General features: G+C 59.5%; 46 protein-coding genes and 8 pseudogenes (2 of these 54 cut by a window edge). 31 read left to right on the forward strand and 23 right to left on the reverse strand.

Going from position 1 to position 57,671, the window contains the following annotated elements; translation table 11 throughout:
• Window positions 1-1,099 carry the 3' portion of a formamidase gene (gene fmdA, locus E4191_RS17065; RefSeq protein ID WP_139615684.1) on the forward strand. It extends 131 nt beyond the left edge of the window, so 1,099 of the gene's 1,230 nt are visible here — the last part of the coding sequence; its start codon lies beyond the left edge, outside the window; its stop codon occupies window positions 1,097-1,099.
• Between the two features lie 52 nt (window positions 1,100-1,151).
• Entirely contained in the window at window positions 1,152-1,481 is a 330-nt protein-coding gene (locus E4191_RS17070; RefSeq protein WP_139615685.1) for an FmdB family zinc ribbon protein, read from the forward strand.
• Between the two features lie 348 nt (window positions 1,482-1,829).
• Here E4191_RS17070 and E4191_RS17075 read toward each other — a convergent pair whose 3' ends face one another.
• Window positions 1,830-2,369, reverse strand: coding sequence for a TetR/AcrR family transcriptional regulator (locus tag E4191_RS17075; protein ID WP_139615686.1), 540 nt, complete (start codon window positions 2,367-2,369; stop codon window positions 1,830-1,832).
• Window positions 2,370-2,479: 110 nt separating this feature from the next.
• On the opposite strand from E4191_RS17075, the gene E4191_RS17080 reads away from it, so the two are divergent.
• The 4 genes from E4191_RS17080 to E4191_RS17095 all read left to right on the forward strand — a co-directional run bounded on the left by E4191_RS17080 (window position 2,480) and on the right by E4191_RS17095 (window position 7,691).
• Window positions 2,480-2,971: a (2Fe-2S)-binding protein gene (locus E4191_RS17080; protein ID WP_139615687.1), complete on the forward strand. Its 492-nt coding sequence runs from the start codon at window positions 2,480-2,482 to the stop codon at window positions 2,969-2,971.
• On the forward strand, window positions 2,968-3,990 hold the full coding sequence (locus tag E4191_RS17085) for an FAD binding domain-containing protein (RefSeq protein WP_139615688.1): 1,023 nt from the start codon (window positions 2,968-2,970) through the stop codon (window positions 3,988-3,990). The genes E4191_RS17080 and E4191_RS17085 overlap by 4 nt, the downstream gene beginning before the upstream one ends.
• Complete coding sequence (locus E4191_RS17090; RefSeq protein ID WP_139615689.1) at window positions 3,983-6,220, forward strand: xanthine dehydrogenase family protein molybdopterin-binding subunit; 2,238 nt, start codon at window positions 3,983-3,985, stop codon at window positions 6,218-6,220. Before E4191_RS17085 ends, E4191_RS17090 begins: the two co-directional genes overlap by 8 nt.
• A 289-nt stretch (window positions 6,221-6,509) precedes the next feature.
• Complete coding sequence (locus E4191_RS17095) at window positions 6,510-7,691, forward strand: Fic family protein (RefSeq protein ID WP_139615690.1); 1,182 nt, start codon at window positions 6,510-6,512, stop codon at window positions 7,689-7,691.
• Between the two features lie 106 nt (window positions 7,692-7,797).
• Here the strand turns inward: E4191_RS17095 and E4191_RS17100 are convergent.
• Window positions 7,798-8,089, reverse strand: a pseudogene (locus E4191_RS17100) (antibiotic biosynthesis monooxygenase family protein); the annotation flags it as partial.
• 247 nt (window positions 8,090-8,336) lie between these two features.
• On the opposite strand from E4191_RS17100, the gene E4191_RS23855 reads away from it, so the two are divergent.
• The gene (locus tag E4191_RS23855; RefSeq protein WP_176562784.1) at window positions 8,337-8,504 is read left to right on the forward strand and encodes a hypothetical protein; all 168 of its coding nucleotides are present in this window, start codon (window positions 8,337-8,339) and stop codon (window positions 8,502-8,504) included.
• A gap of 173 nt (window positions 8,505-8,677) precedes the next feature.
• On the opposite strand, the gene bla is transcribed toward E4191_RS23855, so the two are convergent.
• Complete coding sequence (bla, locus tag E4191_RS17105) at window positions 8,678-9,532, reverse strand: class A beta-lactamase (protein WP_139615691.1); 855 nt, start codon at window positions 9,530-9,532, stop codon at window positions 8,678-8,680.
• Between the two features lie 180 nt (window positions 9,533-9,712).
• Here bla and E4191_RS17110 point away from each other — a divergent pair, with 180 nt between their 5' ends.
• Entirely contained in the window at window positions 9,713-10,600 is an 888-nt protein-coding gene (locus tag E4191_RS17110; protein ID WP_139615692.1) for a LysR family transcriptional regulator, read from the forward strand.
• A 141-nt stretch (window positions 10,601-10,741) separates the two neighbouring features.
• Window positions 10,742-11,349: pseudogene (locus tag E4191_RS17115) on the forward strand (IS481 family transposase); the annotation flags it as partial.
• A 203-nt stretch (window positions 11,350-11,552) separates the two neighbouring features.
• Here E4191_RS17115 and E4191_RS17120 read toward each other — a convergent pair.
• Complete coding sequence (locus E4191_RS17120; RefSeq protein ID WP_139615693.1) at window positions 11,553-12,845, reverse strand: IS110 family RNA-guided transposase; 1,293 nt, start codon at window positions 12,843-12,845, stop codon at window positions 11,553-11,555.
• Between the two features lie 134 nt (window positions 12,846-12,979).
• Here E4191_RS17120 and E4191_RS17125 point away from each other — a divergent pair.
• The 6 genes and pseudogenes from E4191_RS17125 to E4191_RS17150 all read left to right on the forward strand — a co-directional run.
• Window positions 12,980-13,360, forward strand: a pseudogene (locus E4191_RS17125) (integrase core domain-containing protein); the annotation flags it as partial.
• 206 nt (window positions 13,361-13,566) lie between these two features.
• Window positions 13,567-15,012 carry an IS1182 family transposase gene (locus tag E4191_RS17130; protein ID WP_139615761.1) on the forward strand — a complete coding sequence of 482 codons (1,446 nt, stop codon included), beginning with the start codon at window positions 13,567-13,569 and terminating at the stop codon, window positions 15,010-15,012.
• Window positions 15,013-15,074: 62 nt separating this feature from the next.
• Window positions 15,075-16,346 carry an IS256 family transposase gene (locus tag E4191_RS17135; RefSeq protein WP_135312179.1) on the forward strand — a complete coding sequence of 424 codons (1,272 nt, stop codon included), beginning with the start codon at window positions 15,075-15,077 and terminating at the stop codon, window positions 16,344-16,346.
• Window positions 16,347-16,900: 554 nt separating this feature from the next.
• Window positions 16,901-17,683: an inositol monophosphatase family protein gene (locus E4191_RS17140; RefSeq protein WP_139615694.1), complete on the forward strand. Its 783-nt coding sequence runs from the start codon at window positions 16,901-16,903 to the stop codon at window positions 17,681-17,683.
• Window positions 17,684-17,845: 162 nt separating this feature from the next.
• Window positions 17,846-18,823, forward strand: a complete 978-nt coding sequence (gene argC / locus E4191_RS17145) for an N-acetyl-gamma-glutamyl-phosphate reductase (RefSeq protein ID WP_139615695.1) — start codon at window positions 17,846-17,848, stop codon at window positions 18,821-18,823.
• 12 nt (window positions 18,824-18,835) lie between these two features.
• The gene (locus E4191_RS17150; RefSeq protein ID WP_139615696.1) at window positions 18,836-19,222 is read left to right on the forward strand and encodes an HD domain-containing protein; all 387 of its coding nucleotides are present in this window, start codon (window positions 18,836-18,838) and stop codon (window positions 19,220-19,222) included.
• A gap of 97 nt (window positions 19,223-19,319) precedes the next feature.
• Here E4191_RS17150 and istB read toward each other — a convergent pair whose 3' ends face one another.
• The 5 genes and pseudogenes from istB to E4191_RS17175 all read right to left on the reverse strand — a co-directional run bounded on the left by istB (window position 19,320) and on the right by E4191_RS17175 (window position 24,737).
• Window positions 19,320-20,048 carry an IS21-like element helper ATPase IstB gene (gene istB / locus E4191_RS17155; RefSeq protein WP_135312210.1) on the reverse strand — a complete coding sequence of 243 codons (729 nt, stop codon included), beginning with the start codon at window positions 20,046-20,048 and terminating at the stop codon, window positions 19,320-19,322.
• Window positions 19,981-21,589, reverse strand: a pseudogene (istA, locus tag E4191_RS17160) (IS21 family transposase). Before istA ends, istB begins: the two are co-directional and overlap by 68 nt.
• Before the next feature lie 259 nt (window positions 21,590-21,848).
• On the reverse strand, window positions 21,849-22,055 hold the full coding sequence (locus E4191_RS17165; protein ID WP_135816091.1) for a cold-shock protein: 207 nt from the start codon (window positions 22,053-22,055) through the stop codon (window positions 21,849-21,851).
• Window positions 22,056-22,437: 382 nt separating this feature from the next.
• Complete coding sequence (locus E4191_RS17170; protein WP_228461825.1) at window positions 22,438-23,178, reverse strand: gamma-glutamylcyclotransferase; 741 nt, start codon at window positions 23,176-23,178, stop codon at window positions 22,438-22,440.
• Between the two features lie 29 nt (window positions 23,179-23,207).
• A complete protein-coding gene (locus E4191_RS17175) occupies window positions 23,208-24,737 on the reverse strand; it encodes a winged helix-turn-helix domain-containing tetratricopeptide repeat protein (RefSeq protein WP_139615697.1) in 1,530 nt (509 codons plus the stop codon).
• Between the two features lie 165 nt (window positions 24,738-24,902).
• On the opposite strand from E4191_RS17175, the gene E4191_RS17180 reads away from it, so the two are divergent.
• Together E4191_RS17180 and E4191_RS17185 are read left to right on the forward strand one after the other, a co-directional pair.
• Complete coding sequence (locus E4191_RS17180) at window positions 24,903-25,124, forward strand: hypothetical protein (protein ID WP_139615698.1); 222 nt, start codon at window positions 24,903-24,905, stop codon at window positions 25,122-25,124.
• A gap of 952 nt (window positions 25,125-26,076) precedes the next feature.
• Window positions 26,077-27,582 (forward strand): SGNH/GDSL hydrolase family protein, encoded by a 1,506-nt coding sequence (locus tag E4191_RS17185; RefSeq protein WP_139615699.1) that lies wholly within the window; start codon window positions 26,077-26,079, stop codon window positions 27,580-27,582.
• A gap of 88 nt (window positions 27,583-27,670) precedes the next feature.
• Here the strand turns inward: E4191_RS17185 and E4191_RS24885 are convergent.
• Window positions 27,671-27,847, reverse strand: a pseudogene (locus E4191_RS24885) (IS5/IS1182 family transposase); the annotation flags it as partial.
• Window positions 27,848-28,034: 187 nt separating this feature from the next.
• Here E4191_RS24885 and E4191_RS17195 point away from each other — a divergent pair.
• A complete protein-coding gene (locus E4191_RS17195; protein ID WP_231714335.1) occupies window positions 28,035-28,508 on the forward strand; it encodes an IS630 family transposase in 474 nt (157 codons plus the stop codon).
• Window positions 28,509-28,832: 324 nt separating this feature from the next.
• Complete coding sequence (locus tag E4191_RS17200; RefSeq protein WP_139615701.1) at window positions 28,833-29,828, forward strand: alpha/beta hydrolase; 996 nt, start codon at window positions 28,833-28,835, stop codon at window positions 29,826-29,828.
• 98 nt (window positions 29,829-29,926) lie between these two features.
• On the opposite strand, the gene E4191_RS17205 is transcribed toward E4191_RS17200, so the two are convergent.
• From E4191_RS17205 to E4191_RS17215, 3 genes and pseudogenes are all read right to left on the reverse strand, one after another.
• Window positions 29,927-30,217 (reverse strand): transposase, encoded by a 291-nt coding sequence (locus tag E4191_RS17205; RefSeq protein WP_269436673.1) that lies wholly within the window; start codon window positions 30,215-30,217, stop codon window positions 29,927-29,929.
• Between the two features lie 75 nt (window positions 30,218-30,292).
• Window positions 30,293-30,757, reverse strand: a pseudogene (locus E4191_RS17210) (IS3 family transposase); the annotation flags it as partial.
• A gap of 82 nt (window positions 30,758-30,839) precedes the next feature.
• Window positions 30,840-31,361: a hypothetical protein gene (locus E4191_RS17215; protein WP_139615703.1), complete on the reverse strand. Its 522-nt coding sequence runs from the start codon at window positions 31,359-31,361 to the stop codon at window positions 30,840-30,842.
• Window positions 31,362-31,709: 348 nt separating this feature from the next.
• Here E4191_RS17215 and E4191_RS17220 point away from each other — a divergent pair, with 348 nt between their 5' ends.
• Entirely contained in the window at window positions 31,710-33,494 is a 1,785-nt protein-coding gene (locus E4191_RS17220; protein ID WP_176562785.1) for a BTAD domain-containing putative transcriptional regulator, read from the forward strand.
• A gap of 299 nt (window positions 33,495-33,793) precedes the next feature.
• On the opposite strand, the gene E4191_RS17225 is transcribed toward E4191_RS17220, so the two are convergent.
• From E4191_RS17225 to E4191_RS17235, 3 genes are all read right to left on the reverse strand, one after another.
• On the reverse strand, window positions 33,794-34,531 hold the full coding sequence (locus E4191_RS17225) for a calcium-binding protein (protein ID WP_139615705.1): 738 nt from the start codon (window positions 34,529-34,531) through the stop codon (window positions 33,794-33,796).
• Window positions 34,532-34,985: 454 nt separating this feature from the next.
• Window positions 34,986-36,257 carry a calcium-binding protein gene (locus E4191_RS17230; RefSeq protein ID WP_139615706.1) on the reverse strand — a complete coding sequence of 424 codons (1,272 nt, stop codon included), beginning with the start codon at window positions 36,255-36,257 and terminating at the stop codon, window positions 34,986-34,988.
• A gap of 1,195 nt (window positions 36,258-37,452) precedes the next feature.
• Entirely contained in the window at window positions 37,453-38,790 is a 1,338-nt protein-coding gene (locus tag E4191_RS17235; protein WP_139615707.1) for a glutamine synthetase family protein, read from the reverse strand.
• Window positions 38,791-39,008: 218 nt separating this feature from the next.
• On the opposite strand from E4191_RS17235, the gene E4191_RS17240 reads away from it, so the two are divergent.
• The 4 genes and pseudogenes from E4191_RS17240 (at window position 39,009) to E4191_RS24260 (ending at window position 42,727) form a co-directional block, all read left to right on the forward strand.
• On the forward strand, window positions 39,009-40,745 hold the full coding sequence (locus tag E4191_RS17240) for a LuxR C-terminal-related transcriptional regulator (RefSeq protein WP_139615708.1): 1,737 nt from the start codon (window positions 39,009-39,011) through the stop codon (window positions 40,743-40,745).
• A gap of 141 nt (window positions 40,746-40,886) precedes the next feature.
• On the forward strand, window positions 40,887-41,093 hold the full coding sequence (locus E4191_RS17245) for a hypothetical protein (protein ID WP_139615709.1): 207 nt from the start codon (window positions 40,887-40,889) through the stop codon (window positions 41,091-41,093).
• 734 nt (window positions 41,094-41,827) lie between these two features.
• Window positions 41,828-42,226, forward strand: a pseudogene (locus E4191_RS24890) (EamA family transporter); the annotation flags it as partial.
• A gap of 36 nt (window positions 42,227-42,262) precedes the next feature.
• Window positions 42,263-42,727 (forward strand): DMT family transporter, encoded by a 465-nt coding sequence (locus E4191_RS24260; RefSeq protein WP_228461804.1) that lies wholly within the window; start codon window positions 42,263-42,265, stop codon window positions 42,725-42,727.
• A gap of 174 nt (window positions 42,728-42,901) precedes the next feature.
• On the opposite strand, the gene E4191_RS17255 is transcribed toward E4191_RS24260, so the two are convergent.
• Window positions 42,902-44,059 (reverse strand): acyltransferase family protein, encoded by a 1,158-nt coding sequence (locus E4191_RS17255; RefSeq protein ID WP_139615711.1) that lies wholly within the window; start codon window positions 44,057-44,059, stop codon window positions 42,902-42,904.
• Between the two features lie 216 nt (window positions 44,060-44,275).
• Window positions 44,276-44,419 (reverse strand): hypothetical protein, encoded by a 144-nt coding sequence (locus tag E4191_RS23860; RefSeq protein ID WP_176562787.1) that lies wholly within the window; start codon window positions 44,417-44,419, stop codon window positions 44,276-44,278.
• Between the two features lie 934 nt (window positions 44,420-45,353).
• On the opposite strand from E4191_RS23860, the gene E4191_RS17260 reads away from it, so the two are divergent.
• From E4191_RS17260 to E4191_RS24270, 6 genes and pseudogenes are all read left to right on the forward strand, one after another.
• On the forward strand, window positions 45,354-46,349 hold the full coding sequence (locus E4191_RS17260) for an alpha/beta hydrolase (RefSeq protein ID WP_139615712.1): 996 nt from the start codon (window positions 45,354-45,356) through the stop codon (window positions 46,347-46,349).
• Between the two features lie 122 nt (window positions 46,350-46,471).
• Window positions 46,472-46,783 (forward strand): hypothetical protein, encoded by a 312-nt coding sequence (locus E4191_RS17265; RefSeq protein WP_139615713.1) that lies wholly within the window; start codon window positions 46,472-46,474, stop codon window positions 46,781-46,783.
• 63 nt (window positions 46,784-46,846) lie between these two features.
• Window positions 46,847-47,977 (forward strand): helix-turn-helix transcriptional regulator, encoded by a 1,131-nt coding sequence (locus tag E4191_RS17270; protein WP_139615714.1) that lies wholly within the window; start codon window positions 46,847-46,849, stop codon window positions 47,975-47,977.
• Between the two features lie 378 nt (window positions 47,978-48,355).
• Complete coding sequence (locus tag E4191_RS17275; protein ID WP_135818592.1) at window positions 48,356-48,697, forward strand: SMR family transporter; 342 nt, start codon at window positions 48,356-48,358, stop codon at window positions 48,695-48,697.
• 849 nt (window positions 48,698-49,546) lie between these two features.
• The gene (locus tag E4191_RS17285; RefSeq protein ID WP_139615715.1) at window positions 49,547-50,878 is read left to right on the forward strand and encodes a hypothetical protein; all 1,332 of its coding nucleotides are present in this window, start codon (window positions 49,547-49,549) and stop codon (window positions 50,876-50,878) included.
• Window positions 50,879-51,173: 295 nt separating this feature from the next.
• Window positions 51,174-51,395 (forward strand): annotated as a pseudogene (locus E4191_RS24270) (transposase domain-containing protein); the annotation flags it as partial.
• A 196-nt stretch (window positions 51,396-51,591) separates the two neighbouring features.
• Here E4191_RS24270 and E4191_RS17300 read toward each other — a convergent pair.
• The 4 genes from E4191_RS17300 to E4191_RS17315 form a co-directional block, all read right to left on the reverse strand.
• Window positions 51,592-53,166 (reverse strand): FAD/NAD(P)-binding protein, encoded by a 1,575-nt coding sequence (locus E4191_RS17300; RefSeq protein WP_139615763.1) that lies wholly within the window; start codon window positions 53,164-53,166, stop codon window positions 51,592-51,594.
• Between the two features lie 779 nt (window positions 53,167-53,945).
• Window positions 53,946-54,230, reverse strand: coding sequence for a type II toxin-antitoxin system RelE family toxin (locus E4191_RS17305; RefSeq protein ID WP_139615716.1), 285 nt, complete (start codon window positions 54,228-54,230; stop codon window positions 53,946-53,948).
• The gene (locus E4191_RS17310) at window positions 54,220-54,468 is read right to left on the reverse strand and encodes a type II toxin-antitoxin system Phd/YefM family antitoxin (protein WP_139615717.1); all 249 of its coding nucleotides are present in this window, start codon (window positions 54,466-54,468) and stop codon (window positions 54,220-54,222) included. The genes E4191_RS17305 and E4191_RS17310 overlap by 11 nt, the downstream gene beginning before the upstream one ends.
• Before the next feature lie 264 nt (window positions 54,469-54,732).
• On the reverse strand, window positions 54,733-55,854 hold the full coding sequence (locus tag E4191_RS17315; protein ID WP_139615718.1) for a baeRF11 domain-containing protein: 1,122 nt from the start codon (window positions 55,852-55,854) through the stop codon (window positions 54,733-54,735).
• Between the two features lie 546 nt (window positions 55,855-56,400).
• On the opposite strand from E4191_RS17315, the gene E4191_RS17320 reads away from it, so the two are divergent.
• Window positions 56,401-57,204, forward strand: a complete 804-nt coding sequence (locus E4191_RS17320; RefSeq protein ID WP_139615719.1) for an SDR family NAD(P)-dependent oxidoreductase — start codon at window positions 56,401-56,403, stop codon at window positions 57,202-57,204.
• Window positions 57,205-57,517: 313 nt separating this feature from the next.
• Here E4191_RS17320 and E4191_RS17325 read toward each other — a convergent pair whose 3' ends face one another.
• A protein-coding gene (locus tag E4191_RS17325) for a response regulator (RefSeq protein ID WP_139615720.1) crosses the window boundary here: on the reverse strand, window positions 57,518-57,671 show its final stretch. Its footprint extends 245 nt past the window's final position; 154 of the gene's 399 nt are visible here — the last part of the coding sequence; its start codon lies off the right edge, out of view; the stop codon is at window positions 57,518-57,520.

The raw sequence follows: 57,671 nt of genomic DNA on the forward strand, positions 1-57,671 counted from the left end.
CTATGACTGGACCGGCGGCCAGATCTCCAACAATGACGACGCTTCGGATGTCCGCGACGTGGAGCTGGAACAGGTCCACTACCTGTCCGGCCCCATCGGCATCAAGGGCGCCGAGCCGGGCGATCTGCTGGTGGTCGAGATCCTGGACATCGGTGCAAAGGAAGAAAGCCAATGGGGCTTCAACGGCTTCTTTTCCAAGCAGAACGGCGGCGGCTTTCTGACCGAGCATTTCCCGCAGGCACAGAAATCCATCTGGGATTTTCATGGCATGTTCACGACCTCGCGCCATATTCCCGGCGTGAAATATGCGGGCCTGATCCATCCGGGGCTGATCGGCTGCCTGCCCGACCGCAAGATGCTGGACATGTGGAACACGCGCGAGAAATCTCTGTTCGACACCGACCCGGCCCGCGTCCCCCCACTGGCCGCCCTGCCCACGACGCAATCGGCGCATATGGGCGCCCTGACGGGAGAGGCCCGCGACAAGGCCGCGGCCGAAGGCGCCCGCACCGTCCCCCCGCGTGAGCATGGCGGCAATTGCGACATCAAGGATCTGTCGCGCGGCTCGACCATCTATTTCCCGGTCTATGTGCCCGGGGCCGGGCTTTCGATGGGCGATCTGCATTTCAGCCAGGGCGATGGAGAGATCACCTTCTGCGGCGCGATCGAGATGGCGGGCTGGCTGCATCTGAAGGTCAGCCTGATCAAGGGCGGCTGTGAAAAATATGCGATCCGCAACCCGATCTTCAAGCCTTCCCCGATGGCGCCGAAATACGACGACTACCTGATCTTCGAGGGTATTTCTGTCGATGAGACTGGCACCCAGCATTACCTGGACGTGCAGGTCGCATATCGTCAAGCCTGTCTCAACGCGATCGAGTACCTGAAGAAGTTCGGATATACCGGGGCGCAGGCCTATTCTATTCTGGGAACCGCACCCGTCCAGGGCCATATCTCCGGCGTGGTGGACATTCCCAATGCCTGCGCGACGCTGTGGCTGCCGACGGACATCTTCGAGTTCGACCTCAAGCCCAACACCGACGGGCCCAAGCTCTATCTTGACGGGTCTGTCGATCTTCCATTGGCCCCCGATCTTTGAATGTCCCGGGCGCCGCTTGCGGCGCCCGTTCCCAAACCGAAGGGACGAGCCCATGCCCAGCTACGATTACCGCTGCCCCACTTGCGGCCCCTTCGAGGCCCGCGCGTCCATGGCCGATTACGCCCAGCCCGGCTGCTGCCCCACCTGCCGGAGCACAAGCCCACGGGTGTTGCTGAGCGCCCCGCTTGTCGCCAACATGGATGGCAACCGGCGCCGTGCCTTTGCCACGAATGAACGCAGCGCTGATAGCCCGAAGCGATCTAGCCATGGGCCCGGCTGTAGCTGTTGTTCCGGGAGCCGCAAAAAGCCCTCCAGCACACTATATCGCCCCGACGGATCGAAATCGTTTCCCACGAAACGACCTTGGATGATTTCACATTAAAGATCGGCGGCAATCTCTCGGGCGCAGTGGATTTCTTTTCGCCCATGGGATTTGCGAACGGCGGTCAGAGAGGCCGGCATGCTTGATAAGGGCGCATATGGAGCTGGGTTGCTGTTGCGTGGTGGCTGGCGAAACGGCAGACCCGTTGACAATTAGTGACCATCTCTGGACGGTCGTCTACTCGAACCACAAAGACGACGCTTCTGTTTGATCCTATTGCCGCTTGGCGACGAAGGCTGACGCGTCGTCAGACCTGTAGGACGGGTCGGCGCTGGAAGGTTTCAGCAACAAGTCGAAAGTCACGTCGACCCGATACGTGGATTCTTCATAAGAGCGTGTCAGATCACCTCACCGCGGCCGCAGCCCGTCCAGAAAGACGTTCAGCAAAACATCCGCACGTGATGCGTCTGCACCGGGACCGTAGCTCAAGCCAAGCAGCACCCGCATCAGGTCATCTGCGGTGATTTCGTCGCGAATCTGTCCTGCTGCCAACGCCCGGTCGCGCAAACCGCTGACAGCCGCCGTCATGCGGGCCGACTGCTCGGTGAAGAACGGCGCCTCCTTGTCCAGCACCGGAGCGAGGGCCGTGACCATACCCTTCTTGGTCGCCATCATTGCCAATGCGGCCGTCATCCATGTCTCGAGGTCGTCTTTTCGGGCCAGCGCCTCCAGTTCCTCGACCTCGCGCGCATAGACAGCCTGGAAAAGCGCCTCCCGCGTGGGGAAATGGCGGTAGAGGGTGCCAGTTCCCAAGCCGGCACGGCGCGTCACGGCTTCGAGACTGGCTCCATCGGCGCGGAACACCTCGCGTGCGGCGGTCAGCAGACGTTCGCGGTTGCGGGCCTGATCGGCACGCGGCTTGCGTGCAACTGGCGTGTCTTCGCCCATTACCGGCCTCCTCCTCCATCGTTCTTGCGAAACGGAGGATGCCTCCGTATGGTGGTGTCATGGCCGCGTCCGGCCCTACTTCCCGATAGCCTATCGCCAACGAGGGAAAGATGACACAGACCCTGAACCTGACCATCAACGGAACCGCCCGGGCCCTCGCTCTGGACGACCCTCGCGTGACGCTACTGGACGTCCTGCGTGAACGGATCGGCCTGACCGGCACCAAGAAGGGCTGCGACCGCGGCCAGTGCGGCGCCTGCACGGTGCTGATCGATGGACGGCGCATCAACGCCTGCCTGGCGCTGGCATTGTCCCATGACGGGGCCAGCATCACCACGGTCGAGGGCCTGGCCCAAGGCGAAGACCTGCACCCCGTGCAGGCCGCATTCATCCGCCATGACGGGTTCCAATGTGGTTATTGCACGCCCGGCCAGATCATGTCCGCTGTCGCCCTGATCGCCGAGGGCGAGGCCGGGCTGGACCCGGAACGCGTCCGCGAGGGGATGAGCGGCAACCTGTGCCGCTGCGCCGCTTATGCCGGGATCACCGAGGCCGTGCTGGACGCCACCCGCGTCATGACCACGCGGGAGGATGCGGCATGAACCTGTTCGATTACACACGCGCCGACACACTGGAGGCCGCTATGGGCGCGGATGGCGCGATCCTGGCCGGCGGGACGAACCTGCTGGACCTGATGAAGATCGGCGTCGCCACGCCGTCGCGGCTGGTGGACATCACCCGCCTGCCGATGCGCGGGATCGACGACCATAACGGTGGCCTGCGCATCGGCGCGATGGTCAGCAATGCGGATCTGGCCCGCGATCCGCGGGTGCTGGCCCGCTTTCCCGCCGTGGCCGAGGCGCTGCTGTCCGGGGCGTCCCCGCAGCTGCGCAATGCCGCCAGCACCGGGGGCAACGTGATGCAGGCGACCCGCTGCAGCTATTTCCAGGACCCTCTGTCGCCCTGCAACCGCAGACAGGCCGGATCGGGCTGTTCCGCCATCGGTGGGGTGACGCGAAACCATTCAGTCCTGGGCTGGACCGACGCCTGCATCGCAACGCATCCGTCCGACCTGTGCGTGGCGCTGGCGGCCTTCGACGCCGTGGTGGAGATCGCGGGCCCCACGGGTCGCCGCGAGATGCCAATGGCCGAATTCCATCCGCTGCCCGATGCGACCGGCGTGCCGCCCGCGCTGGCGGCCGGAGAGGTCATCACTCATATCCGCCTGCCCGATCCCGGCGGCATGGCCCGCCATGCCCGCTATGTGAAGCTGCGCGAGCGGACGTCCTATGCCTTTGCCATCGTCTCGGCCGCGGCGGGGGTCCACGTGATGGACGGCCGGATCGTGGCTGCCCGCCTGGCCCTTGGCGGCGTTGCTGCCCGCCCCTGGCGCGCCCATGCGGCCGAGGCCGGTCTGATCGGCCAGCCCCCGTCGGAGGACGCCTTTGCCCATGCGGCCGCGCTGGCCCTGCAGGGTGCCGCGCCGTCGGGCGACAATGCCGTCAAGATCGTGCTGGCACAGCGCATTGCCATCCGCGCGCTGATGCAAGCTGCGGCGGGCACGCCCGACCGGATGCCCGCGCTGCCCGCCTCTGTCTTCGAAGGAGACGTCCATGGCTGACATGACGAACATCCAGCAGCACGTGCGCTTGGGCTCGAACTCGGGACAGCCGATGACCCGACGCGATGGGGTGCTGAAGGTGACGGGCCAGGCGCCCTATGCCGCCGATCGCCGCCCCGAGGGCGTGCTGCACGCCGTCACCGCCGTCGCAGGCATCGCACGCGGCACGGTCGAACATCTCGACACGGCGGCGGCCTTGGCGCATCCGGGCGTGGTCAGGGTCTATACCCCCGCGAACCGTCCAGCCTTGGCGGTGCATCCCGACACCAAGATCCACGGCTTTGCCTGGCGGACCGAGGCGTTGCAGGACGACACCGTGCGCTATGCCGGACAGCCCATCGCGCTGGTTGTGGCCGAGACGCTGGAGGCCGCGACCGAGGGTGCGCGCCTGCTGAACCCCCGATATCGTGCCGATCCGCCGAGGATCGGCCTGGACGGCAATGCGCCCTATGACCCCGAAACCGTCAGCATCGGCCGCCCGCCGTCGCTGCAGACGGGCGACATGGACGCCGCCCGCGCGGGTGCCGCCCACCATTTGGACACGGTCATCGAGACCGCGGCCCAGTATCACAACGCGCTGGAACCCCATGCCATCACCGCCAAATGGGTCGGTGACCAGCTGGAGATTGACACCCCGAACCAGGCCATTGGTCTAGCGAAGCAAAGTTTTGCGGCCTATCTAGGGATCGATCCGGCACAGATCGTGATCCGCAGTCCGTTCCTTGGCGGCGGTTTTGGGTCAAAGGCCATCCTGTATGGTGCGCAGCTGCTGGCGGTGCTGGCGGCCAGGGATCTGGACCGCCCCGTCAAGCTGGCGCTGCGTCGCGACCAGATGTACGGCCCTGTCGGCCACCGCCCCGCCACGCGGCAGACGCTGCGTCTGGACTTGGACGACCAGGGGCACATCATCGCGCTGGACCACCACACATTGGCCGTCGCCTCCAGCTTCGATGACTTCATCGAAAGCGCGTCGAACGCCTCGCACAGCGTCTATGCCACGACCGCGATGCGGACCACGCACAGCGCGGTGCGCGCGGATACCGGCACGCCCGGACCGATGCGCGCGCCCGGAGAGGCGCCGGGATCGGCCGCTCTGGAGGTCGCCATCGATCAGGCGGCCCATGCGATGGGCATGGACCCGCTGGCCTTCCGTCTGCTGAACTATGCCGAGACCGACCCGGCCACGGGGATGGCGTTCTCCTCCAAGGCGCTGCGCGAGTGCTATGCGCAGGCAGCGGACCTGTTCGGATGGGCAGACCGCCCGATGGCACCGCGCCAGATGCGTCAGGGGCGGTTGCTCAAGGGTTGGGGCATGGGCACCGCGCAGTTTCCCTGCCCGATGTTCCAGGCTGCGGCGCATGCGACCTTGCGCGCCGACGGCAGTGCGGTGGTGGAAACCTCGGCCGCGGATATGGGGCAGGGGGCCTGGACCGCGCTGGCGCAGATCGCCGCCGACGGGCTTGGCATCGATGTCGACCGGCTGGAGTTCCGCTCGGGCCATTCCGACCTGCCCGATGCGGGCGTGGCGGGCGGATCGGGCCATACGGCCACGGCGGGCACCGCGCTCTTCAACGCCGGCGCCGACACGGTGCGGCAACTGGCCGACATCGCCATCAACGATCCGGGATCGCCGCTGTTCGGGGCGGGCAACGCGGGCGTCACCGCGCGCGGCGGGCGCCTCTATCGCAACGACGACGACAGTCGCAGCGAGACCTATGAGGACATCCTGGCCCGCGCCGGGCTGGACCTGCTGCGCGGAGAGGGCAAGGGCGCGCGCGAGGGCGAACCCGACCGGGCCATGTTCTCTCATGGCGGGGTCTTCGCCGAGGTGCTGGTCGATCCCGATCTGGGCCAGATCCGCGTCAGCCGGCTGGTCGGGGCCTTTGCTGCCGGCCGCATCATCAACCCGCAACTGGCGCGCAGCCAACTGCTGGGCGGGATGATCTGGGGCGTGGGCTTTGCCCTGCACGAGGAGGCAATCCACGATCCGCGCACGGGGCGGTTCACCAACAACGACCTTGCCGGCTATCACATCCCGGTCAATGCCGATGTCCCCTTCGTCGAGGCGCTGATGGTTCACGAAGATGATCCGTATGTGAACGCGCTTGGTATCAAGGGTGTCGGAGAGTTGGGGGTCACCGGCACGGTGGGCGCCATCGCCAATGCCGTCTGGCATGCGACCGGCATCTGCCCGCAGCGCTTCCCCATCCACCCCGAAAGCCTGATCTGAGCCATTCTCATCTTGCCATGCCAGGCAACAATGGCCCCGGTGCCATGCGGCGCCGTGCTGGCCGTAGCTTCGGCCTTTCCTATTGCTATACGAGCAAGTTCCAGCAATTCCGCAATCAGGTGAGGGCGGTGGGTGGTAGCCACCTTGGCCGGTGGCTGGGCTGCAGGGCTTGCAAGCAATCATCCGTTCGGCTCACAGACGTCGTTGGTTAAGGCTGCTTTCCTTAGGGTGCCATCTATTAAAGACAATCGGTCTTTGCTTAAATAAGCACTCGTCGTAATCTGCGGCGATGATTGACCAACCTTCGAATCAACGGCGTGGCCGCTATGTCCAAACACCTGTCGCAGGCGAGATGGTACGAGCCTTCGTTCCACCGCCTCTGCCGCCGGAACCGAAAATCAATGTTCTGCAGCTGCTCGAGAAGCTGAGCCTAGCCGAGCGTGCCTTGGGCCGCCTGGATGGCATAACGATGCTGCTGCCCCGGCAAGAACTCTTTCTTTACATGTATGTCCGCAAGGAGGCGGTTCTCTCCTCCCAGATCGAGGGGACACAGTCGACACTGACTGATCTTCTGCGCTTCGAAACGGAAGCGGCATCGGGAGAGCCAATCGACGATATCCGCGAAGTCTCGAACTACGTCGACGCGATGATGTATGGCCTGGAGCGCCTGCAAGAGCTTCCGCTGTCCTTGCGCCTGATCCGAGAAATGCACGCGAGACTGCTTCAAAGCGGCCGCGGCGGCACCAAAAATCCCGGGGAGTTTCGGCGGACGCAGAACTGGATTGGTGGAACGCGGCCTGGAAATGCCCTGTTTGTGCCTCCGCCCGTGACGGAGCTGGACACATGTCTTGGTGAACTGGAACGCTTCATGCACGAGGATCAATCGAAGCTGCCGGCATTGATCAAAGCGGGGCTCCTGCACGTCCAGTTCGAGACAATACACCCGTTTCTAGACGGCAATGGCCGCATCGGCCGTCTGCTGGTGACACTCTACCTCTGCGTCAACGAGGTGCTGCGAACACCGCTGCTTTATCTCAGCCTCTACCTGAAAGCGCATCGATCCGAATATTACCGCCTGCTTCAAGAGGTGCGGGAGAACGGCAACTGGGAAGCTTGGCTGGACTTTTTTCTTACCGGCGTTGCGGAGACTGCCAACCAGGCCTTTGACGCAGCCACCCGGATTGTCGGCCTCTTCAAGGAAGACCGCGATCGCATCACGGGCAAAAGTGACCGCGCAGGATCGGCGCTTCGCATTCACGATCTGTTTCAGCAGAGCCCTTTTCTGTCTGCCACCCAACTTGTCCAACGAACCGGACTGTCGGCGCCGACCGTCAATTCCGCCTTGGCAGATCTGCAACGAATGGGCATCGTGACAGAGGTCACGGGACGCAAGCGCGGGCGGGTGTTCAGCTATCAGCGATATTTGACGATCATCAGCGAAGGAACAGAACCCCTGCCGCAGTCAGGCTGATCTCCGACTTGTCCTCCATCGTGTCAGAAGGGACGGTAGCGTGAGCAACACCGGCCTCCTTTCCAGGCGCCATCGCTGCCACGATTTGTCTATCTTGAGGGGTCTTGGTCTGGATCGAGGTGAACGCCTCGAAACGCGGTGCGCCCGCATGCAGCGTGCGCGTGTTGCCGGCCCGCGCATGGGCCGCGCGGAACTGTGTGGAGGTGGTCCAGGCACGGAACGCGCCCTCGTCCCGCCACACTTTGTGCGAGGCATACAGTCGGTGGCCGTCCTCCTCGGGGCCCTTCAGCATGTTGAATTCGACGAACCCGTCCATCTCGTGCAGCCGGCTGTCGCGGCCCAGCCACAGCGCTTCGAAATCGGCAGCATTCTCCAAGTGGGACAGTAAAGTGGTTCATTGCCAAAAATGTGAGGGTCCTTTCCGGGGTCTCGGGTACGAAGGGTCGCCGATGCCCGTGGCGGGATCAAGCAACGGCTTGCACCGGTGTGGCATCGTGTCCGGCCTGTCGTCATGTCCCTCCCGGCCCCCGCTCGAATGTGGCCCTTGAGCCGCTCTCTGCCGATGGCGCAAAAGTTCATTTCAAGGCGCAACCTGCATGGGCTAATGGCGTTTGAGCGCTCAATCAAAATACGCTGGAGGCAACCATGCAGGAAGAGGTGATCGTGACGACCTTCTCACACGAAGATCTCGACCTGATAATCGAAGCTCTTTCTGCCTATCAACACATTCCGAGCTACCGGATCTTGTACGAACGCTTGCTGGACGCGCGGGTGAAGGCCGACCGATGGAAGCGCATTGGCGGGGCTACCTAAAGACCTGTACGACATGCGCCCGCGTAGGAATGATCCTTGCGTGCGCATGTCTGGATGGTGCGCGCACTGCAAACGGCGGGGTGGTCCAGCTCCGCCTCCACGTTTCGGCTGAGCACCGCAATTACCGTCACTCGGCGGCAGTGTTCGGCGTCATGTGCTGCGCATTACCTGTTTCACTTGGCGGCGGTGATTTCGCTGACGAGCGCCGCGCCGATGCGGGCAATGGCACGGTTGCGGGTGGGCATGTCGGCCTCGTTTCCTGTCAGGTAGACTGCTGTCAGCCAAGGATCACCCTGCGGCGGGCGGATCACCGCAATGATGGAGCGCGACCCGTACCCACCAGCGCCGGTCTTGTCGCCGATGACCCAGCCCTCGGGCAGGCTGGCGCGGATCAGATCGTCGGCCACCTGATCGGCCCGCATCCAGGCCTCCAGCTGCTGCTGCGAGGCGACGGAGAGGACCGGGCCGAACAGCAGCGTCTCCAGCGTGGCGGTCATCGCGGCGGGGGTGGAGGTGTCGCGGGGATCGCCCGGCACGGCCTCGTTGAGGTCCGTCTCCCACCGGTCCAGCCGCGTCGTATCGTCCCCGATCGCGCGCAGGTATTGGGTGAAATCCTCGGGCCCCCCGAGGCGGTCCAGCAGCAGGTTGGCAGCGGTATTGTCGCTCAGCGTGATGGTGGCTTCGCACAGCTCTGCGACCGTCATCGCGTCGCGGGTTTCCGTGACGGGCGAATAGGTGACCAGATCGCCCGGGCTGTAGCCGACCCTGCGGTCCAGCTGATCCTCTCCGGCATCGACCAGGGTCAGGATCGTGCCGCACAAGGGCACCTTGAAGGTGCTGGACAGGGGAAACCGCTCGTCTTCACGATAGCCGGTGGCGTCACTCCCGCCCGGCTGGCGCAGGGACACCCCGACGCGACCGCCCAGATCGGCCTCGATGGCCCGGGCGGCCTCGGTGACGGTCTCGGCGGCGATGGGGGCGGTCAGCGCGCTCAGCAGGATGCAAGTGGCGATTGTCGTTCGTGGCATGGGAAACTCCAGGGTGACCCCGGCATGCGCGGGGTTTGCCGCCCGCAAGGGGCGGTATCGGATTGTCTTATGAAGGCGGCCAGCGGGCATCATGCCAAGGCCATGACAGAGGTGTAATCGATTGACGCGGCGCTGCTCAAACGACAAATCCTGACGCAGGACATAAGCTGAGGTGATGGCATGGACAGACCCAACCTTCCCTTGAACGGGCTGCGCGCCTTCGAGGTCGCCGCCCGGCAGGGCAGCTTTACCCGCGCCGCGATCGAGCTGCGGGTGACGCAGGCCGCCGTCAGTCAGCAGATCCAGCGACTGGAGGATCTGTTGGGCCACCGCCTGTTCATCCGCGCCTCCACCGGGCTGATCCTGACCGATATCGGCGCCGCGCTGCACCCGGTCCTGACCCGCAGTTTCGACGAGATGGGCGAGGTGCTGGACCGCTTTCAGGGTGGCCGCTATCGCGAGACGCTGAACCTCGGGGTCGTCACGACCTTTGCGACCGGCTGGCTGATCCCGCGTCTTGAGGCGTTCGAGGCCATCCATCCCGGCATCAGCCTGCGCATCTTCACACATAACAACCGAATCGACATTGCCAAGGAGGGGCTGCATATGGCGATCCGCTTCGGTGACCGGACTGCATGGCCCTGGCTGGAGGCGGCGCCCCTGATCGCGGCGCCCCTGACGCCCCTGTGCGCTCCGGACCTGCTGCCGCATCTGCAGGCGCCGAAGGATCTGCTGGGCCAGCGGCTGCTACGGTCCTACCGCGTGGACGAATGGGCGGGCTGGTTCGCGGCTGCCGGGGCCGAGTGCCCGCCGCTGGAGGGGCCGGTGCTGGACAGCTCGGTCGCTTTGGCGGATCTTGCCGCGGCGGGGCATGGGGTGGCCTTGCTGCCGGCGGCGATGTTCGCCCGCCAGCTGCAGGCCGGCACATTGGCGCGGCCCTTCGCCACCGAAGTCGCCGCGGGCCATTACTGGCTGACATGGCTGCGGGGCAAGCCGCTGACTTTGGCGATGGCGCAGGTGAGAAGCTGGCTGATGGATGGTGCAGGCGCAGGCGAGCCGCCGGAATAAGATGGCATCAGGGGCATCTTATCAGAAGGGACAGCGGACTGTGCCTACTTGTCCCATCCCGGATGATCACATAGACCCTCGCCGGACCGCGTTCTTCGTGGCAAGATCGATCCTGGGCGAGTTTCGGGACGGGAGGCGAGGATGCTGATCTCTCTTCACAAGCAGGCAGCGACGACACCGAAGATACGAGCCGCGATCCAAGCGAGCACTGAGCCGGCCTGGAGGGTGGCGGAGCGCTACGGCATCTCCATGCAGACCGTCTGGAAGTGGCAGAGCCGGGACAATGTCCATGACCGATCCCACACCCCCCACAGGCTTCAGTCGACGCTCACGCCGGCACAGGAAGCTGTGGCAGTGGCACTGCGCAAGTCGCTGCTGTTGCCGCTGGATGACCTGCTGTCGGTGGTGCGGGAGTTCCTGCACCCTCATGTCTCGCGTTCCGGGCTGGACCGCTGCCTGCGCCGGCATGGCGTGGGCAGTCTGCGCGCTTTGAAGCCTGCCTTGCCACGACCTGCGCACGGGGCCTTCAAGGCTTACGAGCCGGGCTATGTGCATGTCGACGTAAAATACCTGCCGCAGATGGCCGACGAGAGCCGCCGCCGGTATCTGTTCGTGGCCATCGACCGCGCCACGAGGTGGGTCTTCGTGCGCATCTACCCAGCCAAAACCGCTGCCAACGCCCGCCGTTTGTCTCGCGCGATCTGGAACGCGCCGCACCGATGACGATCACCAGGGTGCTCACCGACAACGTCCTATGTTGGGACGGATTTGCCATTCAGGGCGTCAGATCACGGGGCATCCGAGCGACCGGATGCCCTGAAGATGTTCGCCCAAGCGGGCTCCGCCGTCAAGAAATGGTCTCTCCCATAGCAAATACAGGGTCGGCCAAGTTGCCGCCCTCACCGTCCTTAAGACGAGATCCTAAATCCCAAGCGGAAGGCCCAAACATTATCTACGAGGTCGCCGATGGCGCCTCCACGGCTCTATAGAAAGGGGTCCTTCCGCTCGGGCTCGCCCCCTCGAAGAAGGGGCGATAGGGTTCGCCGGATTTGATCACGGCGTGAATGGTGCGTGCCATCTTTGCGGCGATGGCAGTGTATGCCTTGCGGCGCAGATCCGGGTTATGGCGGTCCTGCGAGATGTAGCGTTCGAACTTGTCTCGGAAGCTGTTGGCGGGCTTGAGCACGGCCGCCTGACTGGCCAGCCATAAGACGCGGCGCAGCCTTACATTCCCATACTTCGAGATCTTGCTCTTTCCGCGGAACAGCCCGGATTGCACAGTCGCAAGATCCATGCCGCAGAACTTCAGGAATTGCCGATGATGTCGAAAGCGCCGCAGGTCGCCAGCCTCGGCAAGGACGGCAAGTGCGTTGACCGGGCCGATCCCCGGAATGGTGCGCAACAGGCGATAATCGGGATGGTTTGCGAGCAGTTCGGCAGCCCGGGCCTCGATGGCATTGCGCTGTTGGATCAGACTGCGACCCTGCCGCAGAACCAGCCGGAACATGCTGAGGGCATCCGAACCGGGGTCGACAGGCAAGCCTACCGAAGTCTTTGACGTCTCGTAGATATCTGCCAAAAGCGCCGCCTTTCCGACGCGTCTGCCCACGATCGGCCAAGCCACCGCGATGAACTCATCCTTCTCCATGGCGGTGATCAGGTGGGGCGACGGAAAAGCCTCGAGGAAGGCCAAAAACCAATCTCCGCGTGAACTGCGATGAAACCGATCTGCTTCCGGAAAATAGAGCGGCAGATAGTGGGTCAGGATGCGGTGCCACAGTTCGGTCTTGGCACGCGCCACCATCTCATAGGTTTTTGACAACTCCTGAATGTCGCAAGTGCCCGCGACCAACGGATCATGGAAGACCTGCACGGCCCCGATCTCCAGCATGCGCAGAATTACCTGGGCGTCCTTCGGGTCATTTTTGTCCCAGCTGTTATGCAAGGCCTCCCGCGTTCTAGCGAGTGCGACCGACGAAACCAGATTCAACTCGAAGCCGGCGGCCCCGAGGGCGAACACGAGCGCGCGGTGATAGTTACCGGTCGCCTCGAACCCGATGGCGACAGGAAGCTCGAAGCTGCGCAAGGTCTCGATCAGGCGCTGATAATCCGCAGCAACGTTCAGCACCGTCATGCGTCTGCGACGCGTCTTGCCTGGTATCGCGATCAGCACCTCGTGCCTGTTCTTCGATATGTCGATGCCTACCAGAATGCGGGCATCCGTCGTAGCATTGACCTTGGCCATAGCTGGTCTCCTCTGTGGTGTGGTTGGCAAAACCACCATAGAGACCTGAGCCCAGTTATGGCCGCCTGCTGCGCATTTTTGAGGCTGCGCAGGCGGCCATAACCCTCTTCAGCGTATCTTTCCCAACATGCTACGGCAAGGAGTTCACCGATCGTCTGTTCGGCCTTCGCCGCCGGGGCCCCACCGGCAACCATGACTTCGACCGCCTCTGCACCGATCTCGGCATCGAGCATCGCCTGGCCCCGCCGATGCACCCGCAGACCAATGGCATGGTCAAACGCTTCAACGGCCGGATCGAGGACGTCCTGCAAAGCCACCGCTTCCGCAGCGGCGAGGATCTCGAACAGACCATCCTGCGCTATGTCCGGCTCTACAACGGTCAGCTTCCGCAATCAGTATTGAAGGGCCGAACGCCAATCGACGCGCTCAAGGACTGGCAGAAACAAAGGCCGGGCCTGTTCAGGAAGCGGCCCTACAATCACGCGGGATGTGACACCTACTCACCACCTTGCTAGCCGCGACTACGAAGTCTGTGCCTACGAAGCCATGGCCTTACACAACTCCAAACGTGTATCGAAATCCGTGCCATTTTGCGACATGTTGCAAAAGGCGCCGTTTTGACGGCTTTTGCAGCACGTTTGGGACTGTTGCACCAAGGATCCAGACCGTGTGAAAACTCGAACCGGATTCCCAGCACTGAGCGGCCATGGTATTTTTGGGCATGGCACATATTTCAGGCGGTGATCGGTCCCAACTCCTGCTTTTGCCGGACTCTGTGGACGACTATGTGGGGCCGGACAATGTTGTCCGGTTTATCGATGCTTTCGTTGACGGGCTCGATCTGAGGGCAGCTGGCTTTGGGCGGGTCCAGGCGAAAAGTACCGGTCGACCGGGATATGATCCGGCCGATCTCTTGAAGCTCTACATTTACGGATACCTGAACCGGGTGCGGTCCAGCCGCCGGTTGGAGGTAGAGACGCATCGCAATCTTGAAGTCATCTGGCTGCTCCGCCGCCTGACCCCCGACTTCAAGACAATCGCAGACTTCCGACGCGACAACAGAACGGCGTTCCGCCAGGTGTTCCGGGAGTTCGTGCTGCTGTGTCGTGAACTCGACTTGTTCGGACGAGAGTTGATCGCAGTCGACGGCACCCGGATCAAGGCCGTGAACAGCCGGGAGCGGAATTTCACCAAGGCCAAGCTGGCCAAAGCGATAGCGGAAAGCGATGAGCGCTTGGCGCGGTATCTCAAGCAGCTCGATGAGGCCGACAAGGACGGTGAGGACGCGCCAGAGAGGGGCACCGTCGAGAGGCTGCAGGAAAAGATCGCAGCGCTCCGCAAGCGGCGTGAACGGCTTGATGATCATGGCAAAGCCCTTGCAGACAGCGGCGCGGACCAGATCTCGCTGACCGACCCGGACGCACGCGCGATGCACTCCAGCAGTCGCGTCGGGGTCGGTTATAACGTCCAGATTGCGGTCGATACCAAGCACAAACTGATTGCGGAGCAGCAGGTCCACAACAAGGTCAGCGACCTGGGCCTGCTGACCGAGACGGCCAAGGCTGCGCGTGAGACCCTCGATGTTGCGCAGATCGATGCCGTGGCCGACCGGGGCTACTTCAAGATCGAAGATATCGAGGCCTGCGAAACGGCAGGCATCGTCCCTTACGTTCCCAAACCGCAGCGCGGATCTGCCGTTGCCAAGGGATTTTTTCCCAAGGACCAGTTCCGTTATGACGCCGAGGCAGACATCTACACATGCCCGGGCGGCGCGGCTTTGCGCCATGTGCACAGCCGCCCGGTTCGTGGCGAGATCCGCGTGTTCGATTATGCCAATGCCGCTGCCTGCAAGTCCTGCGCACTCAAGACACGTTGCACCACCGCGGCCTACCGCAAGGTTGCGCGCTATGAGAACGAGGCCGTGCTGGACCGGATGGCGAAACGGCTTGCCGCGCGGCCCGGGGTGCTCGATGAGCGGCGCGAGAGCGTCGAGCACCCGTTCGGCTCCGTGAAGCAATGGATGGGCCAGGGTGCATTCCTGATGCGCAGGCTGGAGAACGTGCGCGCTGAGTTCAGCCTGACGGCCATCGCCTACAATTTGCGTCGAGCGATCAGCCTTGTCGGCATTCCGGCGGAGCTATGGCCGATTTTGGGTGATGGGGTCTGAGAAGGCGGCGTATCGTGGTGGGTGTCAAAGCCTGCCAGAACCTCCCGAAGGAGCGATACGCCTTGGAAGATGATATCACGATCACCCCGCTTCACCAGCCCGGATCTGTCGTTGATCCACTCACCGAGATTGCACGCGACGGCGCCCGGCAGATGCTGGCAGCGGCACTCAGGGCTGAGGCCGCGAGTTTTGTCGCGCAGTTTGCTGAGGAGCGCCTGCCCGATGGCAGGCAGCGCGTTGTCCACCACGGCACCGGCCCTGAGCGGAACATCCAGACCGGGATCGGCCCTATCCCGGTGCAGAGACAGAAGGTGCGCGACCGGGCAGCTGATGCGCCGCCGGAGGACAAGATCCGGTTCAATTCGCGCATTCTTCCGAAGTGGGCGCGCCGTTCGCCTAGCCTTGATGCTCTGCTTCCGGTCCTCTACTTGCGCGGCGTCTCGACTGGAGACTTCCAGGAGGCTCTGAGCGCGCTGGTCGGTCCGGATGCGCCCAACCTGTCGCCAGGAGCGATCTCGCGGCTCACGGGCGAGTGGCAAGCAGAACATGACCGCTGGCAACGCCGAAACCTCTCGGCCCGGCGCTACGTCTATGTCTGGGCCGACGGCGTGTATCTGCAGGCCCGGATGGAGCCGCAGGCCGAGTGCATGCTGGTGATCATCGGGGCGACGCCGGAAGGGAAGAAGGAGCTGCTGGGGTTCCAGGTTGGGGTCCGCGAGAGCGCGCAGAGCTGGCATGAACTGCTGGTCGACCTCAGGGCCCGCGGCCTCTCGGCGCCACCGGACCTCGCGGTCGGAGATGGTGCCCTTGGCTTCTGGAAGGCGCTGGATGAGATCTTCCCCGACACGCGCCACCAACGCTGTTGGACCCACAAGGTGTCCAACGTCCTGAACAAGCTTCCGAAGTCGATGCACCCGGCGGTGAAGACTGACCTGCGGGAGATCTGGCAAGCCGCGACCCGCGCGGCGGCAGAGACCGCCGTCAATACCTTCGTCGAGAAGTATGGCGTGAAATACGAGAAAGCCGTCGCCTGCCTGACCAAGGATCGAGAGGCACTGCTGGCCTTCTACGACTTCCCGGCCGCTCACTGGGACCACCTGCGCACGTCCAACCCGATCGAGAGCGTCTTCGCGACCGTCCGCCATCGCACCGTCCGAACCAAAGGCGCGTTGTCTCAGAAGACAGCGAAGCTGATGGTGTTCAAGCTGGTTCAGGCCGCAGCGAAGAAATGGCGACGACTGAAGGGCGCAAACCAGTTGCCTCTCGTCGTCGAAGGCGTCAAGTTCACTGACGGTGTCGCCGAGCAGGACGCCAACGAAAGCCGCGCCGCTTGATCAGGCCGCGTCACCCAAAATCCCGCATAGCTCATTCCGGCGTTGATTGCGGCTGTCCGACCGTAAAGGCTCAATATTTCCTCAAGTATCAGCCCATATTCGCCTTCAGCAACCCCCACAGGACCCCACGGCCCACGATCAAGCATTTGATCCGGATCCCCTAAAAGAAAGGCTCCGATCCAGCCAAAACCCCTGCACGCCATCAGACCTCGGCAAGTTTTCACACGGTCTGGATCGTTTTTGAACACTTTGAAAAAGGGGCAGGGGAGGCGGGCATTCGTTGATCCGCGTTGCAGCTTTGAACCTGCTGCATGTCACTATGTTTGCCTACTTAGGAAAGCAGTATGACCTTTTGGTCCGACAAAAGGTCAAAATGACGTTTTTGCTTGACACTCGTAAGCGGTCTTCGGGATTTGCGATTGCAGTTCCCGGGATCACCGCACCTCTTGGGAAAGCAGCCTCACGCCTGGAAGACAGCATCGACCCTAACAGCCCTAAACCGTCATTTAGCCGTCACTACCGGCACGCTATCTGGGCTCTTTTTGGGGGACACGATGTCCGACCTCGATAATCTGATGATAGTAGCGCTTCGCCTTGCGGATTTGGCGGCAAATATTTCTGCCGATGCATGGTGCAGTGACCTCGCTGTAGATTACAAATCGGATGGCTCGTCGCTGACCCAGGCAGACTTGCTTATCGAGACGCGGTGGCGCGAAGAGATCAAGCGGCAGTTCCCATCGCACGGCATACTAGGTGAGGAGTACGGGTCCGATACTGGAACCAGCGCCTTTACTTGGGTGCTCGACCCAATCGACGGAACCCGTCAGTTCGGGACCGGACTTTTGAATTTCGCTTCGCTGATCAGCGTGTGCAGGGACGGCGTGCCGGTTCTGGGGATCATTGATGGGCCCGGACCACGCGCACGTTATGCTGCGGCTGAAGGGAAAGGCACCCTGTTCGCAGGCCGTCCTGTTCGCAGCAGTTCGCGGCGGGATATGATGGAAGCTGTGATCAGCCTAGCCAATCCAGACAGCTTTGGGAGGGAAAGCGCCTCTGGTTACGAAAAACTGCGTTCAACGGGGCGTGTGCGAGTCTTTGATGGTGGAGCGCCGGCATACGGCGCGCTCGCCCGAGGACTTATAGATATTTGCCTGAATGGTGACGATCTGGACGCATATGACATCTGCGCCCTATGCCCTGTGGTACAGGAGGCCGGAGGTACGATCACCGACTGGAGGGGGCAGCCACTATCATTGGCATCAAGCGGGGCCATCGTTGCCAGTGCCTCGCCTCAACTTCATGCCAAGGTTTTGAAACAGCTTTTGCCGACTAGCTGACCTACAGCTAGATCCCGCATAGCTGTCGCCTGTTCTGCGCACGGGCGTCTTCGCGAAGAGCCCTTTGCGGTCATTCACCTCGTGGACAATGGGGTGCAAATCATCGAAGTTTCACATGAACTTGCCGATTATGTTTACTCCTTTTGTAAGTAGGACATCACCATGAGCATTCGCGTCGGCATTGTCGGCATCAGCGGTTTTGGCGGCGGTGAAGCGCTGCGATTGATCGCCAGCCACCCGTCGTTCGAGCTGGTCTATGCCGCAGGAGAGGGCAGTGCTGGCAGTCGGTTGATCGACCGCTTCCCTGGCGTGCCCAGAAAGCTGGCCGATCTGGTGATCGAGAAGTGGGACCCTGCTGCGCTGCCAAAGCTGGACGTGCTCTTCGCCTCGCTGCCTACGGGCACATCGGCCGAAGCACTGGCGCGTGTTCCTGATGGGGTGAAGATCGTCGATATCGGCGGCGACCACCGCTACGTCGAGGGATGGGCTTACGGCTTGGCCGACATCTGGCCTGCACAACTTGAAGGTCAGAGCCGCGTCGCGAACCCCGGGTGTTTTCCTGCAGCAACGCTGAATGCGCTGGCTCCACTGCTGGTGAACAAGCTGATCGCGCCCGGCAACATCATCATCGACGCTAAGACCGGCATTTCCGGCGCAGGTCGGGGCGGTGGTGACAGCAAATTCGGATACGCAGAGAGCAACGAAAACTTGCAGCCCTATGGTTTGCTCAAGCATGTCCACATGCCCGAGATAGCCAAGACCATCGAACATCTCAGCGGTGGCGACGCCTCCGGGCTGGTCTTTACGCCGCATCTGGTGCCGATGACCCGTGGTGTGCTGGTCACCATCTACTGTCGCGGAACCGCGACCACCGATCAGTGCCTGGACGCAGCAAGGCGCTACTATGCCGATCGTGCTTTTGTGCGGGTGACCGATAAGCCGCCACAAACAAAATGGGCTACCGGCTCGAACCTCTCATTCGTCAGCTATGCAGCTGATCCCGAGCGAAACCTGGTGATCGCGATGGGTGTGGTGGATAATCTTGGCAAGGGAGCAGCCGGCCATGCGGTGCAAAACGCAAACCTGATTTGCGGCCTGCCAGAAACCGCTGGTCTGGAAGGCGCATCCGTTTGGCCGTAACAGGAGCGCCCCATGACCGAAAACAACTGCGATAGCGCAAGACTTCCCCGTGCCGACGCAGAGGCCATTGTGAACGTGCTGGGCTTGGCCGAAAACCTGAAGACCGAGATGCGCCATAGCTGGTTATCGAATGGCCGGCAGGAAAGTGTCGCGGAACATACGTGGATGATGTCAGTGGCGGCCGTCCTGATAGCTCCGCACCTTCAGCATCCTGTCGATCTGGGGCAAACCCTGAAGCTGATCGCGCTTCACGACATAGCAGAGGCCATCACCGGGGATATCCCATACTTTGAGGAAAGCGCCCGTAAAGACACCAAGCTTGCCGATGAAGCTGAAGCCATGAAAGCAATGCGCGGGATGCTTCCAGCGGCTTCGGTGTCAATCGGCGCCCAATATTGACCCCCTTTCGGCGTGCAATTTTGACCCCTTAGCTGTGTGGTGATCAGGGTCTGTCCCGACGCAGCTGATCATGTTGCGGAGGCGGGACAGACCCTGATCAGGCGCGGTTCTTGAAGCGCCAGGACTCGTTGCCGGTTTCGAGGATCTCGCAGTGATGCGTGAGGCGGTCGAGCAGGGCCGTTGTCATCTTGGCATCGCCGAAGACGGCCGGCCATTCGCCGAAGGCAAGGTTCGTCGTGACGATGATGGACGTGCGCTCGTAGAGCTTGCTGATCAGGTGGAACAGCAACTGGCCGCCTGCCTGAGCGAATGGAAGATATCCCAGTTCGTCGAGTACGATGAAGTCGAGACGGGTCAGGTATTCGGCCGTGCGCCCCTGTTTACCGCTGCGGCTCTCGGTATCGAGCCTGTTCACCAGATCGACCACGTTGAAGAAGCGGCCTCGGGTGCCGTTCCGTATCAAGGCGCGAGCGATCGCGATGGCGAGATGTGACTTTCCCGTGCCAGTGCCACCGATCAGCACGACATTGCGCTGGTCGGCCACGAATGTGCCAGTCGCAAGATCGCGCACCAGGCCCTCGTTGACCGGTGTGTCGGCAAAGTCGAAGTCTTCGATATCCTTCGCGAGCGGCAGCTTTGCCACGGTGAGCTGATACTTGATCGATCGGGCCTGCTTCTCGGCGATCTCTGACTGCAACAGATCACCGACAATACGGGGCGGTTCGAACTGGCGCTTGATACTGGTGGCCATGATCTCGTCATAGGCGCTGCGCATCCCGTAGAGCTTGAGAGTGGCCATCAATTCCAGAACCTGGGTGCGTTCCATCGTAGTTTGTCCTCCTGAGGCTGTCGTAGCGTGCGCAATCAGCCACGGGCTCGTGGGTCAGCCGCAACGCGGTGGGGGTGAGAAGCAATGGAGGTGGTGCCGGGTCCCGGCTGCGCGCGAGGATGTTGATGATGACCGGCGCCGAAAAGACGCCCTGTGCGAGGGCCTCCTGGCACGCGGCTTCCACAGCAAGGAGGCCATCGGTCGCGACGCAGCCGAGGATTGCCACCATCTGTCGGTCGCCGTCATTCATGCTCTTGAGCTTGCGGCGCACCGTCGCTATCGCGGTCGGCAGCACCCAGTTCTGGAACGGGGCACCATTCCGTAAGGCGCCGGGTTTGCGTGCCAGAACAGGCACATAGTGCCAGGGATCGTAGACCGTCTCGTTCCTGCCAAAGCAGCGGGAATGTTCTGCCACGATGACCCCGTCCTGCCGGATGACGATCTTCTCGGCATAAGCGTGGACTTCGACGGGCCGTCCGACAGCCGTCGAGATCACGGAATACCTGTTGTTGTCGAACCGGACGAGGCAGGTCTTGGAGACGGAGGCCGGAACGGAATGGAAGCCGTCAAACGAGCCGACATAGGGGACGAGGGTCGCGCGCTCTGTCTCGAACATCTGCCAGATCATCTGATCGCTGCGCTCAGGGTGCTTGTGCGCCTTCGCATAGGCGATGCATTTGTCGAGCAGCCAGACGTTCAGCTCGTCCAGGCTCCTGACCCGAAGCCTTGGGGTGAAGAACCGTTCGCGCACAAGGCCAACCTGGTTCTCGACCTGGCCTTTCTCCCAGCCCGACGCAGGCGTGCAGGCAACCGGCTGAACCAGATAGTGGCTGCACATCTGCAAAAAGCGCCGATTGTAGAGCCGCTCCTTGCCGATAAAGACCGCCTCGACCGCCGTCTTCATGTTGTCGTAGATCCCGCGCGTGCAAGTGCCCTTGAAGAAGGCGAAGGCCCGGTCATGCGCGTCGAACATCGAAGCCACCGCGGCGCCATCGGTTTGAGCCCGATGGCTGAGGCTCCTGGCTCTCGCGCATATACGCCCGGGCGAACATCATGCGGCTGTGGCAGAGCCTGACATGCGCGACCTTGACCGTCGTCGTCACGCCGTTGATCAGCACGACCTCATGGCTCCAGTCGAATTGGTAGGCCTCGCCGGGCGCATAGTAGAGCGGCACGTAGGCTTCGGCAGCCGCTGATCCGCGCGCCTTCGACCAAGTCTTGGCGTAACGCCGGATTGCATCGTAACTGCCCTCGTAGCCGAGTGACCGGACCTCCTCGTAGATCCGGATCAGGGTCAGCCGTTCTCGCGACGCCTTGCCTTCATTGGCAACTAGGAACCGATCCACCTCCGACTGCCAGGGCCCAACCCGCGGCATCGGCTGATGGTCACGCTCGTAGGTGAAGTCCGTCTCGTCTGACCGCAGGATCTTGCGCACCGTGTTGCGCGACACATGCAGGTCCCGGACGATGCGCTTCATCGACCAGCCCTGCACATGAAACGCCCGACGCACCCGCGCTATCGTATCCACTCGCTTCAACTCCCCCTCCATCCGCTGCCTCGCAACGGATGGTCAGATGAAACCCGAGGGGGGTCAAAATTGGACGCCGATTACCCCGCCAAGGGGGTCAGTTTTGCACGCCGAAACACAGGCCTCGGATCTTTGATGTCCAATCACCCTCATCCTGAGAAGGCTGAAGGAGATCTGCGACACCTTGCGGTCAACAGACCAAAGAGGCCTTGCGAACGGGACGTTGCACTGCATCCGCCCCGCCCGCTTGCCTCAAGGGCACGTCTGGTCATGCAAGAGACAGGTTCACCGCGCTCTCGCGATTGTCTCGGCCAGCTTCGATATCAAAGCTGACCTTCTGTCCATCTGCCAGAGAACGAAGGCCAGCGCGCTCGACAGCTGAAATATGGACGAAGATGTCCTTGTTGCCGTTATCGGGCTGGATAAAGCCAAACCCTTTTGTTTCATTAAACCATTTCACAGTTCCGGTTGCCATTTTGTCTTCCTTGATTAATTTGTGCAGCAAAGCTGCTTCGCTCAAGAAAACCGGTTGATGAACACTTGCCGAGACGCAACATGCAGCGGATTGCAAGCCGGCAGTATTATTCCGGAGCGGACGGCAGACTAAACTCGGACGCCGCGCTTCTCGCTCTGGATAGATTGTTCCGGCATCAGGGTGACCACCCGCCTCTGCATTTCCTGGTCGCGGGTGGGCACTGGCTGCGCCAGAGAGGACGCCTCCGCTGCTCCCACTCAGCCCGGCTTTGCGGCGGCTAGCCACTCGTCGAGCTTTCACCAGCGGCGGCGCCCCGAGATGTTTTTGACGGCGATGGCCACGGCCCTCTTCTTGAGTGCTCAGGTGGGCCACTCTCAGGCACTCAACGATGCTGTTTGTCATTTTCTGAACTTACCTGGGCTACAAAAGCAGCATCGATTTCCTCCGCCACAAGGCGCTGCAATTCCCACAGGTTCCGGTCATGGATACCCTGCTCTTCGAGCGACAAGACCGTGTTGCGAAGGTACTCGGCCGTCGAGCCGCGCGGCCCGCAGGCCCGCGCCATCTGCGCGGCAGCGGCCTGCAGCGGAAGGCCTCGCCTGATCCTTGGTCCTGTCGGCCCTGCCCAGAAGACAAGGCCATGTATGGGACCTTCGGCCGTTTTGAGACTGAGCCACCGCCGGTAGACCATGGTTTCAACGAATGGAAACTCTCGCCGGGACAGGAGATCCAGAACCTGGCGCTCTTGTCCGGCTTCAACCTCAAGCGCGAGTCCCGCGCATCGGCCGCCTGACATTAGCGCCATCATCAGCCCCGGCGCCTCCGGGGTGCCGCGATTTCCACGGGTTTCAAGGCAGAACTGCCGATGCCAACCCCAAGCTACGGCCCGCCGCCGTGCCGCCGGCACGAAAGGCTGGCTCCAGATCAGCGAGCCATAGGCAAAGATGTGAAGCGCGCCCTCCGGCCTTTCCGCCAGCAGGCTATCAACAAAGGACGCATAGTCAGCATCTGTCGCCGGACAGAACGAGGATGGAAAGGCAAAATCCGCGACCGGGCGGGTTGCTCGCGCCACGTGGTCGAGGGTTAGTGCCAGTTTTCGCGGAGGATGACGGGGTGGTTTCATGCCTGTCACGCTTTACTCCTGATAGGTCTTCAGGCTGCCGCATTGAGAGCAAGCCGAATTGCGTCGAGGAGATGCTGTCGATCATGGTCGTGCTCATAGGAATAGCCGACCCGCGCCAGTTCGAGGAAATCCTGATCGAGTGCCATGGATCGCGCCTGTGTCACATGCGATCTTGCACGGGCCATTTCGCCCATGAGCGCATAGGTCGCGGCAAGGCGCATTTCCTGGCGCGCATTGCGCCGAGGAACCCGCTCCAGCATCCGAGCAGATTCGACGTATCGGCCCAGATGAAAAAGGGCAAACGAATGCTCGTTGTCATAGTAGCCGGGCCAGAGGGGATTGATGTCTTTGGCGCGCTCAAACCACGCCAGACTCTCCTCCGGGCGCCCCCTGTTCACCAGGACAAAGCCCAGGTTGAAAAGACCGTCCGCATCGCAGGGATTGACCTCAACGGCGCGATTGGCAGCCTGTTGAGCTTGTTCGAACTCGCCCAGCCACAGATGGAAGAAAGACAGGATGCCGTGGCAGCGTGCCTCCTCGGGCGAGAGTTGGGCGCCGCGCATGCCTTGGGCCCTGATGCGGCGCTTCACTTCCTGCGGAGCAAGTTGGTAACCGTGCAGCGCGGCTTCAGCTAGGCCGTGATAGGAATAGGCGACACCGACAAAGGGATCGGCCCTGATGGCGGCGGTAAAATGCTCAAGCGCCTGCTCATTCACTCCCGGCTCAAAGGTGCGGAACAGGGCACGCCCGCGTGCCAGATGCTGAAAGGCCGTCAGGGCGCCAACGTCTTGGCGCAGACTGCTGCGATGGTTCGCCTCTTCGACAGAGGCAAAGAGGCGCGCCACGATCCGGCGCGCGATCACATCCTGCAGGCTCAGCCAGCTCGTGCCCTCGCCCGCGAAGCTTTCTCCCCAAAGAACCTCGCCTGTATCGGCCTTGTTCAGCGCCATGGACAGCAGCAGCCGATGATCCGTCATATGCGCCGATCCATCCACGATGTAGTCCGCCCTGAGCTTGGCTCCGATGTTGGCAAGATCGAGGGTCCTGTCGACCGCGGCGGTAAAGGCCGAGTGCTGTGCCAGCACTGTGAGGTTCCTGAAATGTGCAAGACCCACAGTAATCTCCTCCACAAACCCATCAAGGACCGGGCCCATGTCAGGGATGCCTGTGCGATCCCTTAGGGGCAACAGTGCGATGCGCGGCCGGATCGAAAAGGTTTGGCCGGCATGCTGCGGAAGGGGCGAGCCCGTCGGGCAAAGCATGAAGCCCCGCCGGGCAACGGTTCTTAGGATCTGTCCTTCTTCATCTGCCAGGGCTTTCCGAATATCGCGAACGGCCTGGCTCAGCGAGGCTTCGGTCACGATGACATCCGGCCAAACCGCGTCAAGCAACTCACCTTTGGGCACTACCCGCCCAGGCTGGCGGGCAAGTTCCTGCAGAAGCCGGAAGGACTTGGCGCGCAGGAGGATGATCTGGCCGTCCCGGCTCAACATGCCGCGACCGAGGTCCAGCACGGACTTGCCCAGCTGGATGATCGTCGCGCCGACTGCCTCTGCCACCGCGCCTTCTCCTTCATCCCCTCCAGGAGGATGAAGGAAAGGCGTGAGGTGTCAATAGCAGCCACTCCATGTCCGTGCCGTGCTTTCAGCATACCCCCACTCCGACGCGCATTTATCATGGGCCGGTCTTGTCAGTCTGCCCCGGAGGAGTGAACCGGTACAAACGTGCTGCAACTGGTCTTCGTCGTCGCCGACGGGGAGGGGCTGTTGCGTGGCAGATACCGTCAAGTCAGAGGATTGACGGCGCGGAAGGACCTTCAAAATAACCTGATCTCGGGCAGTGGCACCGATCGTAACCATCTGTTCTCTCCTGAACCGACACCGCACATTGCGGTCTTTCTCAAGAGTGTGAACCTCGCTGCCATTCGTATCTCAAAAGAGGTTTGAAAGTTTTCTGAATCCGTCATGCTCAAAAGGGGCAGCCCTCAGTTCATGCAACAGACAACAGTGCGCAATTTATCCAAGCGACAAGCCGCAAGGTAAACCTGAGCAGCGCTTTCATTCAGGAAGACTTCGTGTGTTTTTCAGGGAGCTTTCAGGACGAAAGCACCAGCGGTGCGGGATGCTGTCATGTCCGTGTAACTTTCACGGGATGCCTGCCGAAGCCACAACTCTTTCCCGGCCAGACAGCGAAAGCGATATAGCCATGATAGAACTTGTTTTTATAGTCTGCCTTAGTGCCACGCTCGCCACCTGCAAGCAGCACGTGATGCAGTTTTCTGATCTGACGATCCCGACCTGTACATCGGCCGCGCAACAGCAACTAGCCCAGTGGGTAGCCAACCACCCGGACTGGCGCATTCGACGCTGGACTTGCCAGCCTCCAAGGGAAGAGCGTGATATCTGATTGAGATGCAGGCCGGTACCTGTTGGACTGACACCTTATACCAAGGGCCTTAACCATTGACCGCCTCGCCATTTCGGTTTTCAAAACCTCTGAATACATCGTCGAGCGATGCAGCGACGCATAGAGTGCCTTCGCAGACGATCCCAAAGGCGGCCGAACAATTGCTTACTCAATAGTATCCAAAGGCGGTCAATGGTTAAGGCCCTTGGTATAATGCGTGCCTTCCGACCACTCGGCTGCCGGGCTCTGCGTCTCTCGGGATGGCAGGCCGACGGGCGGTATCAACCCCGTCTCACGCCGCCCCGCCCGCTACCCGCAGCCGGAAAAGTTCAAAATAGCGGTGTCCATATATGAAATCGGAAAACGCTTTGAGTCGCGGCTGCACGCGGGCATGATGGAAAAGGCAGCTTGGGCCGGAACGCGTGTGCAATTGCGGACTCCCTTCCGCGCGCTTTCCGCACCGGATGCGACACCAGCAAAGGAGCAGTCGCAATGAGCATTCGAGTTCCCTCAGAACTGCGTGGACCGATCCACTTCTTCGGAGACAGCCTGACCGACGACGGCAACCTGTACGCGCTGGCGCGCGATCTTGTGGCCGCTCCCGCGCTGGAGGCCTATGTCGGCACGGGCGGCCGCCTCAGCAACGGGCCCACCTACGCCGAACACATCGCGGGTCTGCTGGGGCTGCCCGAGGCGGGCAACTATGCGCTGGCGGGCGCAGAGGCAGGCGGCAGCCAGACCCTCGGCGATCTTCTCGTCGAACTGGGCTTCGGAAACGCGATGCTCGTCCCCGAGACGGATCCCCGGCTCGATCTCGACACCAACCTGGGCGGACAGGTGGACCGCTTTGCTGCCGACATGGCCGGCGTGCCGCTCGGGAGTGCGACCGGCTTCATCCTTGCCGGCAGCAACGACTTCTTCAATATCGCAAGCCCCTTGGATGCGCCGGCCATCTTGGGCCGGGCGGTGCAGGACACGTTGTCGGCCGCGGCCGAGCTGCTCGGCCTGGGGGTCGAGAAAGTCGTGATTTCGACCATTCCGGTTCCGTCATTCTTTCCGGCCTTCGGTCCCATGAGCCCGGCCCTTGGCCAGATAAACGCGCTGTCCGACGCCCACAGCGCCGCGCTGGCGCAAGGCGTGGGTGCGCTGCAGGAACAGGGGCTCAACGTGCGGCTTCTCGACATGCGGCCGATCTCCGAGGCGATCATGGAGGACCCCACGGGCTTCGGCCTGATCGCCCCCTATGGCCTGACGCTGGAAACGGGAGACGCGGATGTCCTTGCCCGCTACGATGAGGACCAGGTCGCCTTCTGGAACCCGCTCCATCCCACCGCGGCGACGCACGGTGTGCTGGGCGCCTACACCTCCTTCGCGCTAGAGCATGAGTCCGTTTCGCTGACCTCGGGCGCCGATCGGGTCGCGACCGGCAAGGGGCGCGATCTCGTACTTGGACTTGGCGGTGACGACGCAATCTGGCTTGGCAGCAGCGACGATCTCGCCTTTGGCGGCAGCGGCGAAGACACGATCCTGGCAGGACACGGCGACGATCTCGTCGCAGGCGGCTCCCAGGATGACATCCTCCTCGGCCAGCGTGGCGATGACGTGCTGGCCGGCAGCGAAGGATCGGACTGGCTCTTCGGCGGCAGCGGACGTGACGTGCTGATCGACGGGCTGGGCAGCGATCGAGCCTACGGCGGCAGCGGAGCGGATCAGTTCGTGTTTATCGAGGCTGAGCTGATCGGCGGCACCACCGGCGCCGACACGGACGTCTTCGTGGGCGGCAGTGGCCATGACACGCTCTGGCTGGTCCTCGGCACCTCCACGGCAGCGAAGTTCGGGGACGATCTGACCGGTCCCGCACCGTGCGAGGCTCTGGCCCGCCTCGGGATCGAAGCCGCGGGCATCGAGGAGATTAGAATCATTGAGGAACGTAGCGGGCCTTCAGTCCTGTCCCAGCAAGCCTGGTACAACCACGCCGATCTCTGGGGCCTCGTGTAACGCGATACCGGGAGACCGGCCCGGCGGGTGATGGCGGCGCAAGCGTCGGATGCACCCGCCGGGAGCTCCGGCTGAGGTGGGCGGGGCGTTCCTGCGACAGCCCGTGCAGCGATTGCAGCACCAACATCCGGAATTTTAGTACCGGGTCGAATGGCGGCCGGCCACCCTTCCAGCGCGGCGGCCGGCCGAGGACCCGCTCCAGCACCGGCCGGAACATCTCGAAGTCCACTATCGCCGCCAGCGTCTCGAGCGGATCACCATTCATCGTGTCTCGGTCTGGCGGTTTCTGCGGGGTCTCGGGCTGACACACAAAAAAAGACCTGCAAGCCGTCGAGCAGAAGCGGCCTGAGATCCGGCACGCGCGCCAAATCTGGATCACGCGACGCCAACCGTTCATGCTCAACGCGTTGACGCGCATCGGTTTCATTGACGAGACGTCACTGAAGACAAACATGGCCAAGACAACCGGATGGTCCGCAAAAGGCGCGCGCCTTGTCGATCACGCGCCCTTCGGCCACTGGAACACCCAAACCTTCATCGCCGCCCTGCGCCACGACCGGCTAGACGCGCCTTGGGTGATCGATGGCGCAATGAACCGCGAACTGTTCGAGCTCTATGTCGAAACCCAACTGCCCCCGACACTGCAACCAGGCGACGTGATCATTCTCGACAACCTGTCATCGCACAAAAGCCCCAAGGCAGCGGCGACCATGGAGGCCGTCGGTGCTTGGTTCTTGTTCTTGCCCCCCTACAGCCCGGATCTAAACCCCATCGAGATGGCTTTCGCAAAGCTCAAGGCGCTGATCCGGAGAGCCGCAGCCCGCACCTACGACGCTCTATGGCAAGCCGTCAGCCAAGTCTGCGATCTCTTCACCGAGGAGGAATGTTACAACTTCTTCAAGGCCGCTGGATATGAAACCGATTAAACGCAACCCGCTCTAATTTATAAATTTCTAATACATAAGAAAATTGCTTCATGATAAGTATAATGAGCGCCAAGCGCCATGCTCAAAAATTGGGCATCAAGAGGATAACATAATTATAAGCCTGCGCATAATGGCAGATCTTTATTCAAAAAGGCGCAGAGTAGTCACGTTCCAGATTGAAATTGAACGATTTTCGGGTAATTGTCGCAGCTCTCCTATATCTTTGCGCCAGGTATTAAATTAGTTTCCTGATTCCACAGCATTTGGTAGATTATACGGAATCACTATTGTCATTCTATCAGCTCTGCCGAATAGAGGCTTGACATGCGTCGCACTTATGGTCCCTCGCTCACTCGTCGCACGGCTCTTGCAGCGGGAGCTTGCTTGTTTGGCGGCCCGGCTCTTTCCCAACCCTTGTGCGAGCTTGGACTCCCGAACCACGTCAAAGGTCCAGCTGTCTGGCAAGATCTGGATCAGGACGAGCTCGATGCGGCCTATAACCAGGAATTTTATCAACCCCACATGCACGCTATCAACTCGCGCCTGTCCGGCCTGAGCTTTGATCTGCGGATGCGCCACGGGTATCCCGAGCGAGTTGCCTATGGGGAAAGCCCTGCCGAAGCCATGGACATCTATAAGGCACCTGAAGCGGGTGGTCCGGTCTTCGTCTTTATCCATGGTGGGATCTGGCTCTATCTCAATGCCGGATACGCGGGATTTGCGGCTGAAATGTTTCTCGATCGGAAAGCACATTTCGTGGCATTGGACTTTGCACCCGTGAACGAGCTTGGTGGAGACCTTAGACGCCAGGCTAACCAGGTTCGGCAGGGAATTGCCTGGGTCGTCCGGAATGCTGAAAGCTTTGGTGGCGACCCGGCGCGCGTCTACATCGGCGGGCACTCGTCCGGAGGCCATCTTGCTGCCGTGGCGCTGACAACAGATTGGGCAGGAGAGTTCGGACTGCCGATTGATGCGGTCAAGGGCGGCCTGTGCATGAGCGGAATGTATGACCTTGCGCCTGTCCGCCTGTCGTGGCGGAGCGCCTACATCGACTTCACCGACGAGATGGAGGATGCGATGAGCCCGCAGCGCCATCTGGATCGTGTCACGGCTCCTGTGGTGGTCTCATACGGTACGCTTGAGACGCCCGAGTTTCAGCGTCAGGCCAAAGACTTCGCCGCCGCTTTGGATGCCGCGGGAAAGCCCGTGCAACTCGTGGTGGCCCGCGAGTATTTCCATCAGGACATGTGGGAGACGCTTGGCAACCCTTATGGGCCTAACGGCCGTGCGGCGCTGGCCATGATGGATCTCGGCCCATGATCGTTCAAATGCACGTTCAGTGAGTACTTGCAGGCCGCGCTAATTTAAGCCTGCCCAAAGACGTATTTCAAGCTGTTGGGCGTTAGCAATTGTTTCTGTCAGCCGGCTTGGGGCCGCCATGTCTCGCCGGTTTTGACGATTGCGTTTGCGATGGTGAATAGCCTGCGTGCAATGGCAATGATGACAATCTTATAGGGCTTTCCGCGCGCTCTCAGGCGCTTTGCCAGTGGCATTAGCACCGGGTTATGGCATTCGGCGGCGAAAGCAGCTTGATAGAGCACCTGACGTAAGGCGCGTCGTCCACCATCGACGGCCGGTCTGCCGCGCATGGTCCCGCTGTCATGCGGCACCGGCGCTAGGCCGGTTCTTCGTCTCCAAATGCTTCCCAAGCTGGTAGAGCAAAGAGGTGGTCCGGGGTTTTCGACCAGTTTGCCGCCTCGCTAAGCTCCAGCATGGGTTTCATGTCAGGCGGCGGCTTTCAGGTTGAGGTTGGCGGTATCATAGGCCTCAGCTGGCGTCAGCAACCCATGCGAAGAGTGCGGACGTTTTTCGTTGTAGTAGCTGATCCAGGCGCCGATCCCCCGGCGGGCCTCGGACCCGGTCTCGAAGGCGTTCAGGTAGACGCATTCGTATTTGAGGGACCGCCACAGCCTTTCGATCATCCGGTTGTCGATCCAGCGACCGCGGCCATCCATGGAGATCTTCAACTTGGCGTCCAGCAGCACCTCGGTGAAATCAGAGCTGGTGAATTGCGAACCCTGATCAGAGTTACAGATCTCGGGCGGCCCGTATTTGGTCAGTGCCTCCTTCAGGGCCTTCACGCAAAACCTCGCGTCCATGGAGTTCGACAGCCGCCAGCTGAGCACCTTGCGGCTGTGCCAGTCCATGATGGCCACCAGTTAAAGAAGCCCCCGGCACATGGGTATGTACCCGTCTGGAGCCTAGCAGCCGAAGGAACATGGCACGGGAGGTGGAAGTGTGCACCTGGGCGGTAAAGGGCATGCGTCAGCCTCAACGCAGATACTCGTTGCAGGACGCTTGCATCATGCCCAAAATATCGTAGAGCAACGCGTCTTGCGGCAATCCCCGAGACCGCAGAAAACGCGCCTGAAGCGCATAGGCTTCAGCCTCGAGCGATCCGGGACAGGGCGTATCGCTCTGGCGGCCGGTCGCGAACTGCTGACTGTGCACCAACTCATGGACCAGAAAGCTCAGGCCAAGAGGAGACGCCAGGTCGACATCGCCCATGATAATGATCTCGCCGCGGATCGGATCGAACGCCGCCGCAATATCTACATGATTAAATGGGTGCGATGCCCCCTCACCAAACACTGCAGCTTGAAGTTCCATCTGATGCCCCCGCCGGACGCTGACAGCCGGAATGTCTTCTTCGGTTGCCTGGGTCACAAAGGCTGAGGCTTCGAGGAGGAAGGGTGTCAGATCCTCGGCGGCGCTCACGGTCGCGCCGAAAGCCACTGAAAAGACGCCGAGAAGGCCGACCGTGTGGTGATGCTGGAAGCTGGTAATGGACACATCAGTTACCCCTGCATAAAGAAGCTTCGCACCAGAATGCAAACGGTGGCGTGGACCTTGCGTGAGACAACCTCACGCCCGACGTTAGAATTGCGTGAGGGGGCCCGCGATGTCGTGGTTCAGAAGGCGAGAGAGTGCTATCCTCAATAAATGACGGCGTTCGACCTTCAATTATTGGGCGGGTGCAGGCTGACGTCCCTGCGCGATCGTCCTTGTGCGCTCGCCGTGGGCCGGAGGGGAATACTGCTGCTGGCGCAGCTTGCCTGCCCCATTGGCAATCACCATTCAAGGTCCGCATTGCAGGCCAACCTTTGGCCCCGATCGGATCAGCACCACGCGCAGGATAGCTTGCGATTCGAGTTGCACCGGCTGCGGAAAGTCCTTGGCGATGCGATTGGAGGCGACCGGCGCTCCGTGTGGCTGGATCCCGCTATAGTCACCGTGGACATCGGACGGTTCGAACAACTGGTGTCTGAGGGCACGGTTTCAGCTTTGTCACAGGCCTGCGCACTCTATCGCGGTGACCTGTTGGCAGATTGCGAGCTGGAAGACGTTCAGAACGATTGGCTATATCCGGAACGGGAGAGACTGCGCCAGCTTGCGCGCTCGGCATTCTGGGCCTTGTTCAGTCTTTATGTCTGGCGCGGCCAGGCAAGCGCAGCGGAGCAATGCGCTGTTACATATCTGGCACTCGATCCATATGACGAGCGACTACATGGAGCGTTGATGCGGCTGAGGCTTGGTCAAGGGCGACGGGCGGCTGTCGCGCAACAGTTTGCCAACCTCTCGGAGCGTCTGGCGCACGATCTTGCCGTTCAGCCCAGTTCCGAACTGACCTCCTTGGCTTCTCGCTTGAACCATGCGGGTCGGACACGCCGTCGGCCATTCGATGCCCCCTCAATTCTCGGTCGCGGCGGAGAAGACGTTGTTGATGCGCCACCTTTGGTCGCCGTCTCGCTCTTTCAGAACCTTTCGGAGCAGGCAAGCCTGTCGGTGCTATCAGCCGCGCTGGCGGAGGATATCATAATCGATCTAGCGCGCTTCCGCACGCTGGCGGTGCTGGGGCGCGCGACAGCTTGGGCAATGACGCGCGAACCCGACCTCGCCGACTGGAGGCGCCGGTTCGGGGTGCGTTACCTGGTTGAAGGGACCGTGCGAGAGGCAGGCAACGCAATCGAGGTCAGCGTGTGCCTTCTTTCAAGCGGTTCCGAGCGCTGCCTTTGGGCGGACCGGTTCCGGGGCGACCTGGAAGGTCTTCCGGAGTTTCAGGAGAACGCGTCCCGTAGCATCGTCGCGGCGGTTCAGGTGCAGGTTGAGGCCGCAGAACTCGCCCGGATCCGACATCACCCGATCGAATGCCTAAGTGCCTACGAGCTTTATTTACGCGGGCGGGCGGAACAACGAAGAGGAAATCCTGGCTCCGTCGAAAGTGCCTTCCAGCTTTTTTCACAGGCTGTGCAGCGCGATCCGGGTTTTGGTGCAGCCCACGCTGCCCTAGCACTGGGCTGGTTCGGGGTCGGTGCCTGTAGTGGAAGTGAAGCAGGAAATGCGATGGAATACGCCCTCAGACACGCACGGGAGGCCATAACACTGGATCCCCTGCAAGCGTCAGGGCACCTGATGCACGGCATGCTATTGCAGACGCTGCGGGATTTCGACACAGCCGACCACTGTATTGAGCGCGCCCTAATGCTGAGCCCCGGAGATCCCGAGACTCTCGCCTTCAGTGGACTTGAAAAGGCGTATCACGGGGAGGCGGAAGCCGGTGCCGCGTTGGTCGAACGGGCGATGACGCTGGAACCAGGGTATCCACCGCTCTTTGCCGAACTCATGGGCAAGACGGCCTATATCGCTGGTCGCTACGATTCTGCGGTGTTCTGGTTGCGGCAATCGCAGAACCGGGTGCCAACCAATCGGGCTTGGCTGGCCGCCGCCGCTGCGCGCGCCGGATTGCGGGTAGAAGCGGCCGCCCATGCACGGGCAGCAACAGCAACAATCGAGCGTCGTCTTGGCCCTGCCCGTTTGCAGGAAATCGGCGGTCCGATTGCGTGGTTACGCGGACCCGCCCGTTTTCGCCAGTCCACCGATCTTGCCCATTACGAGGAGGGATTACGGGAGGCTGGGCTGGCATAGACGCTGATTTGCATCAAGAGTATCGCCAAGCTTGATTTCAACGACTTGGGGGGTTGGTTGGCCATTGATATGACAGAAATCTTCGGCCTCGACGGATGCGTCGGTAGTGACCAGCGATGCGACATATTTTGTGGCCGAGGAGGTGGGCAAGCCGATCCCCTACGGGTGATTGCCGGATGCAATCCACCGGGTCATCAGGTTAGCCGATAAACACAACAGGTAGTTATTTCCAGCTGCCTGTGACGACAGCAAAGGCACGAGCTCGGCCGTCATGCCCTGCTCTGACCCTCCACTTGGGATTACCAGTCGAACTGACCCTCATTCAGCTGGTCAACCCTTATGTCCTCGATCAGGAGCACATCGCTGCCCGCCGTGATGATGATGTCGTCGCCCAATTGCCTTGCTGCTCCGAGAATATCGGCCCAGCTCTCAAAGCGAGCATATGCAGACACGTCGATGACATCATCAACACGGTCAAAGTCGGTGATCCTATCCGTCCCGCCGTTCCAGATAAATGTGTCCGCTCCTTCACCGCCGGTCATCGTATCGTTTCCTGCGCCACCATTCAGAATGTCGTCTCCGTCGCCGCCAAGTATGCGGTCGGCGCCGGTGCCGCCGAACAGCAGGTCATTGCCCTTGCCGCCACCCAGCAGGTCGTTTCCGCCGCCGGCACGGATGACGTCATTGCCGTCTTCGGCGTAGATGATGTCGCGTCCCGAGCCGGAGATGGCCAGGTCATTGCCTCCGCCAAGTTCAATGCGGTTGTTACCGTCCCCGGCCCTTACCACGTCATCACCACTGCCTGCCGAGATCACGTCGCTGCCGCTGCCGGCCGATACCTGATCGTTGCCGTCGCCGGCATAAATAATGTTGGCGCCGTTGCCCGCGTCAATAAGGTCATTCCCCCTGCCTCCGTCCAGCGTGTCATTTCCGAGAAAGCCGAAAATCTGGTCGTTGCCAGAGAAGCCGAGAATGAAATCGTCTCGACTGGTCCCCCTCAAGACGTCATTGCTGCTGTTTCCAAAAAGAATTGCCATGATCATGCTCCATCACGTTGAGTGGCCCTGCTGATGACAAAAGGCGCTTGGGTAACCCGAAGTCCCCGGCCGCCGGTATAGCCTAAGGGCGGCAGAAAGTGGCGAGCAGGTGTGAGGAAGACGTGAGCAGGGCGGGAAATGGCCCCTCGTGCCTCTGTAGGCATGACCAGTTGCGCAGCAGTCCGACTCAGTGCGGTTCGCGACCATCTCGTGCACTCCCCAAGCGAGGCAAATCATACCACAAACCTGGCACCAAGGGATTCATATATGTCCCGCCTTTGAGCGTATCGTTCAGTGCTGCCGGAGCGGGGAGCGAAATCTTGCACACGCAGCGGGGCCTATGCCTCGGGATACATGCGGCAAGGGATCTACCGTGCCGATCAATAACTTGTAGACGCTCTCGCGCCCCATGGCCCTGCACTGGCAGTTGAGGGCCACGGACTGTGGTCAGATGTCAGACGAAAGCGAATGCGTCCTGCGTCAGGTCCCTCATATCGATGCCTTCCAGGCGCACGCGGAACGTTTCTCCTTCCACCTCCGCGAAACTGATCCCGCCATCCGCGCCGCCGCTGAGCCGCAACTCACTGAACTGCGAGATGTTCGCGAACCGTAACCGGTCGACCCCCGGCTCAAAATCAACCACGGTATCAAATTCGCCATCTGCAAGATCTGCAAATACGAACTGGTCAACGCCCTCGCCACCGATAAGGCGGTCATTGCCTGCCCCGCCATGCAGCACGTCGCTCCCGCGACCGCCACTCAGTCTGTCGTTGCCATCGAGTCCATACAACTGGTCGTTCCCGGCTCCCGCCGCGAGCAGATTGCCGGCCCCGTTACCGATGAGCCGGTCATTGCCGGAACCTGACACGATATGCTCGATCCCGCGAAGCATATCCATGCCGTGCCCGGTACTCTGAGTACCCGTGATGCGCAGGTCGACAAGCGCCGCGACCGGGCCCGAAAAGACAGCACGGTCTACCCCGGAGCCGCCATCCAGCAGGTCGTTGCCGGCGCCGCCGTTCAACCAGTCAGAGCCGTCGCCACCGCGTAAGGTATCGTCACCACTTTCACCAAAGAGACGATCATGGCCGCCTTGGCCATTGAGGGCATCGCTGCCCGAGCCTGCACGGACGATGTCATCGCCACGTGCTGCATTCACGACGTCGTTCCCGCTCCCCGTCCGAAACTCCTCGTCAATCTGGAGCCCCGTCATTACGTCTGCACCTCCGGTCCCCCAAAATATCCAGTCCCGGGGTGGAGCGACGTCCTCCACAATATTGCTCCAGCTCGAGAACCCCACAGCCGCGCTGCTACGGATCCCGTCGGGGAGCATCTTGTCGGCTTGTCCTCCCGCGGCGTGAAGAAGAGCCCCAACAAACGCATTGGAATTCTCTTCCAGCACATCGTAGCGATAATCGGCATCGTCTATCGAGCGGGCATACTTCACCATCATGGCCCAGGCCTGGTCATCGGTGATACCTGGGAAATCAAGTGGCGTGCTCGACCGCTCCTCGGGCGTCTCGCCGTTACGCGCATCGGCGGAGTCGGCAATTGGCACGTTCACTTCGATCTCCATTTCGCCGAATGGCCAGAAGCGTGACGGCGGTCCTGCCCGCAGCACGTATTCTTCGTCATTGCTGTCCCTGAACACCAGATAAAGGTGTTCCGACACCGGAAGGCCAAACGACCTTGCTCTACCGCTTTCGATGAAGATTTCGCCGCCCATGGTCCTGCTCCCTGAAGGAATTTATGCAGCCAAGAATATTCCGAGACAACAACCCCCCGACTTGGCTCACTCAATACTCAGCCCACATCGACCGTCCCAGTGCTCCGCCCGTATCGAAAGCAAATCGCTTTTTCTTGTGGGGAGTCAACGTCCGGCAGCAGACCTGTTTGATCCGTCTAAGAATGCGGCCAATGATTGATCGCACTTTCCCTCTCGTGCAGACGGCTCAGGCATTCAGCTACGGGATGTCGGGGCAGCACTTCGAAAAATCTGTCTGGAGATCTGAGGCGGAGACCATGCCGGGTCCGACAGGGACAATAAAAGCCTGTGGAAGCTGATGACGCTGAAGGCAGAGCACAAACGAGGCCTTGCGGATCGCGAAATATTTCTGCCGGGCAGTCTGGCGACGCCGAGGCAATTATTACCGACGAAGTCGGACAAAGAGGAAGATGAATTTTGTATCGAGCCTCGGTTAGCGCCTCATAGGGCACAACTTGTGCCGCCAAGTTGCCGAGGTTCCAGCTCGTGCGGCTTTCTTCGAACCAGATCACTGCCCTTAAAATACCCTTTGCGATTAACGCGCGATAAGTAAGTCTGGGGAAAAAGCACTGCGCCCGTTGTAAAACTCCCGCATCCACGGCCCTGCTACAGAATTGCATTTTAAAAGGGACGTGTAGATGAAGTCCCTTTTTGTAAATGCGTGGGACAACACCCAAACGCTCAGACCCGGCCGTCTAGCTTGGATCTGTCACTACGCTCAGTACGACCGGGCAAAACGACCCTCATTCAGGTGGTCGACCCCTCATGTCCTTGTTCACTTTGATATCCATGTCCTCCGCAATGAGGTCGTCGGCGCCCCGCTACCCTGCCACTAGAAAAAATTGTGCAAATATCAAAGCGAAGTTAATGTGATATGGCGACGAGGTCGCTAGTGTTCCACACCTGACGCATGCATCCCATCGGGATGCCGCGACGTCGCCCTGCACATGGTCTGAGCGGTTGCTCACACACTCCAGACAGGGAATCCACTGTCAGGCGGGCAACACTAGCATGGTCAAAGTCGTGATTGCGTTCGACGCGCCGTTCCAGATCAACGCTTAGGCGATTTCACCGTCGGACATCGTATCGCATAAAATTCGGCATCCTAAATCCCAGATTCGATCGCCCAGATGCCGGGCCAGGACTTGGGACGACATCAGATATCAGCGTAAAGCTGCCATTCAATATCGCTGACATGATCAGCCAGCCGGGCACATTCCTGCCGCTTGATCGCGGCCAACGCGGCGTGCAGATCCTCGCCCAGAATACGGCGCATCGTGCATGAAGTGCCGAAGCTCTCGATTGCCTCGGTCCAGCTCCGCGGCAGGGCGGGCGCACCGTCAGTCGAGTATTGAGGGCCGGGCTCGTTGCTTGCCTCGATCCCATCAAGTGCGGTGCCCAAGATCACCGCGGCGACCAGATAGGGGTTGGCGTCCACGCCCGCCACGCGATGTTCGAAATGGCGGGAGGCAGGGCTGCCATTGGGAATGCGCAAGGCCACGTTGCGGTCGTCGCGGCCCCAACTGTTGGACGTGGGGGAGTAGATCGCTGCCCCCAGTCTGCGCCAGGAGTTCAAAGTCGGACCCAGCACCAGCATCGTGTCAGCCATTGCGGCACGCACGCCGCCGATGGCCTGAAGCATCAGGAGCGAGGTCGCTCCGTTCTGATCGGCAAACAGGTTCATTCCCCTGACGGGATCGGTCAGCGAAAGATGCAAATGCATTCCCGAGCCGGATTGCCCCGCAAATGGCTTGGGCATAAAGCAGGCTCGCATCCCGAAGCGGCGCGCCGTGCTGCGCAGGATCTGCTTGGTCAGGATGATATCGTCCGCCGCCCGTGCCAGATCGCGATAGCGCAAGGTCAGTTCAAATTGACCAGGCGCGTATTCGGAAAGCAGCGATTCCAGCGAAAGATCGAAGGGGGTCGCTGCAGCATAGACGGCATCGAAGAAGGGCGACATTTCGTCGAGCTCATCGACCGACATGCAGTTGGTCGAAGACATGCATCTACCTCCTAGCAATGCACGTGCGGGGCCACCTGCAGCATCCAGCAGATAGAATTCCAGCTCCAGCGCACCCATCGGCTGAAACCCCATGTATCGGGCGCGGGTGATTTGGGCCAACATCGCGCCGCGCGGATCATGCGGGATCGGCGCGCCATCGCGGTCGAACATCTGCAGCAGCACCAGCCCGCGCCCGTTGTGCTGACGGCCCAAGGTGCCCGCCACTGGCCAGCACAGGCTGTCGCCGCCACCGTCGCTTTGCGTGGCAATGGCACCGGGGACGTCGTTGCCTTCAATGTCCTGCGCGAAGAGGGATGCAGGCATGCCCCGCCCATTACAGAACAGATCCAACAGCTCGTGCCGGCGGATCATCTTTCCGCGGCCGATGCCGTGCAGATCGGCCAATGAGATGTCGACGGCAGCGACATTGGAGTTGGCATCCAAGAATGACTGGGCCTCGTCGACGAGAGCGCCGGTTGGGGACATCGTCATCACCACCCCCCATGGCCAAGGCGGCTATGCGTCAGTTCCCGCCCGCGCCAGGCCTTCTCTACCAGCTCGTCGACCCCGGCATGAGTCAGGACCAGCTGCAGAGCTTTCCAAGTGAGTGGCATGCCGGTCGCTCCTACAATTGCCAAAAGCCTTTATTGCTGACTACACGAATTTGTGATTAAATTCCATGATCGGGACTACCCACCCTTGGGGGCCATATGACAGGTAAGGTTCGATCGTGGGAGCTGGTCGAGCACTTTTTTGACGCTTCGGTCAGTCCCGAGCGTTTAAATGAACTAATCGCAGCTTGGGATGCGCAAGCAACGCATGCGGGCCTGGAAGGCTCTCTCCTGTCAGGGTTTGCAGGTTCCGCCTTCGCCCATCAAGTTGCAGGAGTTCTGCAGGTTCTTGAACAGTTGCATGCGGCCGAACTGCGCCGGGCCAATGACCTGCTGTCGTCTATCCTGGGCGCTGCGATGGTGCTGGCGCAGGACGGAACGATCGTCGCAGCCAACGACGCCGCCGGACGGTTGTTTGGCTTGCGACAAGGTGGCTCCATCCGTGACATGCTGCTGGATGCGGCGGACATCCATGCTTTCGCAATGCGACTGGTCGAGATCTCGTCGGGGGTCAGCTGCGAACGGGAAGGCATCCTGCGGCTTCGCCTTGCAGGGTCCAACCGTACGACACTGATTCACCTCAAGGAGATGGTGGACGGCAGCCGCCGGCACGTACTGGCAGTAACCAGCGAGCTTGCCTGGTCCGACGCCGTTCCCGATTTTCTGGCTCGGGTCTTCGCGCTCACCCCCGCCGAGATTGAAGTGATGCGGTTGCTCACTGCGGGGGACACTGTTGCAGGGATTGCCGCAGCCGCCGGCCGTAGCCCGGGCACCGTGCGCTCGCAGCTTCATGCGGTGCTGCAAAAGACAGGCACTGGCACCCAGGCCGAGTTGGTACGCCTTTCACTCCTGCTGATGCAGTCGGTCCCCGCCGCCGCAGAGCCGGCCCGTCCGCCGCCTGCTCCAGCGCCGCACCAGCGGTTCGTGCGAATGCCGGATGGCCGGCGTATCGAGGTGCTAGGATTTGGTGACTCCGCTGGACGGCCAGTGATCTGGATGCAGTCGCCTTTTGGCTTCTGGCGCTTGCCGCGCGCGGCGCTGGCTGATCTTGCCCACCGCCGCCTTCGCGTGCTGGTCCCGTTCCGCGCGGGCTGGTGCGGCAGCGACTCGCTTTCACATGGGGTCAATGTCTTTGAGGCGGCCGTCGACGACCTGCACACCTTGATGGATAGGTTGCGCATCACATCGGCGGTGGTCGTGGCACCTGGGGATGACATCCGCATTGCCCTGATGCTGGCGCAGGCCGTGCCTGAACGAATACACGCCATCTTCGGCATCGGCTGCGGGTTTCCCATCCGCACCGACGCTCAGTACCGCCGCCTGATCCCCGTTAGCCGTTTTGTGCGCACATGTGCGCGCTACAGCCCCAGAGTGCTGCCTTTCATGCTCCGCGGCTTGCGGGCCTGCATCGCACGCTATGGTCTTGAAAACTATCTCCGCGGCACGCTTGCTCGTATTCCCGCCGACGCCCGCGCCTTTGCCGACCCTGAAATTGCCAGTGCTTTCTGCGAAGGAGCTGCGCGGATGTTTTTCGGCCAATCCTTTTCCGAAGCCGCGGCCGCCGCCGAGTTTGCCCTGTTCCATGAGGACTGGCCGGAAGGCCTTGGCCAGGTTGCCTGCCCGGTCACGCTGATCCATGGTGAGCAGGATGGCAATGCACCATTTGAGACCGCCCTTGAATACGGGGCCATGTATCCGGGTTGGCGCTATGTTGCCTGGCCCGACGAGGGCGAACTTGTCGCCCATGTCCGCTGGCGCGAAGTGCTCGGTCTGATCGAAACGGCCTTCGCGTCCGAGCCCCGCCCCCTGGAGGAAAAGCTTACACCCCGCAGCTGACGCGACGGGCTGAAAAGAACAGCCGCGTCTATCACCTGATGGATGTGCGGTTCGCGGAATTAGCCGACTTTTATCCCTACCACCTGAGTGGAAGGCTGAAACGTCCGCGCGAGACGCAGACCATGATAAAGGGGCATAACCATGATCGAATTGCTGATCTCTGCCTGTCTGACCACAGGCCCCGACTGTCGGGACTTCTCGCTCATGTTTGACGCACGCGAGGTCTCGCTTATGACCTGCATGCTGAACGGACAGACGGTCATCTCCCCTTGGCAGCATAACCATCCGGACTGGAGGGTCGAGCGCTGGACCTGCAGGCATCCTGAACAACGCAAAGTCGCACTTTGAAGCAGGTAACTCACTCCGCCGTCCGCCAATGCTTGTCAACGCACTAACAACTTCTTCGATAATCAGGAATGTTCAAAAGCCGTATCGAAACAGAGACGCATCGACCGCCCCCTATTCCTCATTCACATGTCAATGCATCGGAAAGGTACGAGCTTGCCTCGGGAAAAATCAGATGGATGTAATAGCTCCTCCTCAAAGGCTTTTTCCGTTCGAATGGGCGGGGTAGTGCCTTCTTGGAGTAACGCTCTGCGCCCGGAATCTATGTTCGGTGGACGGCCGCTTGCACATCGCCTGGCATGCTCCGCGTAATGGAGGAACTAATTTCCTGCCTGACAATGTTAGGGTAGAGTTTCTCACCATCCATTTAACATACATTATCAGCGGGTTGATAATACCATTTCTTTATCGTTCGTGGCGCTTCACGCTGTTTCATTTACTGATCGCTCCTCTGCCTGCCGCAATTTTGGCGGACAATTCGAATGAGGCGCCTGCAATCTGGCGCTTGGTATCGATCGGAGTTCTTATTCTGGTAATTAAGCTCTCATCACAAAGCACATGTATATCTTCAACTCGCCGCTATGGCCACAAGAGTTAAGAACGCCCTGAAAAGGGCAGCGATAGCTGGAAGCGCTTTGATGCGGCGACCGCTACCGCGACCACAAAAAAACCAGTGCGAGCGGTCATCGCTACGCAATAATTTCAAGCGACTATTCGCACAAATGGATGAGCAACAGATGGCGGGCGTCCTACTGGTAAGTCTAGCGGCGTGTCTGTGGGGCACGGTGGGCGTCGCGACCGGTCTAATGTCCAACGGTAGCTACAAGGACCCGGCGGTTACCGGCCTGGTGCGGGCGCTACTGGGGGCGGCCAGCCTGCTGATGATCGCGACACTGCTACGGCCGCCCCGTCCGGTCTGGAAGGAGTTTCCTCTTGGAGCTCTCATAGTGTTCGGCATAGCGGGTGCGATGTTTCAGATCTGCCTCTTTGCCGCATTTAGTATAGTAGGTGTGACCGTAACGGTAGCCGTGACCGTATGTGCGCCCGTCCTAATCGTTGCCCTCATAGATGCGGCATGGTTACGAAAGTGTCCTGAACGTCGGTTCGTCCTAGCAGCTTCGACTGCCTCGGGCGGAGTACTCCTGGTGCTTCCTGACACAGCCTCTACAGAGATGATCCGCGGATGGGGAGCGCACGGCATCATCCTCCTCGCCGGCGCGTCCGTCGCATTTGCCGTGCTCGCTTTAGTCAGTCGCACGATCACGCGACACGTTGAACCCGTACGCACTACTGGGCTGGGGCTGTTGTCGTCGGCCATGGTGCTCGCGGCTATCATCGGTCTGAGGACAAAAAATTTGGAGTGGAAGCTGGTTCACCTGCCACCGTGGCGTGACATAATCATAATGGTCTACATTGGGGTCGCCGCGACAGGAGGGGCGTATCTCGCTTTCGTGGTCGGAATGCAACGCTGCCGTAGTGCATCCGTAGGATTGACCGCCACAATGATTGAGCCAGCAATCGCCGCTCTTTTGGCAGCCCTGATACTGCACGAACGGCTGACGCCAGGAGAGGCGTTGGGTTGTGCATTGATGATTTTGGCGATGATCGTTCTTTCGCGACGAAATAGGCGAAAATAACTGTCGGTTTGGAAACTGCCTATGCTGGAAGGGCATTGGTGATTACGGTTTTTGAAATCTAAGTACAGCGATGCAGGACATGGCGAGCATTATACCTGCGCCGTAGCTTGAGCCGTCCGGATGCCGCAGAACGGTCGCATCAGACCAATAACCGCAGTTCGATGGAGTCAACATTCAGTTCGGCTTGGAGGCAACGGGCGCCCTCGGCTTTCCGCCCACAAGGAAAGCTATGGGACCCAGTTGATCGAGCAATCGCCATAGAGCCCATGTCCCTGCATAAACAAAGATGACCAGCAAAATGAACTCGGCCCCCCACGGCGCAGGATATTTTGCTGCCACGCTAAGTCCCACCAAGGTCAGTGGGAAGTGCAGCACGTAGAACGGGAATACCGCCCTATTGAGCTCGGGAAGTATTCCGCCGGGGCTGACGAGGAACCTGCCTGCCAATCCCATGGCCGCAAGGCACCAACTCCAGGCCGTGGCCGCTTCGACAATGGAAAAGACCGTTGTTCTCGGCGGGTGAAGACCTCGGGGAATCCAACCTCCCGCGGCTAAAGCCAGCCCGGTGTCGACGTCATCTATGAGAGCAAGCGCAAGAAGCGCTGCCTTGACGATGAAAAGGGCGACCGCTGATCCGAGCAACCACCAGGCATACCGTCTGACCCAGTCAAGAACGCGCCTATGATCTGCCCCGATCAGATAGCCCCCCAGAAAGAAAATCAGGTAGAGCACGAATTGATAGTTGTCGCCCGTCAGGGCCGGCGCATACGGCTTGAGCAGAACAACGGCTGCCGCTGATGAGATGAGCAGCGTCGCAAGCAAGAAGCGCGGTTGTGGTGCCGCTTCTGCAAGGCGCTTCCTGAAAACGAAGGCCGGCCAGCAAAGCAGGGTGTAAAGCGCCAAGCTGATAAGAAACCACAGATGCAAAACCTGCCGTGGATCCGGTTCTGTCAACCATTTCCACCAAAAGGAGCCCAACCCGGCCGCGTCTCCGTTCATTAGTGCAATGGCATAACCACCAAAGACATTGAGGATGGCGGTGGCGAAGACGAGAGGGGTAAGCAGGCGCAGGAGGCGCAAGCCGATGAAACGGATCCCCGTGCCTTTCCCCGTGAGAAACCAGGTCCCGAGCCCGGCAATCAGGAACAACGACGGAAGCCTCCAACTGTGGCTCCAGTAAATGAAGAATTTCATCCCGTTGCCGGCCAAGTGGTCGTTGACGAACCCGTAAATGTTGACACCCCAGTCCACGAAACCGATCGCAACATGGAACGGGACCAGGAGAGCGAACAGCAGGACGCGCAGCCAATCGAGTTCAACCCTCCTTGTCATGAGCGTCAGCCTTCTCCCCGCCAGTTGCCTTTGGCATGCAGCATACCATTCCCTTGCTGCTTTGGAACGGGCCTGCCGCCGTCGTGCCTACGCAGGTGATATATCCGACTAGCAACGGTTCATTTGTACAGATCATCTGCTTACTTACTGCGTAGCTTTGATTTCCCGCACTAGTTTTACTACGGTCTTAACCGTGGCCGCCACAGGATAGCGCTTTCAATCATTACCGCCCTCTTTAGAATAGTTATTTTTTCCCGGCCATAGCAACCAGTCACGGACATAATTTTTTTCTACTGAAGTTTTCATCACTAGAATCAGGATGGCTATAAATAAAAAACACCAGATTTCGGGTATCTCCATTCGGCTTATCCGTCAGAGGTGTAGCAAGCCGAGGGCCAATCAGAAAAGAATATAGCGTGAATCGCTATGATCCCTAAAGAAATGGTATAATCAATCCGCTATTAACGTATGCTGGATAGGTCGTGAGAAGCTTGGTCCAGCCATTGCCCGCCAGGACGTTTGTCATTCCATTCACCGGCAAAAGCCAGGCGATGTGCCTGCTACGCCACACCGAACAATAACGACGCACGCAGAATGCTTCCCAAAGAAGGTACCCTGCCCCACTGTTCCACCAGATAAGGCTGCGGAGCTGACCCAATCCACTTTCTTGCAGCGAAGTGCTGCGCTCAAAAAGCACCAAGGGTTTGGGTCTGCGCGGTGTGTACTTTCATTTTGCATTGCTATGATATAACGGATGTAACCCGCGCTAGATGGCGCAGTAGCATTGGCCAAAGCGTAGTAGGAATTGCGCGTATTGGGACGAGCATGAGCGCGCCGAAACAAAAGACCGGGCCGGCACGTCGTTTCACGTGATGAGTCACTTCAGGTTGAACCTAAAGCATCAGACTGAGCGCCAAAACCATCGAATAGAACCATGCTAAAGTACAGAGACCATTCCGGAAACAACACTTTTATCGGCTCTATTATTACCTAATACAAAACGAATTTAGTCTGCAATTTTTTTTCTTGACACGTTATGGAATGCTCAAACGACAAGCGTCAACGGGCAATGGGACTATTATAAACCTGCTCATTACGCCACCTTATTGTCCTTTGTATTACTTGAGTATTGCGGTATCCATTTGAAATAGCCATATTTAAAGTACAAATTATCACGGCGCTCTTAAAATACGCGATCAGCATTCAATTAATTCTTAAATTCTAAAATCCCTGTGGTAGATTATGCAGAACGCTTGTTGCTCCGTTTATCAGTTCTGCCGAATCGAGGCTTTACATGCATCGCACTGTTGGTCCGTCCATTACCCGTCGCACGGCGCTTGCAGCTGGAGCCTGCCTGTTTGGCGGCCCGGCCCTTGCGCAACCCGTGTGTAAGCTTGGGCTCCCGAACCACGTCAAAGGTCCTGCGGTCTGGCAAGATCTGCACCAGGACGAGCTCGATGCTTCTTATAACCAAGAGTTTTATCAACCCCACACCGACGCTATCAACTCGCGCCTGTCCGGCCTGAGCTATGAACTGCGAACGCGGCTTGGGTATCCCGAACGAGTTGACTATGGAGAGGGTCCTGACGAGGCCATGGACATCTATAAGGCACCTGAATCTGGCGGTCCGGTCTTCGTCTTCGTCCATGGTGGGATTTGGCTCTATCTCGATGCCAGCTATGCAGGATTTGCAGCTGAGATGTTTCTCGATCGAGGAGCAAATTTCGTTTCACTGGACTTTGCGCCCGTAAACGAGCTCGAAGGAGACCTTGCTCGTCAGGCTGATCAGGTTCGGCGCGGAATTGCCTGGGTCGTGCGGAATGCCAAGAGTTTTGGGGGCGACCCGGCGCGCGTCTATATCGGGGGGCACTCATCTGGAGGCCACCTTGCTGCCGTGGCGCTGACGACTGATTGGGCGGGAGAGTTCGGTCTTCCGACAGATGCGGTCAAGGGTGGCCTGTGCATGAGCGGGATGTACGATCTCGAGCCTGTCCGTCTGTCGTGGCGAAGCCGCTATATTGCTTTCACAGATGCCATGGAGGATGCGACGAGCCCGCAGCGCCATCTCGATCGTATCACGGCCCCTGTGGTGGTTTCATATGGGACCCTGGAAACTCCAGAGTTTCAAAGGCAGGCCAAGGATTTTGCCGCGGCGCTTGAGGCTGCTGGAAAGCCGGTGCAACTGATCGTGGGTCAGAACTACTTCCATCAGGACATGTGGGAGACACTCGGAAATCCTTACGGACCGAATGGTCGTGCAGCGCTGGCCATGATGGATCTCGGCCCATGATGGGCAAATGCAAGTCCACTGAGTTTTTGTAGGCGGCGAAAGAAGTTCGGCCTGTTCGAAGTAGATTTCATCTACGTCCGACAATCTGGTCGATACCCAAGCCCCGACACCGGAGGAACAGCATGGACGCAAATCAGTTCAAAGCCGCCATCGGTGGCATGTCGGAGGGTGACCTGCTTGAGGTGATCAACGCTCTTGAGCGCGCCCGCACTCACGCGTTGCAGCTGAAACACAGTGCCCGCCTGCCTGAACGTGCCGCCTTTGGAGCTATCGCGGTGGACTTGGACTATAGCCTCGGCCTTATCTGTCGAATTCTAGCCGCGCAGCACACCGCTAATGATACAGAGGCCAATGATGAGCAGGCTGGTATGCAGAGCAACTACTCTGCGCGGGCTGATCCCAAGAATTCAGGCCCTGCCGTCTACTTTCCGTGAAGGACGCTCATATAAAGTTGGCGCTGAGCAATCCGCCACATATCGCAAAGCTTGAGGTGTCACATGCCGAGTAAAACCACGGCTCCCGACGCCGTTGAACTGATTGATCACCTGTACGCCGCGCTTTTCGGAGAAGCGCCGTGGCAAAATTTTGTGGATCGATCCTGCAGTCTCCTGCCTAACGGCAGGACCGTCCTCTTCTATCAGGATAAAACATCAGGCGCGGGGGCAATGTCACTTACGGCCGGCCTTGACGCTGGCATGGTGAAAAAATTCAATGACCACTATCACAGTGTGAACCCTTGGATCGATCATGCAATGATCAGACCCCTCGGAAAAGTTCTGCAGGCCGATGAAATGCTGGCGCGAGCCGATCTGAGGCGCACCGAGTTTTTTCAAGATTATCTTCGCCCTCAAGACATCGAAACCGGTCTCGGTGTGACCCTTCATCGTCAACAAGGGCTTCACGTGTTTTTCAGTATTGTGAGTGCAGATGCGACGGAGGAGCAGATCGCATCTGCCAAGCACTGCACCACCCTCCTTGTGCCCCATCTGTACCGCGCTTTTCGCGTTCAGGGCGCTGGCATGAAGATGGTGGGAGGGCTGCAGTCAACCTCCGAAGGTGTACTGCAGATTGACGCCCGGCTACAAGTCGTCGCGGCAGATGCCAGGGCGCTGCTCCTTTTAGCTGAAACAGATGCTCTTTGCGTAGGGCCGGTGGGTCGTTTGATCTGCAAGGATGCCAATCTCCTGACTTGTCTACAGCATCAATTGAGCTCAGAAGATCCGACGGCCGTTCAGCATGTGTATGTTAAGCGCAAGGAGGGAGCCTTGCCGCTGCGTATCTGTCTCTATCGCCCCGGGAACGTTGGACGAACGTACCTTTCGGGTTCGCACTGTTTTATGCGTCTGGAGGACCCTGCTCTGAGCCTGCCCGAAGGCGCGCGCCGTTTTTGCTCTATCCACGGCTTGACCGACGCGGAGGCGGTCATTGTGTCAGGCATCGCCGCCGGTCACACTCTCGCTCAAATTGCGGCTGTGCGGAAAACCTCGCAAGAAACCGTTCGCACCCAGCTCAAAACGATTTTTTGGAAGACAGGCTGTCATCGGCAAGCGGACATCATCCGACAGGTGGCAATCATTGCGCAGAGCAACGACACTTATTTGACAGCTTCACCTATTAAGCCGCAGTGATGTGCAAATGGACGTCTTAACGGATATGGCTTAAGATAAACGCAACGCGCCGTGAAGCTTAGGACCACTATTGCCATATCCAAGGGATGGCATTTAACGAGATTTTTTGAACTTCCGTTGGGGGAAATAGGATGACTTAAATTCATCCTTATTTTGAATCGCCTTCAATTTTAAACAATAAATATGTGCCCTTATATAAATCGCATGTTCGCTTTAGGGTTTGGCCGCGCTAATACTTAAGTGAATCCCTCTAAGCGATTTTCCAGGTTGCAGCAGGCAGTTTTTGGAATTAGTAAAATTGGGCTCTAAGCCTAAAAGTTGCACGGTCTAGATGAGACCTAATCGTCCGTTAACTTTAAATCGGAAGCAGATGTGAGCATGCCGTCATCAACAACCTACTTAATACTTGGAACGGCTGTGGTCGCGGAAGTCATCGCGACGACCGCACTCTCGCGATCAGAAAATCTGTCCCGGCTTGTACCGAGCGTGATTACAGTTTGCGGGTATTCCGCCGCGATCTGGTTGATGTCCTTCCCGATGCGCGTCATGCCTACAGGCGTAGTCTACGCTATTTGGTCAGGCATGGGTATTGTGCTAATTACATGCTCTGCTTGGATATGGTTTGGCCAAAAGCTTGATGCTCCAGCGATGGTTGGCTTAGGTTTCATCCTTGTGGGAGTGCTGATCGTAAACATTCTATCTGAAACCGGTGTTCCCTAGCGCTACCTCCCGGAGGCATCCCCGCGTGGCATAGGCTATTTGATTAATCGTTGACAGTTGTTCTCGCCGCGGCCGAGATGGCAATGCAAATCAAATCGTCGAATCTGTCAACTATGTTTCAGGAGCATTCAATGACTCTTGAAGTTTAGCGAAATCTCACTCTCAAAACTAAGTTTTCGCTTGTGTGGCGGCATGCATAGCTCCCACGAAGTAACGACTGCCTTTTATTCCTGTTTTTCGAGACATACCCCATTCGGGGTATTCATGCGTTGCATGTCACACCCTAATGTCAGTGTAGCCTTCTCTTAAAGCCACACTGCCCCGAATACGTATAAGTGTCAGCGTTGCCGGAATTAATTCGCGAAGGCTTTTATGAGATTTTGTGTGTGTAAATGGAGTGTCTTTCATGATCGAGTTGTTGATAAGTGCCTGCGCGCTGTCTACTCACATCGCCCAGCCCCCTCCCCAGTGCCGCGATTTCAGCCTCTTATATGACCCTCGAGAGGTCAGCATCGTGACCTGCATGATTCACGGACAGCCCCAAGTCGCAATGTGGAAAGAAACGCATCCGACGTGGCGCGTAAAGCGCTGGCAGTGCAGAACGCGCGATCTTCGCGAGAGCAGGGCTTGAGCACGCCAAATTGCCCCCAACACGCGGGAGCAACACTAATGTATGCTCAATCAATGAGAGGACAGGTCATGTGGGCTCCTATATTTCAGGGGATTGTTATCTTGATTGCAACGGCTTTCCCCTCGTTCGGGAACGCTGTGATTGACTTCGACCGAACGGCTGGAATGTTCCTGGGTCGGGGCTACGATACTATCGCAGGTCGTGTCAAAGGCGACTGTGTGAAACGGACAGAGTTAAGTCTAGTCGGCGATGGCAATGAGGTGCAAACGTGGATTGGCATCTCAAGCGTTGAATCACACTTACAGTTGGCTAAGACGGCTGGCCTCGCTTCCAACGCTTCCTTTGCGGGAGGGAGGTTTTCCATCGGCAGCAAAGGGTCATTTCTGGACGACATAAGTCTGAACGACTATTCGGTCTATGTCTTGATGCACGCACAAGTCGTCAATGCCACCCGGGTTATGCTAGAGTCCCAGCTGACGAAAGCGACGTACGATCTGATCCGGGATGCCGGTCCGGAGGCCTTTCACCGCCGATGTGGCGACGCGTTTATCAGCGGCTATACAACTGGGGGCGAGTTATATTCTGTCATCGACATTAAAACAAATAGCGACGAAGAGAAGCAAAGTGTAAAATCAGAAGTAGGAGGAGCTCACGGAGCATTCGCTGCATCCGACGAGCTTATGCATACCCTAAATATAATAAACGATAAGGCTGACTTAATTGCGCTTGTCTATCAGACCGGTGCGGCGGCTGTGGTGGAGGTTGCGCCGCATGCGTCAATACAAAGTCTAATGAACTTTGATGCTGATCTACACGGCCAAAATGGATTTTCATATAAGGCCATTATTACCCCCTACGAAAGCATTCCACTTCCGCCAAATGTATCGCCGATCGATATTGGCTATGCGCAAGAGGTTGTTGATAAGCTCAGCAGATACCGGCTTCAAGCATATCAAAAAATAGCCAATCTTGAATATGTGATTAGAAATCCGGCTGAATTTTTCAGCCCAGATCTTGCCGACCTGTCGGCGGCCATAATGTTGGTAAAGGAGGATGTAAGGAAGGTCGATAAGGCTGCTCGGAATTGTGCGCGCAATGCGCGAAACTGCGCGTTGCCTCCATCCCTGGCACCTACCACTGTAGTCCTTCCCCCGCGCTCAAACGCTTTTCCAGAATTGGCCTCAGCCCGAGCGGCAGAGGTTGACAGGCTACGGTCCGAGGCGACAGAGCGCCTTGCCGTCGCAGAGGCCGCCCTGCTCGAGCTTGAAAGGGCTATGCATGAGGCCGAACGGCGGCAGATCGAGGCACAAGAGGCCCGCAGCAAGGCAGAAAAAAGCCAACGGCGCGCAGAAGAAGTGCGCAGGAAGGCAGAAGCGGTGGAGAGAGCGGCAAGACGTGAACGGGAGGAAGCCGCAGGACGCGAACGGGAGGAGCATGAGGTTGTCGAAGCGGCAGTAGCGCAACGCGAAACTGTCGAAGTGCTGCGAAAAGTCTTGAGAGGCATCAGCAACCCCTCAGACCCTGCTTTGCAAGATCTTTTTGACTGGTAACAGAGATGGTCGTAAGCGCGACGCTGATCCCCTCCTGCCGCTTCTGATCTGACCGGGCCATTCTCCGTGCGCATGAGCGTCGGAGGTATTGGCTTGGAACGAGACGGCAAAATGGGTGTCCATTTGGACGGCTCAAGGGGCGGCGGGGTTTCGCGGCTGGAGGTGATCGAGGGTCCGACCGGGCGCAGGCGACGCACGAAGGCGGAGCGGGCCCGGATTGCGGCGGAAAGCCTGTTTCCGGGGGCTTCGGTGACGGATGTCGCGCGGCAGCACGGGACGACGCGCTGGCAAATTGTTGGCTCTGACGCGGAAGAACGTCCTCTTAGCCGGCAACGAGGTCGGCGCAGAGAACTGGGCCATGCTCGCCTCTCTCGTCGCCACCTGCAAAATGGCTGGCGTGAACCCCGTCGACTATCTCACCGACACCCTCCGCGCTATCCTTGACGGGCACCCCAGATCCCGCATCGAGGACCTCATGCCCTGGCGCCACATGCAGCCGTCAAGCCTCACCACATAGGGCCGCGACGTTGCGCTTACATTTTCTGGCGTCCATCCTCCTGGAAAGGATGGATCACAAACAGATCGTCTTGGGAACCCCCTGACCCCAAGTTCTGCAGAAACGCTCTAAAGCGTGTTTCAGAACGGGTCGATGGAGTGACGTTGCACGGATGCGCTCCTCCGATCCAGCAGCGGCCCTGCGTCTTGGGCCGATTTTATGACACCAGCCGCCTGCGCTGCCCTGTTGCAACACCCTTGGCAATCGCGGCGGCGATTTCGGCACAAGCGGTGATGCCCTGAACGAACGGCCGGTCGTGCATCAGATAGGGTATCGAGGCCATTGTCAGCCGACCGGCGAAATCCCCGACCCCGATCAGGCTATAGTCGGCGGCGACCTCAGGAAACTCAAAACCGGCCTTTAGCAGGGCGGCGCGCAGGGTTGGAAAGGGCAGATCCTTGCTGCTCAGCGGAACCTGTCCTCGCGCGTCGATGAACACCTCGAAGACATGGGTCTGTCCATTGGCTGTCACCATGCTGCAAGACGCCTCTCGAGTCAGGTCATAATCCGGCCCTAGAGGCAGGATCGACAGTACACCCGCGTCGCGCAGCGCCAGGACCCGGCGGATTGATTCAGAGGGCACGGCGGCGTAATTGTCGACGAAGACTTTCTTGAGGCCCGCATCCAGCCTTGTCCGATCGGCGTCGGGCAGGTCTGCAAAAATCTCCTCGACCACCTCGTGCATGCGAAGGAGCGCATAGCGCCATGCTACCGTAATGCGGTTGGCCTTGTTATGTTCGACCTCGACAAGATTGTCGCGGGCACATTGGAACGGGTCTGCCCCCTCTCGCGCGGCGAAATAGGCAGAGGCAAAGCTGTCGGCATCCAGCCCACCCAGACCGATGCGCAGCGCGAATGCCGGATCGGCTCGCATGATCTCGGCCCGGATCAGATCGAACAGCGCATCGAGGGGGTGAGCTTCGGATAGGCATGCGGTCGCGGCAGGCAGGGTCATGAGCGACAGCGGCTCATAGGGGATCGGGCAATAGAAGTCGGCCTCGGGCAGGATACCCGACCGCGACATCAGGGTGATCTGCAATCCCGACGCATGAGACTCAAAGCGCAACAGCCCATCTGACCGGCGAAAGCGACCATGCTGGTTGGCTACTGCCATGACCGCATCGATGGAACTGAGCGAGGTGCCCATGATGCCCACAGCCACGGCGGGGACCTTGGCCTCGATCAGGCCCGACCACGGGCTAGGAAAATAGCTGCGGCTGGCGGCATCGTCATCAGGGAACTCATGGCCTGTCGCCAGAATGACCCGGTCGAACGGTCCCGCCGCACCGCCGGAGGTCATGAGAAGCATCCCGTCGCCCTGCGGCACGACATCCAGCACCTCGGTGGATTCCCGGATTTCGATGCGGTGCCCGGCCCCCTGCGCGCTGTCCACCAGAGACAGCAGCTGATCGCGGAAATACTCGCCTAGAAGCAGCCGGGGCGTGAACAGCCGGTCATCAAGATTGTCGGCCTCCAGCCCATAGAACGCCAGCCGATCATCCGGCTGCGCCTCTAGCCAGTCCAGATAAGGGGTGACGACGGGCGGGATCTCGATGCTGGCGATGTTGGCCAGCATCCAGTGGTTGGCAGTCTCGGGTGAATAGGGCATGCCGATCCCCGCCTTGTCCGACCGCTCGAACAGAGTGATCGCCAGATGCTGACTTTGTCCGGTCAGATGCTGCAGGGTATAGATGCCGGTCGGCCCCGTGCCGATGATCGCGATGTGCTTAATCATGTCTGTCCCGAAAAGATGCACTTGAACGCGCGCTGTCTTCCCAGGTTCCGGGGCAGAAGGACGCACCATCCGGCCCAATAGCCCAGTGAAATCGCTAGCCGGATGGCAACCATCTGCGACCGGCTCCCCCGGGTCATGGGCGATGAAGTCCACCCTGAATAAGGCCTGCGCCGAGGCTCCGCGCAAAGCGCATGTCGGACCCTTTCATCCACCGCAATCCGTCGGTGCAGACCCGGACAGGACGGACCTTTCGTCAGCCCCCTGCCCTTCCAGCCGACGGATTGCCCACCGAGCTATCCGGATCGCCTTGGGGCCAGATCCGGCACGCGCGTCCTAGAAAGCGCGACCAATCTCGGCGCGCTCCATGACCAGTTCTGCGCTCACAGCATCGCCTAGGTTTCGATGAGCACAAGGCGTGTCACGTCTGATTGGTCTTACGTGTGAAACATTGCGACTTCCGAAAGTCGTCTTTGGCGGCGGGCATACCGAAGAATCAAGTCGCCGCGGTCCTGAATCATTTCCATGCCACGGGCGAGGCCGCCGACATCACGCCAGTGTCTGAGTATGAGACGGCAAGGTCAATCTATGCCGGGATGGATGCCTCTGTCCCTTCCGGGGATTTTCATAGCCCTGTGCGCGCTATCTTATCTCTCTTGGCGTTCGGATCGTGGCTTGGGAGGACCAGGCGGCTATTGTCCATGACTCGACCTCCGGTCTGCTTGTCTGCCCTTAACAGGAGCTAATGCAACTCCTGCCGGGGTTGCGCCACTGGTCTATCAAGGGCGCTCTGCAGCCTTCCTGTAAACGGTGTTCTTGTCGCGTTTGCCAACAGCGATGACCACCACAACCAACACGTCATCACGAACTTCGTAGACGAGCCGAAAGCCTACGCTGCGCAACTTGATCTTGTAGCGAACTTGGGAGCCTGAGAGCCGGGATGAGGGGACATGCGGCTCCTCAAGCCGCTTGGCGAGGACTTTCTTGAACTGCTCACGAACCGGGGCGCCAAGCGCCTCCCATTCCTTGCGTGCCTCGATTTTGAAGGAGAGCTTATAGCTCATCCAGAGACACCGTAATTTCTGGACTGGCCGCGCGGGCATCTGCAAGGGCATGCAACTCAGCATCCTCAATCGCTGTGAGCATGGCCTCGTATTCCGCCGCCGGTACGCAATAAAAAGCTGGCGCATTGCGGTTCAGAATGGCGACTGCACCGCCATGGCCGGCTGCGATCGTGCCCATGGGGTCGCGTCTGAGTTCGGTGACACTGGCCGTCACCCCGGCATGGATCATATAAGCCATAGTTTTCTCGCTAAAGATGCCCTCAGTAGTGCGTTTTATAGCACATTTTGATGCACTCTTCAATGACCTATTAAGCATGGTCTATCATCATACCTCTTTCGCAAAGTGATTGCTAAGCAGAGAGAGATGTACGTTTTTGAAGATGTTTACGCGAACAACAGATATGTGCGCCCCCGCTGCTCCTGCAGAAACAGCTATTAATTGGGCCGGGAGAATTTGCGAAAGAAGCCGGTGAAAACTCCGGCTTCCTTCGCCCGTTGTCGGTCAGATCGCGTAACGCAGGATGGCAGCCAGGTCGGCATCCTGCGGAAGGTCGCCTCGGCGCACGGCAAGAACTCGCCCGCCATTTGCCAGGACCCTCCCTACGATCTCGTCAATCACGCCATAGCTGACTGCGCTCTCACTCTCCTCGAACGTCACCTCGCCCGTGTCCTCGTCGACCAGACCGGGCATGACGCTGTCCATATCGACCAGCAGCGTATCGACAGCGCCAAAGGTCGCGGCTCGCGCCGCACGCGCTACCTGTGCTGTCGCTCGGCCATCATTCTCGCGCTCAGCATAAAGTGCCCCAAATTCGGCGACCATCTCGGCGTTCAACTGATCGACGATCTTGCGGGCATCCGCTCCAAGATCATGCGCGGGAATGCGCACGGGGCTGGTCTCGATCGCCGACTGCGCCAGATGGGCATAGCTGTTGACGGACCGATAGAGCGACAGCAAGGGCTCGGTTGCAGCCAGGATCAGAGGCTCGGACCGGCCCGACAGCAGGCCGCGGAGGGCCGCATCGACCTGGCGGCAATACTGGCGCAGATGGTGCTTCTGCCCCTCGCCACCGCCCTGACGGCCGGAATAGCTTCGCGAGTTGACGTTGGCGGTGCCAGCGACCGAGGTCGCATCCCGGGGCAGGTCCGGCACCCGGATCTCTTGCGCAGGCTGATCGCCCAGCACTTCGATCACCCGCACCTCGTTTTCGGCCAGCGCTAGCACAAAGGCATGTTGCGGCATCGAGACCGCGCGCAAGAGCGGCTTGAGGTGGAAGCGGTCCGAGACCTGAGCGGTTTCTGTCAGGTGATTTGGCAGGCGATAGGTATGCAGCGCGTCCGGCGTCACGAACACGGCCAGCGTATTGGCCTGCACGCGCCAGAACGCGTCGTCGTCCATCAGGTCGTTCAGCTGTTCCTCGATTGGCCAGATCGTGCGCTTGGCGGCGCCGGCCTCTTCCAGCTGCGCTACGGCCTCGGCGGTCAGTTGCTTGAGGCGGGTGCGGGCGGCATCGATATGCTGGGTCTCGGGTGTGGCCTGAACATAGAGGCTGATGAGGGCTTCGCCCCGGGCGGATACGAGCCTGCTAACTTCGGCTTGCGTTGGAATGTCGACATACAACATGGTCGCGTAACTCCATCTAGAAAGGGACAACATGCCTCCCACGTCCCCACCATGACCGCAACCGGCACTGGGCGTAAAACCGAGGGTTGGATATTCACACTTTTATCAGCGTGGTATTGAGGGTGGCTGGGCCATCTTTAGTGGAGGAACTAAAAGAACGCCCCGCAAATAACTCTGACGGTTTTACATAACTTAGAGTTTAGCAGCGCTTAGCAGTCAATCAACTACAAGGTAAATAACACTGATGAGATATTATTACAACCTTAGGTAAATATATTAGATGGATCTGTAACTCGAAGAGCTTTATATCACTCTGGCTCGAGGTAGATGCAAATCATTAATATCAACGTGACTGTGAGGGAACATTAAACACTTTCATCTGTTAATAATGAAATTTATATTCGATGCTTATTGAAAAATACCGCCGAGACCCAGATGAAGTAAATGTAAGCCAAGAAAATGATGCTTTTAAAAGTGTTGACTTGAACACCTATAATATCTATTCCAACCCTCCACGGGGCAAGAAAAAAATATTTTGGAAGATGAATGAGAGACCAACCTGAATACGTCATTGCTGTTGTCACAGGCGCAAGTTCTGGGTTGGGGCGAGCGCTTTCGTTTCGGCTAACCGCAGAAGGCATACATGTGGTTGGAATTGCCCGGAACAACTTAGATCTGGCGGAAACAGAACGCGGCTGCAAAGAGGGCAAGTTTACCCCGATATCCTGTGATGTGTCAAACTCCGCCCAGATAGAAGCTATTGCAAAAAGTATCGAAAAATCAATCGGCCCAGTTTCCATTCTTATCAATAATGCCGCACTTTGTGTCGAACAGGATTTTTTGGGAACATCGTCTGATAAGATTGCCGAGCATGTTGCAATAAACTGTTTGGGACCCCTTTACGCAGCAAAAGCTTTTATTCCGCCGATGTTGGCACGCAACCATGGGCGTATCATCAACGTCGGCAGCTTTGCGGGGGACGATCCGCTTGTCGGCAAGATGGGGTATTCTGTCTCAAAAGCCGGAGCTCGTGCATTTTCCAAAGGCCTAGCCAAAGAACTGGAAGCATTCCTTCCCGCAGTAACCGTGAGTGAATGGATTCCAAGCATAATGTCGACTGGCATTGGGCGCCCTGAGGGAATATCACCGGACGAAGCAGCATACTGGGGTGCTGCACTCGCATTGGATTTCAGGTTAGAGTATCACGGACTTACGTTTCTGAAAAACAAGGAGTTGATTGAATGCCGTTCGTTTCGCAACCGCGTTCTTGACAGGGTATTTTTTCGGCCTCAAAAAGTCCCTTATGTGTTGGAGCCCCGTACGCGTCACACCTCACAGAAAGCATTTTGATTAATTATCACGTCTATTTCTCGCGGAATATAATAATTTTTATCACTTATGGGTAGTTCCTCACCCCGACTAACATTGATGACAGTTTAGAATTTATTGTCGTATTTTTCGAATGATCCTCTGCTGCAGGTCAGGCGCTCCGGATTTCCAGTATAGTTGAATAATAAGCGGCTTGAGTTGGTAGGCTATTTGCTTTGTCGAACAACATCTGATCTCTCTCGACGCTTGCTTGGCCCGCAACTACTTAACATGAACGGCAGGATGACCCGAGGCTCTGGCGCTTCCCCGCGCCTCAGTGCCTTTCGGTTCGAGGTCATACCTGATGATTCTGCTTCGCGTCATTTTGATCAAGAGCCACGGTACGAAGACGGATGAGGCGGTCTCGCAGCTGCGCCCTAGAAAAGGGCTTTTGAAGCCTCGGACAGGTATCGTATCGCGCGTCGATCTCCGCATATCCAGTAGACAGC

The organism is Paracoccus liaowanqingii, assembly GCF_004683865.2.
Lineage (GTDB): Bacteria > Pseudomonadota > Alphaproteobacteria > Rhodobacterales > Rhodobacteraceae > Paracoccus > Paracoccus liaowanqingii.

Bases quoted from the DNA above. Each gene is read 5' to 3' on its own strand.
- E4191_RS17070 (WP_139615685.1), top strand. From the start codon at position 1,152: ATGCCCAGCTACGATTACCGCTGCCCCACTTGCGGCCCCTTCGAGGCC.
- E4191_RS17075 (WP_139615686.1), bottom strand. From the start codon at position 2,369: ATGGGCGAAGACACGCCAGTTGCACGCAAGCCGCGTGCCGATCAGGCC.
- E4191_RS17080 (WP_139615687.1), top strand. From the start codon at position 2,480: ATGACACAGACCCTGAACCTGACCATCAACGGAACCGCCCGGGCCCTC.
- E4191_RS17085 (WP_139615688.1), top strand. From the start codon at position 2,968: ATGAACCTGTTCGATTACACACGCGCCGACACACTGGAGGCCGCTATG.
- E4191_RS17090 (WP_139615689.1), top strand. From the start codon at position 3,983: ATGGCTGACATGACGAACATCCAGCAGCACGTGCGCTTGGGCTCGAAC.
- E4191_RS17095 (WP_139615690.1), top strand. From the start codon at position 6,510: ATGATTGACCAACCTTCGAATCAACGGCGTGGCCGCTATGTCCAAACA.
- E4191_RS23855 (WP_176562784.1), top strand. From the start codon at position 8,337: ATGCAGGAAGAGGTGATCGTGACGACCTTCTCACACGAAGATCTCGAC.
- bla (WP_139615691.1), bottom strand. From the start codon at position 9,532: ATGCCACGAACGACAATCGCCACTTGCATCCTGCTGAGCGCGCTGACC.
- E4191_RS17110 (WP_139615692.1), top strand. From the start codon at position 9,713: ATGGACAGACCCAACCTTCCCTTGAACGGGCTGCGCGCCTTCGAGGTC.
- E4191_RS17120 (WP_139615693.1), bottom strand. From the start codon at position 12,845: ATGGCCAAGGTCAATGCTACGACGGATGCCCGCATTCTGGTAGGCATC.
- E4191_RS17130 (WP_139615761.1), top strand. From the start codon at position 13,567: ATGGCACATATTTCAGGCGGTGATCGGTCCCAACTCCTGCTTTTGCCG.
- E4191_RS17140 (WP_139615694.1), top strand. From the start codon at position 16,901: ATGTCCGACCTCGATAATCTGATGATAGTAGCGCTTCGCCTTGCGGAT.
- argC (WP_139615695.1), top strand. From the start codon at position 17,846: ATGAGCATTCGCGTCGGCATTGTCGGCATCAGCGGTTTTGGCGGCGGT.
- E4191_RS17150 (WP_139615696.1), top strand. From the start codon at position 18,836: ATGACCGAAAACAACTGCGATAGCGCAAGACTTCCCCGTGCCGACGCA.
- istB (WP_135312210.1), bottom strand. From the start codon at position 20,048: ATGGAACGCACCCAGGTTCTGGAATTGATGGCCACTCTCAAGCTCTAC.
- E4191_RS17165 (WP_135816091.1), bottom strand. From the start codon at position 22,055: ATGGCAACCGGAACTGTGAAATGGTTTAATGAAACAAAAGGGTTTGGC.
- E4191_RS17170 (WP_228461825.1), bottom strand. From the start codon at position 23,178: ATGAAACCACCCCGTCATCCTCCGCGAAAACTGGCACTAACCCTCGAC.
- E4191_RS17185 (WP_139615699.1), top strand. From the start codon at position 26,077: ATGAGCATTCGAGTTCCCTCAGAACTGCGTGGACCGATCCACTTCTTC.
- E4191_RS17195 (WP_231714335.1), top strand. From the start codon at position 28,035: ATGGCCAAGACAACCGGATGGTCCGCAAAAGGCGCGCGCCTTGTCGAT.
- E4191_RS17200 (WP_139615701.1), top strand. From the start codon at position 28,833: ATGCGTCGCACTTATGGTCCCTCGCTCACTCGTCGCACGGCTCTTGCA.
- E4191_RS17225 (WP_139615705.1), bottom strand. From the start codon at position 34,531: ATGGCAATTCTTTTTGGAAACAGCAGCAATGACGTCTTGAGGGGGACC.
- E4191_RS17230 (WP_139615706.1), bottom strand. From the start codon at position 36,257: ATGGGCGGCGAAATCTTCATCGAAAGCGGTAGAGCAAGGTCGTTTGGC.
- E4191_RS17235 (WP_139615707.1), bottom strand. From the start codon at position 38,790: ATGACGATGTCCCCAACCGGCGCTCTCGTCGACGAGGCCCAGTCATTC.
- E4191_RS17240 (WP_139615708.1), top strand. From the start codon at position 39,009: ATGACAGGTAAGGTTCGATCGTGGGAGCTGGTCGAGCACTTTTTTGAC.
- E4191_RS17245 (WP_139615709.1), top strand. From the start codon at position 40,887: ATGATCGAATTGCTGATCTCTGCCTGTCTGACCACAGGCCCCGACTGT.
- E4191_RS24260 (WP_228461804.1), top strand. From the start codon at position 42,263: ATGATCCGCGGATGGGGAGCGCACGGCATCATCCTCCTCGCCGGCGCG.
- E4191_RS17255 (WP_139615711.1), bottom strand. From the start codon at position 44,059: ATGACAAGGAGGGTTGAACTCGATTGGCTGCGCGTCCTGCTGTTCGCT.
- E4191_RS23860 (WP_176562787.1), bottom strand. From the start codon at position 44,419: ATGGAGATACCCGAAATCTGGTGTTTTTTATTTATAGCCATCCTGATT.
- E4191_RS17260 (WP_139615712.1), top strand. From the start codon at position 45,354: ATGCATCGCACTGTTGGTCCGTCCATTACCCGTCGCACGGCGCTTGCA.
- E4191_RS17265 (WP_139615713.1), top strand. From the start codon at position 46,472: ATGGACGCAAATCAGTTCAAAGCCGCCATCGGTGGCATGTCGGAGGGT.
- E4191_RS17270 (WP_139615714.1), top strand. From the start codon at position 46,847: ATGCCGAGTAAAACCACGGCTCCCGACGCCGTTGAACTGATTGATCAC.
- E4191_RS17275 (WP_135818592.1), top strand. From the start codon at position 48,356: ATGCCGTCATCAACAACCTACTTAATACTTGGAACGGCTGTGGTCGCG.
- E4191_RS17305 (WP_139615716.1), bottom strand. From the start codon at position 54,230: ATGAGCTATAAGCTCTCCTTCAAAATCGAGGCACGCAAGGAATGGGAG.
- E4191_RS17310 (WP_139615717.1), bottom strand. From the start codon at position 54,468: ATGGCTTATATGATCCATGCCGGGGTGACGGCCAGTGTCACCGAACTC.
- E4191_RS17315 (WP_139615718.1), bottom strand. From the start codon at position 55,854: ATGTTGTATGTCGACATTCCAACGCAAGCCGAAGTTAGCAGGCTCGTA.
- E4191_RS17320 (WP_139615719.1), top strand. From the start codon at position 56,401: ATGAGAGACCAACCTGAATACGTCATTGCTGTTGTCACAGGCGCAAGT.